Source organism: Variovorax sp. VRV01, assembly GCF_014852545.1.
Classification (GTDB): Bacteria; Pseudomonadota; Gammaproteobacteria; order Burkholderiales; family Burkholderiaceae_C; genus Variovorax; species Variovorax beijingensis_A.
This window is the reverse complement of sequence record NZ_JACVBS010000010.1, coordinates 109,402-164,513: the sequence shown is the minus strand read 5'-3', so window position 1 is coordinate 164,513 and position 55,112 is coordinate 109,402. Positions and strand designations below refer to the sequence as shown.

Annotated in this window: 54 protein-coding genes and 1 riboswitch (2 of these 55 only partly in view); of the genes, 23 read left to right on the top strand and 31 right to left on the bottom strand. The window is 67.4% G+C overall.

What is annotated here, in order from left to right:
- Both IB278_RS19190 and IB278_RS19185 read left to right on the top strand, forming a co-directional pair.
- Positions 1-250, top strand: partial view of a M4 family metallopeptidase gene (locus IB278_RS19190; protein ID WP_145739011.1) — the 3' portion only. It extends 821 nt beyond the left edge of the window; 250 of the gene's 1,071 nt are visible here — the last part of the coding sequence; its start codon lies off the left edge, out of view; it ends in the stop codon at positions 248-250.
- On the top strand, positions 247-585 hold the full coding sequence (locus IB278_RS19185; RefSeq protein ID WP_145739009.1) for a protealysin inhibitor emfourin: 339 nt from the start codon (positions 247-249) through the stop codon (positions 583-585). Before IB278_RS19190 ends, IB278_RS19185 begins: the two co-directional genes overlap by 4 nt.
- Before the next feature lie 26 nt (positions 586-611).
- On the opposite strand, the gene IB278_RS19180 is transcribed toward IB278_RS19185, so the two are convergent.
- Complete coding sequence (locus tag IB278_RS19180; RefSeq protein ID WP_145739007.1) at positions 612-1,940, bottom strand: Nramp family divalent metal transporter; 1,329 nt, start codon at positions 1,938-1,940, stop codon at positions 612-614.
- 102 nt (positions 1,941-2,042) lie between these two features.
- Between IB278_RS19180 and IB278_RS19175 the strand changes: the two genes are divergently transcribed.
- From IB278_RS19175 to IB278_RS19165, 3 genes are read left to right on the top strand one after another with little or no spacing between them, the layout of a single operon-like run.
- Positions 2,043-2,351, top strand: coding sequence for a putative quinol monooxygenase (locus IB278_RS19175; protein WP_015867994.1), 309 nt, complete (start codon positions 2,043-2,045; stop codon positions 2,349-2,351).
- Between the two features lie 60 nt (positions 2,352-2,411).
- On the top strand, positions 2,412-2,981 hold the full coding sequence (locus tag IB278_RS19170; protein WP_145739005.1) for a hypothetical protein: 570 nt from the start codon (positions 2,412-2,414) through the stop codon (positions 2,979-2,981).
- A 32-nt stretch (positions 2,982-3,013) separates the two neighbouring features.
- Positions 3,014-3,607: a hypothetical protein gene (locus tag IB278_RS19165; RefSeq protein ID WP_145739004.1), complete on the top strand. Its 594-nt coding sequence runs from the start codon at positions 3,014-3,016 to the stop codon at positions 3,605-3,607.
- Between the two features lie 70 nt (positions 3,608-3,677).
- Here the strand turns inward: IB278_RS19165 and gap are convergent, their stop codons facing one another.
- Both gap and IB278_RS19155 read right to left on the bottom strand, forming a co-directional pair.
- Entirely contained in the window at positions 3,678-4,679 is a 1,002-nt protein-coding gene (gene gap, locus IB278_RS19160) for a type I glyceraldehyde-3-phosphate dehydrogenase (protein ID WP_015867997.1), read from the bottom strand.
- A 63-nt stretch (positions 4,680-4,742) separates the two neighbouring features.
- Entirely contained in the window at positions 4,743-6,848 is a 2,106-nt protein-coding gene (locus IB278_RS19155; RefSeq protein ID WP_145739001.1) for a transketolase family protein, read from the bottom strand.
- A 136-nt stretch (positions 6,849-6,984) separates the two neighbouring features.
- Between IB278_RS19155 and speD the strand changes: the two genes are divergently transcribed.
- The 3 genes from speD to IB278_RS19140 are packed head-to-tail and all read left to right on the top strand — an operon-like array spanning position 6,985 to position 9,490.
- Positions 6,985-7,365: an adenosylmethionine decarboxylase gene (speD, locus tag IB278_RS19150; protein ID WP_145738999.1), complete on the top strand. Its 381-nt coding sequence runs from the start codon at positions 6,985-6,987 to the stop codon at positions 7,363-7,365.
- 23 nt (positions 7,366-7,388) lie between these two features.
- On the top strand, positions 7,389-8,099 hold the full coding sequence (locus tag IB278_RS19145; RefSeq protein ID WP_192324920.1) for a nucleotidyltransferase family protein: 711 nt from the start codon (positions 7,389-7,391) through the stop codon (positions 8,097-8,099).
- Complete coding sequence (locus tag IB278_RS19140; protein WP_192324838.1) at positions 8,096-9,490, top strand: aminopeptidase P N-terminal domain-containing protein; 1,395 nt, start codon at positions 8,096-8,098, stop codon at positions 9,488-9,490. Before IB278_RS19145 ends, IB278_RS19140 begins: the two co-directional genes overlap by 4 nt.
- On the opposite strand, the gene IB278_RS19135 is transcribed toward IB278_RS19140, so the two are convergent.
- The 7 genes from IB278_RS19135 to IB278_RS19105 all read right to left on the bottom strand — a co-directional run bounded on the left by IB278_RS19135 (position 9,432) and on the right by IB278_RS19105 (position 18,131).
- Positions 9,432-10,406: a LysR family transcriptional regulator gene (locus IB278_RS19135; protein WP_145738995.1), complete on the bottom strand. Its 975-nt coding sequence runs from the start codon at positions 10,404-10,406 to the stop codon at positions 9,432-9,434. The genes IB278_RS19140 and IB278_RS19135 overlap by 59 nt on opposite strands.
- A 45-nt stretch (positions 10,407-10,451) precedes the next feature.
- On the bottom strand, positions 10,452-11,816 hold the full coding sequence (locus IB278_RS19130; protein WP_192324836.1) for an esterase-like activity of phytase family protein: 1,365 nt from the start codon (positions 11,814-11,816) through the stop codon (positions 10,452-10,454).
- An 80-nt stretch (positions 11,817-11,896) separates the two neighbouring features.
- On the bottom strand, positions 11,897-13,525 hold the full coding sequence (locus IB278_RS19125; protein WP_192324834.1) for an FAD-dependent oxidoreductase: 1,629 nt from the start codon (positions 13,523-13,525) through the stop codon (positions 11,897-11,899).
- A gap of 116 nt (positions 13,526-13,641) precedes the next feature.
- Positions 13,642-15,186: a polyamine aminopropyltransferase gene (locus IB278_RS19120; RefSeq protein WP_145738989.1), complete on the bottom strand. Its 1,545-nt coding sequence runs from the start codon at positions 15,184-15,186 to the stop codon at positions 13,642-13,644.
- Between the two features lie 14 nt (positions 15,187-15,200).
- Complete coding sequence (locus tag IB278_RS19115; RefSeq protein WP_015868006.1) at positions 15,201-15,419, bottom strand: DUF350 domain-containing protein; 219 nt, start codon at positions 15,417-15,419, stop codon at positions 15,201-15,203.
- Positions 15,420-15,481: 62 nt separating this feature from the next.
- The gene (locus IB278_RS19110) at positions 15,482-16,963 is read right to left on the bottom strand and encodes a DUF4178 domain-containing protein (RefSeq protein ID WP_192324832.1); all 1,482 of its coding nucleotides are present in this window, start codon (positions 16,961-16,963) and stop codon (positions 15,482-15,484) included.
- A gap of 118 nt (positions 16,964-17,081) precedes the next feature.
- Positions 17,082-18,131 (bottom strand): SPFH domain-containing protein, encoded by a 1,050-nt coding sequence (locus IB278_RS19105; RefSeq protein WP_145738985.1) that lies wholly within the window; start codon positions 18,129-18,131, stop codon positions 17,082-17,084.
- 166 nt (positions 18,132-18,297) lie between these two features.
- Here IB278_RS19105 and IB278_RS19100 point away from each other — a divergent pair, with 166 nt between their 5' ends.
- The 3 genes from IB278_RS19100 (at position 18,298) to IB278_RS19090 (ending at position 21,707) form a co-directional block, all read left to right on the top strand.
- Positions 18,298-20,640 carry an NADP-dependent malic enzyme gene (locus IB278_RS19100; protein WP_145738984.1) on the top strand — a complete coding sequence of 781 codons (2,343 nt, stop codon included), beginning with the start codon at positions 18,298-18,300 and terminating at the stop codon, positions 20,638-20,640.
- 180 nt (positions 20,641-20,820) lie between these two features.
- On the top strand, positions 20,821-21,231 hold the full coding sequence (locus IB278_RS19095) for a ribonuclease domain-containing protein (RefSeq protein WP_145738982.1): 411 nt from the start codon (positions 20,821-20,823) through the stop codon (positions 21,229-21,231).
- 50 nt (positions 21,232-21,281) lie between these two features.
- Entirely contained in the window at positions 21,282-21,707 is a 426-nt protein-coding gene (locus IB278_RS19090; protein ID WP_086012221.1) for a barstar family protein, read from the top strand.
- 309 nt (positions 21,708-22,016) lie between these two features.
- Here the strand turns inward: IB278_RS19090 and rsmA are convergent, their stop codons facing one another.
- From rsmA to IB278_RS19070, 3 genes are read right to left on the bottom strand one after another with little or no spacing between them, the layout of a single operon-like run.
- Positions 22,017-22,787 (bottom strand): 16S rRNA (adenine(1518)-N(6)/adenine(1519)-N(6))-dimethyltransferase RsmA, encoded by a 771-nt coding sequence (gene rsmA, locus IB278_RS19080; RefSeq protein WP_145738980.1) that lies wholly within the window; start codon positions 22,785-22,787, stop codon positions 22,017-22,019.
- Positions 22,787-24,196, bottom strand: coding sequence for a peptidylprolyl isomerase (locus IB278_RS19075; protein ID WP_192324830.1), 1,410 nt, complete (start codon positions 24,194-24,196; stop codon positions 22,787-22,789). Before IB278_RS19075 ends, rsmA begins: the two co-directional genes overlap by 1 nt.
- A 17-nt stretch (positions 24,197-24,213) precedes the next feature.
- Complete coding sequence (locus tag IB278_RS19070) at positions 24,214-26,796, bottom strand: LPS-assembly protein LptD (protein WP_145738976.1); 2,583 nt, start codon at positions 26,794-26,796, stop codon at positions 24,214-24,216.
- Positions 26,797-27,030: 234 nt separating this feature from the next.
- On the opposite strand from IB278_RS19070, the gene IB278_RS19065 reads away from it, so the two are divergent.
- The 5 genes from IB278_RS19065 to IB278_RS19045 all read left to right on the top strand — a co-directional run bounded on the left by IB278_RS19065 (position 27,031) and on the right by IB278_RS19045 (position 32,169).
- Entirely contained in the window at positions 27,031-28,125 is a 1,095-nt protein-coding gene (locus tag IB278_RS19065) for an aminoglycoside phosphotransferase family protein (protein ID WP_145738974.1), read from the top strand.
- Positions 28,126-28,133: 8 nt separating this feature from the next.
- Positions 28,134-28,868 carry a 16S rRNA (uracil(1498)-N(3))-methyltransferase gene (locus IB278_RS19060; RefSeq protein WP_145738972.1) on the top strand — a complete coding sequence of 245 codons (735 nt, stop codon included), beginning with the start codon at positions 28,134-28,136 and terminating at the stop codon, positions 28,866-28,868.
- Between the two features lie 63 nt (positions 28,869-28,931).
- On the top strand, positions 28,932-30,287 hold the full coding sequence (locus IB278_RS19055) for a M20/M25/M40 family metallo-hydrolase (RefSeq protein ID WP_145738970.1): 1,356 nt from the start codon (positions 28,932-28,934) through the stop codon (positions 30,285-30,287).
- 100 nt (positions 30,288-30,387) lie between these two features.
- Complete coding sequence (locus tag IB278_RS19050) at positions 30,388-30,849, top strand: YidB family protein (RefSeq protein ID WP_209500338.1); 462 nt, start codon at positions 30,388-30,390, stop codon at positions 30,847-30,849.
- 141 nt (positions 30,850-30,990) lie between these two features.
- Positions 30,991-32,169 (top strand): MFS transporter, encoded by a 1,179-nt coding sequence (locus IB278_RS19045; protein ID WP_192324828.1) that lies wholly within the window; start codon positions 30,991-30,993, stop codon positions 32,167-32,169.
- A 16-nt stretch (positions 32,170-32,185) separates the two neighbouring features.
- Here IB278_RS19045 and IB278_RS19040 read toward each other — a convergent pair whose 3' ends face one another.
- On the bottom strand, positions 32,186-33,052 hold the full coding sequence (locus tag IB278_RS19040) for an alpha/beta hydrolase (protein WP_145738964.1): 867 nt from the start codon (positions 33,050-33,052) through the stop codon (positions 32,186-32,188).
- Complete coding sequence (locus tag IB278_RS19035; protein ID WP_145738962.1) at positions 33,049-34,560, bottom strand: M20 family metallopeptidase; 1,512 nt, start codon at positions 34,558-34,560, stop codon at positions 33,049-33,051. The genes IB278_RS19040 and IB278_RS19035 overlap by 4 nt, the downstream gene beginning before the upstream one ends.
- 88 nt (positions 34,561-34,648) lie before the next feature.
- Here IB278_RS19035 and IB278_RS19030 point away from each other — a divergent pair, with 88 nt between their 5' ends.
- Positions 34,649-35,434, top strand: coding sequence for a DUF72 domain-containing protein (locus IB278_RS19030; RefSeq protein ID WP_145738961.1), 786 nt, complete (start codon positions 34,649-34,651; stop codon positions 35,432-35,434).
- Positions 35,435-35,453: 19 nt separating this feature from the next.
- On the opposite strand, the gene IB278_RS19025 is transcribed toward IB278_RS19030, so the two are convergent.
- A complete protein-coding gene (locus tag IB278_RS19025; RefSeq protein WP_055807343.1) occupies positions 35,454-35,969 on the bottom strand; it encodes a bactofilin family protein in 516 nt (171 codons plus the stop codon).
- Between the two features lie 137 nt (positions 35,970-36,106).
- On the opposite strand from IB278_RS19025, the gene IB278_RS19020 reads away from it, so the two are divergent.
- Positions 36,107-37,039: an ion transporter gene (locus tag IB278_RS19020; RefSeq protein ID WP_145738959.1), complete on the top strand. Its 933-nt coding sequence runs from the start codon at positions 36,107-36,109 to the stop codon at positions 37,037-37,039.
- On the opposite strand, the gene IB278_RS19015 is transcribed toward IB278_RS19020, so the two are convergent.
- The 4 genes from IB278_RS19015 to IB278_RS19000 all read right to left on the bottom strand — a co-directional run bounded on the left by IB278_RS19015 (position 36,984) and on the right by IB278_RS19000 (position 40,065).
- Positions 36,984-37,574 (bottom strand): IMPACT family protein, encoded by a 591-nt coding sequence (locus IB278_RS19015; RefSeq protein ID WP_192324826.1) that lies wholly within the window; start codon positions 37,572-37,574, stop codon positions 36,984-36,986. The two genes, IB278_RS19020 and IB278_RS19015, sit on opposite strands and share 56 nt — an antisense overlap.
- 34 nt (positions 37,575-37,608) lie before the next feature.
- The gene (metW, locus tag IB278_RS19010) at positions 37,609-38,196 is read right to left on the bottom strand and encodes a methionine biosynthesis protein MetW (RefSeq protein ID WP_145738956.1); all 588 of its coding nucleotides are present in this window, start codon (positions 38,194-38,196) and stop codon (positions 37,609-37,611) included.
- Positions 38,193-39,368, bottom strand: coding sequence for a homoserine O-succinyltransferase MetX (metX, locus tag IB278_RS19005; RefSeq protein ID WP_145738955.1), 1,176 nt, complete (start codon positions 39,366-39,368; stop codon positions 38,193-38,195). The genes metW and metX overlap by 4 nt, the downstream gene beginning before the upstream one ends.
- Positions 39,369-39,501: 133 nt before the next feature.
- Positions 39,502-40,065, bottom strand: a complete 564-nt coding sequence (locus IB278_RS19000) for a TMEM165/GDT1 family protein (RefSeq protein WP_145738954.1) — start codon at positions 40,063-40,065, stop codon at positions 39,502-39,504.
- 17 nt (positions 40,066-40,082) lie between these two features.
- A riboswitch (yybP-ykoY riboswitch) is annotated at positions 40,083-40,259 on the bottom strand.
- Positions 40,260-40,522: 263 nt separating this feature from the next.
- Between IB278_RS19000 and IB278_RS18995 the strand changes: the two genes are divergently transcribed.
- Complete coding sequence (locus IB278_RS18995; RefSeq protein WP_192324824.1) at positions 40,523-41,062, top strand: RNA recognition motif domain-containing protein; 540 nt, start codon at positions 40,523-40,525, stop codon at positions 41,060-41,062.
- Between the two features lie 80 nt (positions 41,063-41,142).
- Here the strand turns inward: IB278_RS18995 and IB278_RS18990 are convergent, their stop codons facing one another.
- Genes IB278_RS18990 through IB278_RS18975 form a run of 4 tightly spaced genes read right to left on the bottom strand, consistent with a single transcriptional unit; the run spans position 41,143 to position 44,112 of the window.
- Entirely contained in the window at positions 41,143-41,925 is a 783-nt protein-coding gene (locus IB278_RS18990) for an SDR family oxidoreductase (protein WP_145738951.1), read from the bottom strand.
- An 8-nt stretch (positions 41,926-41,933) separates the two neighbouring features.
- Entirely contained in the window at positions 41,934-42,569 is a 636-nt protein-coding gene (gene lptC / locus IB278_RS18985) for an LPS export ABC transporter periplasmic protein LptC (protein ID WP_145738949.1), read from the bottom strand.
- A complete protein-coding gene (locus tag IB278_RS18980; protein ID WP_145738947.1) occupies positions 42,566-43,114 on the bottom strand; it encodes a KdsC family phosphatase in 549 nt (182 codons plus the stop codon). The genes lptC and IB278_RS18980 overlap by 4 nt, the downstream gene beginning before the upstream one ends.
- Positions 43,114-44,112 carry a KpsF/GutQ family sugar-phosphate isomerase gene (locus tag IB278_RS18975; RefSeq protein ID WP_145738945.1) on the bottom strand — a complete coding sequence of 333 codons (999 nt, stop codon included), beginning with the start codon at positions 44,110-44,112 and terminating at the stop codon, positions 43,114-43,116. Before IB278_RS18975 ends, IB278_RS18980 begins: the two co-directional genes overlap by 1 nt.
- An 87-nt stretch (positions 44,113-44,199) precedes the next feature.
- Here IB278_RS18975 and IB278_RS18970 point away from each other — a divergent pair, with 87 nt between their 5' ends.
- The gene (locus tag IB278_RS18970; RefSeq protein WP_192324822.1) at positions 44,200-46,185 is read left to right on the top strand and encodes a monovalent cation:proton antiporter family protein; all 1,986 of its coding nucleotides are present in this window, start codon (positions 44,200-44,202) and stop codon (positions 46,183-46,185) included.
- A gap of 24 nt (positions 46,186-46,209) precedes the next feature.
- Here the strand turns inward: IB278_RS18970 and IB278_RS34085 are convergent, their stop codons facing one another.
- The 7 genes from IB278_RS34085 to rpmH all read right to left on the bottom strand — a co-directional run bounded on the left by IB278_RS34085 (position 46,210) and on the right by rpmH (position 51,937).
- Positions 46,210-47,169 carry a hypothetical protein gene (locus IB278_RS34085; protein ID WP_145738941.1) on the bottom strand — a complete coding sequence of 320 codons (960 nt, stop codon included), beginning with the start codon at positions 47,167-47,169 and terminating at the stop codon, positions 46,210-46,212.
- A gap of 94 nt (positions 47,170-47,263) precedes the next feature.
- On the bottom strand, positions 47,264-47,728 hold the full coding sequence (locus IB278_RS18960; protein ID WP_145738939.1) for a Crp/Fnr family transcriptional regulator: 465 nt from the start codon (positions 47,726-47,728) through the stop codon (positions 47,264-47,266).
- Positions 47,729-47,818: 90 nt separating this feature from the next.
- Positions 47,819-49,234 (bottom strand): tRNA uridine-5-carboxymethylaminomethyl(34) synthesis GTPase MnmE, encoded by a 1,416-nt coding sequence (mnmE, locus tag IB278_RS18955; protein WP_145738937.1) that lies wholly within the window; start codon positions 49,232-49,234, stop codon positions 47,819-47,821.
- A gap of 69 nt (positions 49,235-49,303) precedes the next feature.
- Positions 49,304-51,001, bottom strand: a complete 1,698-nt coding sequence (gene yidC / locus IB278_RS18950; protein ID WP_145738935.1) for a membrane protein insertase YidC — start codon at positions 50,999-51,001, stop codon at positions 49,304-49,306.
- Positions 50,998-51,285 (bottom strand): membrane protein insertion efficiency factor YidD, encoded by a 288-nt coding sequence (gene yidD, locus IB278_RS18945; RefSeq protein ID WP_015868039.1) that lies wholly within the window; start codon positions 51,283-51,285, stop codon positions 50,998-51,000. The genes yidC and yidD overlap by 4 nt, the downstream gene beginning before the upstream one ends.
- Entirely contained in the window at positions 51,282-51,701 is a 420-nt protein-coding gene (locus IB278_RS18940; RefSeq protein WP_145738933.1) for a ribonuclease P protein component, read from the bottom strand. The genes yidD and IB278_RS18940 overlap by 4 nt, the downstream gene beginning before the upstream one ends.
- Before the next feature lie 101 nt (positions 51,702-51,802).
- Positions 51,803-51,937 carry a 50S ribosomal protein L34 gene (gene rpmH / locus IB278_RS18935; protein ID WP_007834827.1) on the bottom strand — a complete coding sequence of 45 codons (135 nt, stop codon included), beginning with the start codon at positions 51,935-51,937 and terminating at the stop codon, positions 51,803-51,805.
- Positions 51,938-52,224: 287 nt separating this feature from the next.
- Between rpmH and dnaA the strand changes: the two genes are divergently transcribed.
- The 3 genes from dnaA to gyrB form a co-directional block, all read left to right on the top strand.
- Positions 52,225-53,604: a chromosomal replication initiator protein DnaA gene (gene dnaA, locus IB278_RS18930; RefSeq protein WP_012745166.1), complete on the top strand. Its 1,380-nt coding sequence runs from the start codon at positions 52,225-52,227 to the stop codon at positions 53,602-53,604.
- 89 nt (positions 53,605-53,693) lie between these two features.
- Complete coding sequence (gene dnaN, locus IB278_RS18925; RefSeq protein WP_012745167.1) at positions 53,694-54,800, top strand: DNA polymerase III subunit beta; 1,107 nt, start codon at positions 53,694-53,696, stop codon at positions 54,798-54,800.
- Between the two features lie 134 nt (positions 54,801-54,934).
- Positions 54,935-55,112: the beginning of a DNA topoisomerase (ATP-hydrolyzing) subunit B gene (gene gyrB, locus IB278_RS18920; RefSeq protein ID WP_145738931.1), read on the top strand. Its footprint extends 2,447 nt past the window's final position; the window shows 178 of its 2,625 coding nt (coding positions 1-178); the start codon lies at positions 54,935-54,937; its stop codon lies off the right edge, out of view.

Sequence of the window (55,112 nt, the reverse complement as noted above, 5' to 3'; positions counted from 1 at the left end):
GCACATCAATTCCGGCATTCCGAACCGCGCCTTTCATCTCGCTGCCACGGCCATCCAGGGCCCGGCATGGGAGACGGCCGGCCGCGTCTGGTACGACACGGTGTGTGACCGGCGGCTGCGCCGGGACGCCGATTTCCTGGCCTTCGCACAGCTCAGCGTGGAAAATGCGGCCAGGCGCTTCGGCGCCGGCAGCGCGGCGCACAAGGCCGTTGGCGCCGCATGGAACACCGTGGGAGTCACACCATCATGATTCAGCTTCCGCCCCTGGACCAGGCCTCCGTCGTGCGCCTGACGCGCGAGGGCGGCGTGGCCTACGTGCCGGGCCTGTCGCGCCCGCGCAGCTACCAGCTGGGCAACTGCAGCGAGGAATTGCGCCAGCAGATCGGCGAAGCGCTGCAAAGCGCCGCGCCGCACGCGGAGCCGCGCGGCGGCCCCGGTTCGCCGGGCGGCGACCAGCGCTTCTACCGCGTGGAGGTCGTGGTGGAAAGCGCCACTTCCCATTCGGGCTCGGTCAGCTTCGAGGTGCCCGAGAACGAAGCGCCCGAGTCGCTGGTGCACCTGTGGAAGGACGCGGCCGAGCGCTAAAGATACAAGGCTTCGTCTTCACCAAATCAAGGGCCGCCGAGCACCGTCGACGCCACCAGCCACACGTTGGCCGAGCTGATCACGCCGAACAGCCCCCAGGCCAGCAGCTTGACCAGCCTGCCGTTGGCAAAGCCGCCCATCAGCGCGCGGCTGCTCGTGAAGCGGATCAGCGGCCACATCGCGAACGGCAGCTGGAAGCTCAGCACCACCTGGCTCAGCACCAGCATCTTGCCCACGCCGCCATCGCCGAACCACCAGACCCCCAGGAACGCCGGCCCGAGCGCCAGCCCCCGCGTGATCAGGCGGCGCTGCCAGCACGGGATCTTCAGGTCGAGAAAACCTTCCATGATGATCTGGCCCGCGATGGTGCCGGTGAAGGTCGAGCTCTGGCCCGAGGCCAGGAGCGCAATGCCGAACAGCGTGGCCGCCACCGCGCTGCCCACGATGGGCTCGATGAGCCGGTAGGCGTCGTCGATCTCGGTCACCTCCACATGGCCGGTGCTGTGGAAGGCGCTGGCCGCCAGCACCATGATGGCCGCGTTGACCAGCAGCGCGAGCGAGAGCGAGAACACCGCGTCGAAGGTGCAGAAGCGCACCGCCTCGCGCCGCGCCGCATCGCTGTCGGCCACCAGCCGGGTCTGCACGATGGACGAATGCAGGTACAGGTTGTGCGGCATCACGGTGGCGCCGACCACGCCGATCGCAAGGTACAGCGCGCCTGGCTGCTGCAGCCGCTCGAAGCTGGGCGCGAAGCCCATCGCCACGCCGAACCAGTTGGGCTGCGACATCGCGAGCTCCACCACGAAGCAGCCCGCGATGGTGCCCACCAGCCCGAGCACGATCGCCTCGACGCGGCGGAAGCCCGCGCCCTGGAGCCCCAGCACGAGCAGCGTGTCGAACGCAGTGATGCCGATGCCGACCGGGATCGAGACGCCGAACAGCAGGTGCAATGCGAGCGCGCTGCCCAGCACCTCGGCCAGGTCGCAGGCCACGATGGCCAGCTCCGCGCCCAGCCACAGGAAGCGGCTCACGCGCGGCGAATAGTGCTCGCGGCAGGCGCGCGCCAGGTCTTTCTGCGCCACCAGCCCGAGCCGCACGCACAGCGTCTGCAGCAGCATCGCCGCGAGGCTCGCGAGCAGCACCACGAAGAGCAGGCCGTAGCCGAAGCGCGACCCGGCCTCGATGTCGGTCGCCCAGTTGCCCGGGTCCATGTAGCCCACCGACACCAGCAGGCCGGGGCCCGCGTAGCGCAGCAGCTTCTTGCCGAAGGGCAGGTCCCGCGGGACCGCCACGCTGCCCTTGACTTCGGAGGGACAGAACGGCGCGGTGGCCGTGCGGGGCAGGGGAAAGAACATGCGGGCGATGATAGGGTCGCGCGCGGGACCGCTGGCCGGGCGGCCGGTCTTTTAGATTCGACGGTCCCATTCCACACACATGCAACAACGGAGCTTTTTTCCATGATCCACGTCGTCGCCGTCATCACCGCCAAGCCGGGCCAGCGCGCCAGCCTGCTCGAAGCCTTTGCCGCCAACCGCGCGGCCGTGCTGGCCGAAGAGGGTTGCATCGAATACGGCGCCACGGTCGACGCCGCGGGCGTGCCTGCATCGAAGGCCAGCTTCGGGCCCGACACCTTCGTGGTGATCGAGAAATGGGAAACGCTGGCGCACCTGCAGGCCCACGCGGTGGCGCCGCACATGGCGGCCCACGGGGCGAAGACGAAGGAGCTGGTCCAGAGCAAGCTGATCCACGTGCTCGAGCCGGTCTGACGCGGCCGGTTTACGTCATGTTACTGTCGCGCCTCCAAACAACTCTGGAGGAGAAGAAACATGGCAAACAACCGCCTGCTCGGCGTTGTCCTCTGTGCGCTCGCCGTCCTGGCGACGGGTTGCGCATCGCCCAAGGCACCGCCCTACGCGCCGGACTACGCCGCGCTTGACCAGCTCAAGGCCTCGAAGCCTTCCACCGTCGCAGTGGTGAAGGTCGAGCCGACCGACCCCAACGCGCCCGTCAACAGGATCTCGCTGCGCGGAACCCGGCTGGATTCGCCCAGCGGCACCTTTGCCAAGTATCTCGAGGAAGCGCTGGTGCGCGACCTGAAGGAAGTCTCCGCATTCGATGCCAAGTCGCGCACGCGGCTCGATGCCCGGATCCTGGCCAACGACGTCAGCGTGGGGAACATCTCCACCGGCACGGGCGTGATGGAAGTGCAGATCGAGGTCACGCGCGAAGGCGTGCAGCGGCTGAAGAAGACCTACAAGGCCGACATCAGCTTCGAGTCCAGCTTCGCGGGCATGGTGGCCATTCCGGCCGGGCAGACGGCCTATCCGACGCTCGTTCGCGCGCTGCTGAAAAAGGTCTACACCGACCCGCAGTTCGCCGCCGCCATCGGCTCCTGACGCCACCCGTTCGAAAAAAAAGGAAGACCAACATGTCCTTTTCCGGAACCGTCCGCATTGCGCTGGCGCTGGCCTTCGCCGCAGTGCTCGCAGGTTGCGCACACCCCATCTCGCTCAGCACCGAGGCGGCGCCGCCGCAGCGCGTCGACACCTACCTGGTGCCGAAGAAGGTGGCCTATGCCATGAGCGATGCCGAGCGCGGCAAGCAGGCCATCACCCCCGGCGGCGGCGGCGACCGCATCAGCTACTACCCGTACCGCGACCTGGAAAAATCGATCCGCGATGCGCTGCGCGCGGTCTACCAGGACGTGGTCGTCATCCCCTCGGCGGCCGATGCCAGTGCCGTCAAGGCGTCGGGGGCAGCCTATGTGTTCACGCCGGCGATCACGACCAGTTCCAGCTCCTCGTCGGTCCTCACCTGGCCACCCACGGAGTTCACCACCGAGATCGCCTGCACCGTGACCGATCCGGCCGGCGCGGAAATCACGCGGGTCAAGGCGACCGGCCGGGGTGCCGCGGAGTTCAGCGAGTTCAAGCACGACCTCGCGCTCTCCGCCAAGCGCGCATCGGCCGAGGTGGCGAACCAGCTGGCCAGCGAGATCCGCAGGAACGAGAAGCTGCGCTGAACCGCCCGGTGCCACGCCCATGAAAAAACGCGCCCGAGGGCGCGTTTTTGTTGCCGGGTCCGCGAAGCTTTTACTTCGCCACGACCTTCACCATCTCCAGGCACTTGTTCGAGTAGCCCCATTCGTTGTCGTACCAGCTCACGAGCTTCACGAAGGTGCCGTCCAGCGCAATGCCGGCTTCGGCGTCGAAGATCGAGGTGCGCGGGTCGCCGCGGAAGTCGGTGGCCACCACCTTGTCCTCGGTGTAGCCCAGCACGCCCTTGAGCGCGCCTTCGCTCTGCGACTTCATCTCGGCGCAGATTTCCTTGTAGGTGGCTTCCTTCTCGAGCTCCACCGTGAGGTCGACCACCGACACGTCGGAGGTCGGCACGCGGAAGCTCATGCCGGTGAGCTTCTTGTTGAGCTCGGGGATCACCACGCCCACGGCCTTGGCGGCGCCGGTGCTCGAGGGAATGATGTTTTCCAGGATGCCGCGGCCGCCGCGCCAGTCCTTGTTGCTCGGGCCGTCGACGGTCTTCTGCGTGGCGGTGGCGGCGTGCACGGTGGTCATCAGCCCGCGCTTGATGCCCCACTTGTCGTTCAGCACCTTGGCCAGCGGTGCCAGGCAGTTGGTGGTACAGCTGGCGTTGCTGACGATGGCTTCGCCGGCGTACTTCTTGTCGTTCACGCCGTAGACGAACATCGGGGTGTCGTCCTTCGAGGGGGCCGACATGATCACCTTCTTCGCGCCCGCGTCGAGGTGCTTCTGGCAGGTTTCCTTGGTGAGGAAGAGGCCGGTCGACTCGAGCACGATGTCGGCGCCGACTTCGTTCCACTTCAGCTGCGCCGGATCGCGCTCCTGCGTGAGGCGGATCTTCTTGCCGTTGACGATCAGCGTGTTGCCTTCCACCGTGACTTCGCCCTTGAAGCGGCCGTGCACCGAGTCGTACTGGAGCATGTAGGCCAGGTAGTCGGGCTCGAGCAGGTCGTTGATGGCGACGATCTCGATGTCGTTCTTGAAGTTCTGCACCGCTGCGCGCAGCACGTTGCGACCGATGCGACCGAAGCCGTTGATACCGAGTTTGATAGCCATCTGATTTGCTCCTAAGGTTGAAAAACTTGTGGTCGGACAGAAAGGGGAAAAGCCTCGCCGGGCTCAGCCGCGCAGTGCGGCTTCGACCGTGGCGGCAACGTTCTCGGCCGTGAAGCCGAAGTGCTTGAACAGCGCCCCGGCCGGTGCCGACTCGCCATAGGTGTCGATGCCCACGACGGCCGCGCAGCCGTATTTCCACCAGCCGCCGGTGCAGCCCATTTCCACCGCGATGCGCGGCAGCTTCTTGGGCAGCACGGCCTTCTTGTAGGCCACGTCCTGGCGGTCGAAGGTGGTGGTCGAGGGCATCGACACCACGCGCACGGCAATCTTCTTCTCGGCCAGCAGCTTCTGCGCGGCCAGTGCCAGCTGCACTTCGGAACCGGTGGCGATGATGACCGCGGCGGTCTTCTTGCTCTTGAGGCCGACGGCTTCGGGCTCCGCCAGCACGTAGGCGCCGCGGCTGATGTCGCCGAGCTCGCCCTTGGGCGCGTAGGCGATGTTCTGGCGGCTCAGCAGCAGCGCGGTCGGACGCGACTGGTTCTGCAGCGCCACGGCCCAGGCCACGGCGGTTTCGGCGGTGTCGCCCGGACGCCAGACGTCGAGGTTCGGAATCAGGCGCAGCGAGGCGGCGTGCTCGATCGACTGGTGCGTCGGGCCGTCTTCGCCCAGGCCGATGGAGTCGTGCGTGAACACGTGCACCACGCGGCGCTTCATGAGCGCGGCCATGCGGATGGCGTTGCGGCTGTAGTCGCTGAAGGTCAGGAAGGTGCCGCCGTAGGGAATGAAGCCGCCATGCAGCGCGATGCCGTTCATGATGGCCGCCATGCCGAACTCGCGCACGCCGTAGTTGATGTGGCGGCCGATCTCGCCGTGCGGCGGCTCGACGGCTTCGCCCTGCGCGGCTTCGTCTTCGGCGCCTTGCGGAGGCTGCGGCGCAGGGGGCGCGTTCAGCACCACGGCGCCGGTCTTGGCGTCGAAGCGCAGCGCGGCAGTGCTCTTGGTGTTGGTGAGGTTGGAGCCCGTGAGGTCGGCGCTGCCGCCGAGCATTTCGGGCAGCGCGGCGGTGAAGGCCTCGAGCGCGAGCTGGCTGGCCTTGCGGCTGGCCACGGTCTCGCCCTTGGTGTGGGCCGCGACCACGGTGTCGAACGCCACCTGGTGGAAGTTCCTGGGCAGCTCGCCCTTCATGCGGCGGGTGAACTCGGCGGCCAGGCCGGGGTAGGCCTTGGCGTAGGCCTCGAACTTGTCGTTCCAGGCCGCTTCGGCCTTGGCGCCTTCTTCCTTGTGGTTCCAGTCGGCGTAGGCTTCCTCCGGCACTTCGAAGGCCGCATAGGGCCAGTTCAGCGCGGCGCGGGTGAGCGTGATCTCGTCGGCGCCCAGCGGCTCGCCGTGGGCCTTGGCGGTGTTGGCGCGGTTCGGGCTGCCCTTGCCGATCTGCGTCTTGCAGATGATGAGGGTGGGCTTCGAATCTTCCTTCTTCGCTTTGGCGATGGCCTTGGACACGTCCTTGGCGTCGTTGCCGTCGATCGGGCCGATCACGTTCCAGCCGTAGGCCTTGAAGCGCTCTTCGGTGTTGTCGATGAACCAGGGCTTCACCTGGCCATCGATGCTGATGCCGTTGTCGTCGTACAGCGCGATCAGCTTGTTCAGGTGCCAGGCGCCGGCCAGCGCGCAGGCTTCATGGCTGATGCCTTCCATCATGCAGCCGTCGCCCAGGAAGGCGTAGGTGTGGTGGTCGACGATGGCATGGTCCTTGCGATTGAACTCGGCCGCGAGCAGCTTCTCGGCCAATGCAAAGCCCACCGCATTGGTGATGCCCTGGCCCAGCGGGCCGGTGGTGGTTTCCACGCCGGGGGTCACGTCCACTTCGGGGTGGCCCGCGGTCTTGCTGTGCAGCTGGCGGAAGTTCTTGAGCTCGGCAAGGGGCAGGTCGTAGCCGGTGAGGTGCAGCACCGAATACAGCAGCATCGAGGCGTGGCCGTTCGACAGCACGAAGCGGTCGCGGTCGAACCAGTGCGGGTTCGCGGGGTTGTAGCGCAGGTGTTCGCCCCAGAGTGCGACGGCCATGTCGGCCATGCCCATCGGTGCGCCCGGATGGCCGGAGTTTGCTTGTTGGACGGCATCCATGGCCAGCGCGCGGATCGCGTTGGCCATCAGGGCTTGGTTTGCCATGGGCGGTGGGCTTTCGGGGAATGTGGATTAGGGGGAACCCGCGATTTTACCGGCCTCGCTCCAACCCCCTCCTGCAGCGGCCAGAACACCCCACTGATGCTCTTTGGCGACACCTGGGCTGCTAGAGTTGCCACCCATGCATGGGCTGCACCTCACCGCCGATCTCCACGACTGCCAATGCGCCATGCAATGGCTCACCGACAAGGAGGCGCTCGGCGCCGTCTGCATCAAGGCGGCAACGGCCGCCGGGCTGCAGCCGGTGGGCAAGCTGGTCCATGGTTTTCCGGCCACGCCGCAAGGGCCGGGCGGCGTCACGGCCACCGTGCTGCTGGCCGAATCGCACCTGTGCATCCACACCTGGCCCGAACAGCGCGGCGCCACGCTCGACGTGTATGTGTGCAACTTCGGCGGCGACCATTCGGCCAAGGCGCATGCGCTGATGGAATGCCTGGTCGCGCTGTTCCAGCCGCGCCACAGCGAGCGCAACGAACTGCTGCGCGGCAGCGTCGCCGCGTGAGTGCCCCGGCTTCCGTGCGGGCGATGATCCTCGCGGCCGGCCGCGGCGAGCGCATGCGGCCGCTGACGGACACCACGCCCAAGCCGCTGCTCGAAGTGCGCGGCAAGCCGCTGATGCAATGGCCGATGGAGGCGCTGGCCGCCGGCGGCTTCACCGACCTGGTGGTCAACACCGCCTGGCTCGGCGAGAAGATCTCCAGCCGCTTCGGTCTCAATCCCTTGCTGAATGGGCATCCTGCGCTATCGATTTCCTACTCCGACGAAGGCCGCGATTTCGGCGAAGCGCTGGAAACGGCCGGCGGCATCGTGCGTGCGCTGCCGCACCTGGGCGAGATTTTCTGGGTGGCGGCCGGCGACGTGTTCGCGCCGGATTTCGCCTTCGCGCAGGCCGCGGTGGACCGCTTCGCGGCCAGCGGCAAGCTGGCGCACCTGTGGCTGGTGCCGAACCCCGCGCACAACCCCAAGGGGGACTTCGGACTCTCCGCAGAAGGCCTGGCGCTCAACTCGGCGGCCGAGAAATACACTTTCTCGACCATTGGCCTCTACCGTGCCGCGCTTTTTGCGCCGCCCTATTGCGGCATCCCGGCCGGCAACCCGGCGGGCGCCAAAGCCCCGCTGGCCCCGATCCTGCGCGCCGCGATGGACAATGAACGCGTGAGCGCCGAGCTCTACGCCGGTCCCTGGACCGACGTGGGAACGCCCGAACGGCTTCTTCAACTGAACACGCCAAGATGACCTCAGAAGACCACCGGATCTACGCCGAGCGCCGCGCGCGCCTCGCATCGCAACTGGGCAAGGACGGCATCGCCATCGTCCCGACCGCGCCCGAGCGCCAGCGCAACCGCGACAGCGACTTCCTGTTCCGGCATGACAGCTACTTCCATTACCTGACCGGCTTCACCGAGCCCAACGCCTGGCTGGTGCTCGCGGGCGACGGCCGCAGCATGCTGTTCTGCGCGCCCAAGGACCTGGAGCGCGAGATCTGGGACGGTTATCGCCTGGGCCCCGACGCCGCGCCCGCGGCGCTTGGCGTGGACGAGGCCTTCTCGGTCGACGAGCTCGACGCCCGGCTGCCGAAGCTGCTCGAGAACAAGTCGACCGTGTGGTTTCCGTTCGCGATCCACAAGGGCCTCGAAACACGCGTCGACGGCTGGCTGCAGTCGGTGCGTGCACGCGTGCGCTACGGCGCGCTGTGCCCCGAGGAACTGCACGACCTGTGCGGTCCGCTCGACGAAATGCGCCTGGTGAAGGACGCGCACGAACAGGACATCATGCGGCGCGCCGCGCAGATCAGCGCGCGCGCCCACATCCGCGCGATGCAGCTGTCGGCGCGCATGCTGCGCGAAGGCAAGGACGTGCGCGAGTACCACCTCGACGCCGAGCTGCTGCACGAGTTCCGCCTGGGCGGCTCGCAGTACCCGGCCTACGGCTCCATCGTGGCGGCGGGCGCCAATGCCTGCGTGCTGCACTACCGCGCCGACGCGGCGCCGGTGCGCAGCGGTGAACTGGTGCTGATCGACGCAGGCTGCGAACTCGACGGCTATGCCAGCGACATCACGCGCACCTTCCCGGCCAACGGCAGGTTCAGCGGGCCGCAGCGCGCGCTGTACGACCTGGTGCTGGCCAGCCAGGACGCCTCGGCCGCAGCCACCAAGGCCGGCAATCGCTTCACGGACCCGCACGATGCGGCGGTCAAGGTGCTGGCGCAGGGCATGCTCGACCTCGGCCTGCTCGATGCCGGCAAGGTCGGCAGCGTCGACGACGTGATCGACTCGCGCGCCTACTTCCAGTTCTACATGCACCGCACCGGCCACTGGCTCGGCATGGACGTGCACGACTGCGGCAGCTATGTCGAGCCCACGCAGGTGGGCGAGGTGAGCGAACGCAAGGACCCGCTGTCGAACGAAGTCATCAAGAACCGGCCGAGCCGGATCCTGCACCCCGGCATGGTGCTGACGCTGGAGCCCGGCATCTACGTGCGCCCCGCCGAGGGCGTGCCCGAGCAGTTCCACAACATCGGCATCCGCATCGAGGACGACGCGATCGTCACGGCCACCGGCTGCGAGCTCATCTCGCGCGGCGTGCCGGTGAAGGCGGACGAGATCGAGGCACTGATGCGAGCTTGACCGCGCGCTGCGACACCGGCGGCGGCGCATGCCGCGCCTGCAGGAAGTCGATGAACACCCTGAGCTTGCGCGGCATCTGCGCGCGGCTCGGGTGGTACAGGTAGAAGCCCGGAAACGTGGGCCACCAGGGCTCGAGCAGCGGCACCAGGCGGCCGCTTTCCAGATCGCCGCGCACCATGCCTTCGAAGGCCACCATGATGCCCGCGCCGTCGCGCGCGGCGGCCAGCAGCACATCGCCGTCGTTGCTGATCAGCGGCCCGGCCACTTCGACGTCGAGCACGCGGCCGTCCTGTGCGTATTCCCAGCGATAGAGGGCCCCCGTGGTCAGGCGGTAGTTCAGGCACTGGTGCTCGCGCAGGTCCTCGGGCGTCTTCGGCGGCCTGCGCCCCGCCAGGTAGCGCGGCGACGCGAGCGTCACCATGCGCTGCGGCCCCCCCACCGGCAGGGCCACCACGTCCTGCGCCAGGCTTTCGCCGAGCCGGATGCCGGCGTCGAAGCCGCCTTCGACCAGCTCGATCATGCGGTTGTCGCAGACCAGTTCCAGCGTGATGTCGGGATAGGCCTCGGCAAAGTCCGCGAAGTGCGGGTTCAGCAGCAATTCGGCCGACACGCGCGCGACGTTCAGGCGCAGCAGCCCGGCCGGCTTGTCGCGCGCCTCGTCCAGGCCTTCGACCGCCTGCGCGAGCGCGGCCAGCGCCGGCTGCGCACCTTTGAGCAATTGCTGGCCCAGCTCGGTCACGCCGACGCGCCGCGTGGTGCGGTCGAGCAGGCGCACGCCGAGCCGCCCCTCGAGCATGCGCACGGTCTGCGACAGGGCCGAGGGCGACACGCCCAGCTCTTGCGCGGCCCGCGTGAAGCTGGCGTGGTGCGCAATGCGTGCGAAGGCGGCAATGGCGGGGAGCAGTTCGGGCGACATGCGCGAATTATGAAGAGGCGCGTCAGCCGGCCACTCGCGATGGCGCTACCTGGCCTGCAGCAGCGCCCCCGCCTCCAGCAGCACCAGCTCGTTGTCGTCCGCCTGGTTCGGCTCGCGGCTGCTGGAGAACGGCAGGTTGTTGTCGTTGCCGACCACGATGTGCGTGGCATCGACCACGTCCACGTTCTCGATCGTGAAGAACGGGAACTTGAGCACGCCGTCGTTGAGCGGCTTGCGCGCGAGCCCGGCCGGGTCGGCGATGTTCAGCAAGTCGATGTAGCCGATCTTGCGTACCGCGCCGCCCGCGTTGGCGTCGCTCAACTCGATCTTGTAGACGCGCTTGAATTTGGCGATGTCGTGGAAGCAGTCGCTGCGCTTCTGGCCCTCGGGGCATGCCTTGTCGCTGGTGCCCTCGCCGTTGTCGCGCTCGATGATCAATCCGGTGGTCGCGTCGATCATGTTGAAGTCGCCGATGGCGTGGCCATTGGCTTCGAGCGGGTATTTCCAGTGGCGGCCGGTCCATTTTTCCGAAGCCACGTCGAACTCCAGCACGCGCAGCGCTTCCTTGCCGTCCAGCTTCTCGTAGTCCTTTGCCTCGGCGTTCCACACCGGGCCTTCGAGCAGCGCGTAGAGCTTGCTGCCGTCCTTCGACGAAGCCATGCCTTCGAAGCCCTTGGAGCGCTTGATCTGGAAATCGACCGCGCCGCCCGGTGCGCCCGGCGTGGTGACGGCCGGATGGTCGGGGGAGCGCACGGCCTTGCCGTCGACCTGCGTGTCGAACACCGCGAGCACCTTGCCCTTGAGGTCGGCCTTGATCAGGAAGGGGCCGAACTCCTCGCCGATCCACAGGGCGCCGCCGGCAAACTGGAAGCTCTCGGGATCGAAGTCGGAGCCGGTCAGGTAGCGCTGCTTCGTGCCCTCGTGAACGATGCGGAAGGGCACCTTCTTGTCCGGGTCGTGCAGGAAGATGGTGTTCAGGCGGTTGAACTTGCCGCTCTTGAAGTCCACCTTGTAGTGGTTCAGGTAGAGCATGAAGTCGGGCGAGTTGGCCTTGGCGCCAGCACCGTTGTCGGTGAGGATCCAGAACGAGCCGTCGTCCATCTTCTTGATGCCCGAGTGGCCCTGCAGCGGCTGGCCCTTGAAGGGCAGCGAGACGCCGGTGCCGCGGCCACCGGACAAGCCTTCGATGGTGCCCAGCGCCTCCACGCGCTTGCCCGAGGTGAACTTGCCGCTCACCTGCAGGTCGGCGGGCGCATCCTTGGGCGCCGCGACGAAGCTTTGCGCGGGCAGTACGGCATGGCCGGCCAGCGTCGCAGGGAAGGCGGCCTGTGCGGCGGCATGGCCGCAGGCGAACGCGGCGGCCAGCGCGATGAAAGAAGTACAGAAAAAGAAAGAAGCGGGGCGCGTCATTGGAAAGAGAGGTTCCGTGTCGAAACGCGAGACCATGCCGGCCACGCGTGACGCGGCCATGACATGAGGCACCCGGGCCTTCAGCCCGGCGCCTCGCCCGCGACGTGCCCGCGCGTGAACGCCTCCTCGAAGATCGAATAGCCCGACCAGTCGGCATGCGCGAACGAAAGCCGGCCCGCGATGACACGGCCGCGGTGCCCTGCGTCCGGCGACATGCGGTGCGCGCCGATCTGCGCAAGCAGGCCCGGCCGCGGGATCGACATGGCGTGGCCGTAGCGCGTGATCTCGATGCGCGTCGCGAGCGAAGGCAGGTCGGGGTGCGGCACCGAGAGTTCGGCGAGCAGCTCGTCGCGCCAGCCGGTCCAGGGGCGGTCGAGCAGCAGGCGGCGGCCATCGGCGCCGTCGTGGCGGCTCGGGCCGAGCGGGCGGTACCAGCTCAGCACGGTGCCGCGCGGCGTGGGGTCGAGCGTCTGATGGCGCGCATCGACGTAGCCGAGGCCGCGCGTGCCGTGGATCACGTTGTCCCAGCTCGGTGCGGCGCCGGGCCGGTCGGCGAGCGGTCCGCGCAGGTGCACGTTGGCCACGAGCCAGGGGGCATAGCGCAGGTGCGCGGCGGCGTTCTTCAATACCTCCGGCGCGTTTTCGACCACGCGCGCGGCGATGAACACCGGCAGCGCGACGATGCAACGCTCGGCCTGCCAGCGCACCAGCGATTGCGATGCGGCATCCCATGCGTCGACCTCGACGCCGCCGCGAAGCTCGGCGATGCGCGTGACGGCCTGGCCTGTATGCAGCCGGTCGCCCAGCGGCTCGGCCAGCCGCTTCGTGAGCCAGCCATTGCCCTCGGGCCAGGTGAGCACCCCGTCGTGCTCGGCGGCCGATTCGGCGCCGCCGCCTTTCGCATCGCCGGGCGCGTGAAAGCCATGGCGGCTCGCGAAGTAGTGGATGCCGGCCCAGGCCGAGACCTGTTCAATGCCGGCGCCGTAGTCGTCGCGGCAGCAGTAGTCGAGGTACCAGCGCAGCTGCGCATCGCCGAAGCCCTCGCCGTCGAGCCATTGCGCGAAGCTGACGGCATCGAGCGCCAGCAGCTCGGGCGTGAGGGCGGCCTTGAGCGTGGGAATGACGAAGTGCGCCGCGTGCTGCAGCGCGTCGATGCGCTGCGCGAACCTGCGGTACTGCGCGTGCGTGTCGGCGCCCACGCCATGCAGGGGCAGCAGGCCGTCCTGCCACTCGCCGCGGAAGAACAGCCGCTCCTGCGGGCTGTGGCAGAGGTGGCGCTCGTCGTATTCCCAGCGGCCCGCCACGCGCCGGCGCAGGCCGAGTTCCTCGAGCAGGTCCTGTACTTCACGCGCATCGTCGCCGGGCGTCGGCAGGTAGTGCGCGCCGAGCGGACAGGCAATGCCGCTCACCATGCCGCCGCGCGCATTGCCGCCCGCCGCATCCTCGAGCTCGAGCAGCACGAAGTCCTCGATGCCCGCGAGCCGCAGTGCGCGCGCGGCGGCGAGACCCGCGACGCCGCCTCCGGCAATCACCACGCGCGTGCGCTTCATGCTTGCCGGAGACGGGCCCTTGAGCGCGCTGTCGCGCAGTGCGTGGCCGCGCGCGACGTCGATGCCGGTGAAGCCGCCGTCGATGGGCGGCGGCGGGGCCTCGCAGCCAGCGAGCGCAAGGGCGCCCGCCGCAGCCCCAAGAAAACCCCGGCGCTTCATTGCATCCGTCCCTTTCGGGAAACACCGCGGAACCGGCTTTGCCGGGCCGCAGGTGTTGCCCCCGGCGAGGGGGTGGGCGAAGCGACACGAAGTGCGCGAAGACTGGGGGAGATCATTCAGTGCGTCGTGATCACCTTGCCCCACTCCTGCTCGTAGGTGGTGACAAGGGTCTGGTTCGACAGCCGGTTCACTTCGGCCGGCACGCGCGCCATGTCGAGCGGAAAGTCGAACATCAGCGGCAGGGTGGAAGGCGAGAGAAAGCGCAGCCCGGAAGGCAGCGCATCGGGCATGCGGTACGGCCGCCGGCTCGCGATGATGTAGCCCCATTCGCCGAAGCTCGGCACATGCGCGTGGTAGGGCGTTGCCTGCAGGCCGACCGATTCGATGGTCGCCGCCACGGTCCAGTAGCTCTTGCGCGCGACCAGCGGCGAGGTGGTCTGGATCACCGCGTAGCCGCTCGCCGAAAGGCGCTTTTCGAGCAGCGCATAGAAGCTGTTGGTATAGAGCTTGCCGATCGCGAAGTTGGTGGGATCCGGGAAGTCGACCACGATCACGTCGAAAAAGTCCCCGGGCTGCTGCAGCCACTGGAACGCATCGGTATTGACGACCTTCACCTTCGGCGACGAGAGCGAATGCCCGTTGAGCGCCGCCAGCGTTTCATGCGCGGTGAAGAGCTGGGTCATGTTCGGATCGAGCTCCACCAGCGTGACCGATTCGACCGAGGGATATTTCAGGATCTCGCGCACCGCCATGCCGTCGCCGCCGCCGAGCACCGCGACTTTCTTCGGCGCGCCCTGCGCGGCCATCACCGGATGGACGAGTGCCTCGTGGTAGCGGTACTCGTCGCGCTCGGCGAACTGCAGGTTGCCGTTCAGGAACAGCCGGTGCCCGAGCTGCCCGCGCGTGACCACGATGCGCTGGTAGGGCGAGGTGGCGCTGAACACGATGCGGTCCTGGTAGAACTTGTCCTCGGCCAGCGTGGTGATGTGGCCGGCCCCGGCGAAGGCGCCGACCAGCGCGGCCAGCGCCAGCAGGCAGGCCAGCGCATGCGCGCCGATGCGGCGCAACTCATGGCGGAACAGCCACAGCGCCCACACGGCCACGGCCGCATTCATGATACCGAACAGCAGGCCGGTGCGGATCATGCCCAGCTGCGGCACCAGGATGAGCGGAAAGGCCACCGACACCGCCAGCGCGCCGAGGTAGTCGAAGGTGAGCACCTGCGACACCAGGTTCTTGAGCTGGATGTTGCGCTTGAGGATGCGCATCACCAGCGGGATCTCGAGCCCCACCAGCGTGCCGACCACCACCACGAGCCCGTAGAGCAGCAGGCGGAACGCGCCGGGCACGTAGGCGTTCGCGAGGAAGAGAACGGCCGGCAGCGCGCCGCCGACCAGCGCCACGAGCAGCTCGATGCGCAAAAAGTGCGCGGGCAGCTGGCGCTCGAAGAAGCGCGAGAGCCACGAGCCCACGCCCATCGCGAACAGGTAGGTGCCGATGATGGTGCTGAACTGCAGCACCGAGTCGCCGAGCAGGTAGGAGCTCAGCGCGGCCGCGGTCAGCTCGTAGACCAGCCCGCAGGCCGCGACCACGAACACGCTGGCCAGCAGCGCGATCTCGACCGGCTGCGGCCCGCGCGCATCGGCGGAATGCGCGGACACGGCCGCCTCCCCGCTCAATGGATGGCTGCGGCGACGATGACGCAGATGCCCAGGCTCATGGCGGCCACCACCAGGCCCAGCGCCACGTTCTGCTTCTCGACGATTTCGCCCCAGAGGTCATAGGGCGTGAGCTTGTCGATGATGAGGAAGCAGAGCCAGAAGATCAGCACGCCGAGCAGCGCATACACGAGCGATCCGAGGACCACGCCCGGTTTCAGCCATTCAAATCCCATGGGGACCTCCAGTCGTAGTTGCAGTAGTGGGTGACATCAGCGCGAAGCTATGTTGCTCTTGTTCATTTGTGGCCGCCGCCGCTCGAATAGCCGCCATAGGAGCCGCCGTAGCTGCGCGACCCGCCGGAGGATCCACCGCTGCAGGTACTCAGGATGACCAGCAGCACGATGATGACGATCACGATGAGGATGATGGTGCCGCAGCCCAGGCCCGATGCGGCGCTGACCGGCAGCGCATCGCCGCGCGCGAACATGTCCTTCTTGTCGTCGAGCTTGAAGGCGGCGGACACCAGTCCGCTGTCGAGCTTGCTGCCCGAGGACCAGGTCAGCTCGTTGGCCGAGCGCTCCATCGAAAGCAGCGCGTTGCCGCTGGCGAAATCGCGGTTGAAGGTTTTCTGGCCGCGCTCCACCTGCCAGTAGAACTCGCCCGCCACATAGGTGGTTTCGGCGTTGTAGGCGTACTGCTGCGTATAGCGCTTGCCCAGGTAGGTGGCGCTGCTGCCGTTCTCGGCCATGACCGGCGCGCCGGTGGTCGGCTTGACCATGCTCCAGCCGTCCTCGGCGTCCACCAGGAAGCTGAAGCCGCGCTTCTTGTTGTACAGCAGGTATTCGTTCCAGCCGAAGTGCTCGTCGTCGCCGGGCTCCACGCCCATGCGGTGCTGGAAGCCCACCACCTGCCACTGCGCGCCCTGCAGCTGGCCGGTGCTGCCGATGGGGATGAGCGGGCGCACGGGTTCGTTCTGCTCCGCGTGCTTCAGCTCGCCGCCGATGCCCTGCGACACGTCGATGATGCTGTTGCACGAGCCGCAGGTGATGCTCTTGCTGTCGGCCAGGTTGACCGTGACGGGCGCGCCGCAGTTGGGGCAGTTGAAGGCGCGGCCTTTTTCGTCCTTGGCGGATTCGTCGCGCAGGCCCGTGAGCTGCAGGTCCTCAAGCTGTATCGAGCGGCCCAGGTAGGCGCCGGGCGGCTCGGTGCCGTAGTCGATGCTGAGCACCAGCCCCTTGTCGCTGCGCAGTTCGACCATGGGGAACGGGCGGCCCAGCTCGGGCAGGTGCGGCAGTTCACCCTGGGCGGACAGCAGCGTCACCTGCTCGTTGGACGAGACGGTGTAGCTCTGGCCGTTGAATGCGCTGGCGGCCCCCACGCGCAGGTCGCCCGGCGGTGGCGCGGCGCGCTGCAGCTCGAAGGGCAGCGCGAACACGTAGGCGCCGTTGTCCTCGCTCAGGATGCCGGTACGGTCGCCGTCGAGCGCGGCGATCCACTCGGTCCAGCGCCCGCCGGCGGTGCTGTATTGCAGCCGGCCGATGATGGTGAACGGCTGGTTCTGGATGCGGCCCGCGGCAAACAGCTGCAGCGGGCTGAAGTCGTCGAACAGCTCCGCCATCTTGCCGATGCGCGCGAGCGTCTCGCCCTGGCGCACGACGGTGCTCTGGCAGTAGGGGCAAACGGCGAAGGCCGATTGTGCGGACCTGAATTCGACCGGCGCGCCGCAGCCGGGGCAGGGCGCACGGTAGGCGCGCTGGGCGCCGCCTTCTTCAGCCATGGCAAACGGCAGCGGATGCAGCTGCGGGGAATGCCGTGGAACCGGCTACGCCGGGCCACAGGCATTGCCCCCTGCAAGAGGGAGGGAGTAGCGACACGAAGTGCGCGAAGCCTGGGGGTTAGACCAACTTCTTGAGCAGCTCCGCCTTCTTGGCGTCGAACTCTTCCTGCGTGAGGATGCCCTTGGTCTTGAGCTCGCCGAGCTTCTCGAGCGTGGTCATCACGTCGGCCGGGCTCACCACGGCCACGGCCGGCTGCTGCTGGGTGGCCGCGGCCTGGGCCGCCGCGCCCGGGCTCAGGCCCTGCGCGAGGTTCTGCGCCAGCACCTGGCCCAGCGCCACGCCGGCCCCCAGGCCCATGGCATCGCCCGCGATGCCGCTGCCGCCCGCTGCGCCTTCGGCGAACTTCGGGATCGCCTGCGCCGTCTGGTACTGCATGAACTTGCCCATGTCGTTGCCGACCATGCCCATGCCGATCTTCTGGTCGAGGATCTTCTGCAGTTCTTCGGGCAGCGAGACGTTCTGGACCGTGATGTTCTCGAGCTTGATGCCGATCTTCTCGAACTCGGGCACCAGCTGCGCGGCCAGCGCCTGGGCAAACTGGATCTGGTTGGCGGCAAGGTCCAGAAACGGCACGCCGCTGGACGCGATGGCATTGCTGATGTTCTGCAGCACCAGCCCGCGCAGCTGGCCGTCGAGGTCGGCCACGCTGTAGACGTCGCGCGTGCCCGAGATCTCGGTGTGGAACAGCTTGGCATCGCCGATGCGGAAGCTGTAGTTGCCGAAGGCGCGCAGGCGCACGGCGCCGAAGTCCTTGTCGCGGATGGTGATGGGCTGCGGCGTGCCCCACTTCTGGTCGACCTGCTGGCGCGTGCTGAAGAAGTAGACGTCGCTCTTGAACGGGGACTCGAACAGCTTGTCCCAGTTCTTCAGGTACGTGAGCACGGGCAGCGTCTGCGTCGTGAGCTTGTACATGCCCGGGCCGAACACGTCGGCCACCTGGCCTTCGTTGACGAACACCGCCACCTGCGACTCGCGCACGGTGAGCGAGGCACCGTTCTGGATTTCCATCTCCGCCATCGGGAAGCGCCAGGCCAGCGTGCCGTCGCCGGTCTCGGTCCACTGGATGATGTCGATGAACTGTTTCTTGATGAAATCCATCAGGGCCATGGCTGCTCCTCGTCGAATTTTTTTCCGGACTGCGCATATTGCCACATCGCCTTGACGGGTCTTGCTGCTTTCGGCAGGGTGGATCTCCGCCATGCGGCCTATGGCGCCCCGGGCCGAGGTCTACAATCGGCGCCCCCAGAAGAAGCGCCACCAGGAGCAACGGCCCATGTCCGATTCGACGATCCCATCGACCCCCACGCCCGAAGACAAGCGCGCCGAACTGCGGCGCGCCGCCCTCGAGTACCACGAGCTTCCGGTGCCGGGCAAGATTGCCATTGCCGCCACCAAGCAGATGGTCAACCAGCGCGACCTGTCGCTGGCGTATTCGCCCGGCGTGGCCGCGCCCTGCGAGGAAATCGTCAAGGACCCGGCCAACGCCTTCAAGTACACGGCGCGCGGCAACCTGGTGGCGGTGATCACCAACGGCACCGCCGTGCTCGGCCTTGGCGACATCGGCGCGCTGGCATCCAAGCCGGTGATGGAAGGCAAGGGCGTGCTGTTCAAGAAGTTCGCCGGCGTCGACGTGTTCGACATCGAGATCGACGAGAAGGACCCGGCCAAGCTGGTCGAGATCATCGCCTCGCTGGAACCCACCTTCGGCGCCATCAACCTCGAGGACATCAAGGCCCCCGACTGCTTCTACGTCGAGCGCGAGCTACGCAAGCGCATGAAGATCCCCGTGTTCCACGACGACCAGCACGGCACGGCCATCACCGTGGCCGCGGCCATGCTCAACGGCCTCAAGGTGGCGGGCAAGGACATCAGCGAGGTCAAGCTGGTGACCTCGGGCGCGGGCGCCGCGGCACTGGCCTGCCTGAACCTGCTGCTCAAGGTGGGCCTCCAGCGCGAGAACGTGTTCGTGACCGACCTGGCCGGCGTGGTCTACGAAGGCCGCGAGGAGCTCATGGACGACGACAAGCGCCAGTACATGCAGAAAACCACGGCCCGCACGCTGGCCGAGGTGATCGAGGGCGCCGACGTGTTCCTGGGCCTGTCGGCCGGCGGCGTGCTCAAGCCCGCCATGGTGGCCAAGATGGCGCCGCGCCCGGTGATCTTCGCGCTGGCCAATCCGAACCCGGAAATCTCGCCCGAGGACGCCCATGCAGTGCGTCCCGACGTGATCATGGCCACCGGACGCACCGACTACCCGAACCAGGTCAACAACGTCCTGTGCTTCCCGTACATCTTCCGCGGCGCACTCGATTCGGGCGCCACCACGATCACCGACGAGATGGAAATTGCCGCGGTGCGCGCCATTGCCGATCTCGCCCAGGCCGAGCAGAGCGAGCGCGTCGCCGCCGCCTACGTCGGCGAAAAGCTGACTTTCGGGCCCGAATACCTGATTCCGAAGCCCTTCGATCCGCGCCTCATGATGAAGATCGCGCCGGCGGTGGCCAAGGCCGCCGAGGAAAGCGGCGTGGCCTCGCGCCCGATCAAGGACATGGACGCCTATCGCGACCGCCTGCAGAGCTTCGTCTACGCCTCGGGCACCACGATGAAGCCGATCTTCGACGCCGCCAAGCGCGCGCAGAAGAAGCGCGTGGCGTACTGCGAGGGCGAGGAAGAGCGCGTGCTGCGCGCCGCCCAGATCGTGGTCGACGAAGGCATTGCGCGCCCCACGCTGATCGGCCGCCCGGCCATCATCGCGCAGCGCATCGAGAAGTTCGGCCTGCGCCTGAAGGAAGAGCTCGACTACGACATCGTCAACGTCGAGCAGGACCACCGCTACCGCGACTTCTGGCAGACCTACCACCGCATGACCGAGCGCAAGGGCCAGACGGTGCAGACCGCCAAGATCGAGATGCGCCGCCGCCTGACGCTGATCGGCGCCATGCTGCTGCACAAGGACGAGGTCGACGGCATGATCTGCGGCACCTGGGGCACCACGCTGATCCACCTGCACTACATCGACCAGGTGATCGGCAAGCGCCCCGGCGGCTGCGAAAGCACGCCGCAGGACGTGCCGGTGTATGCCTGCATGAACGGCCTGCTGCTGCCCGACCGCCAGGTGTTCCTGGTCGACACCCACGTCAACTACGATCCCTCGCCCGAGGAACTGGCCGAGATCACGACCATGGCGGCCGAGGAAATGATGCGCTTCGGCCTCAAGCCCAAGGCCGCGCTGCTGTCGCATTCGAACTTCGGCACCAGCAACGAGCCCAGCGCGGTCAAGATGCGCAAGACGCTCGACCTGCTGCGCGTGCAGGCGCCCTGGCTCGAAGTGGACGGCGAAATGCACGGCGACGTGGCACTCGACAGCAAGCAGCGCGCGATCGTCATGCCGCACAGCGCACTGGCGGGCGATGCCAACCTGCTGGTTTTCCCGAACATCGACGCGGCCAATATTTCCTACAACCTGCTCAAGACCGCGGCCGGCGGAAATATCGCGATCGGCCCGGTGCTGCTCGGTGCCGCCAAACCTGTGCATATTCTCACGGCCAGCGCAACAGTTCGGCGCATCGTGAACATGACAGCCTTGACAGTCGCCGACGCAAACGCAGAGCGATAAGCCATTTGGCGAGAGTGGCCGCCAACTTAAAGCGCCACTCGATCCCCTTGCGACTGCTCAAACTTTGGGCAGTCGCTTGCTATTTTCGCCAGCGTGGTGCACACTCGCGGGCTTGAATTTGCGGGTTAACCCCAGGGTTGGCTGCCAATTCGGAACCCCGCTCTTTTCTTGTGGTGCCCCATGGCGGCTTACGCCTCGATCACGTCCTCTGTCACTAAGTTTGCGCTCACCGGCTTGATGCTGGCGGCGTTGGCGACGGGGGCCGAGGCCCGCGGATGGTTCGGCACCGGAAAGCCCGCCCAGGAATCGATTGCACTGTCCGAACTGCCGGTTCAGGGCCAGCGAACCTACGAAGCCATCCTGAACGGCGGCCCCTTCCGATTCGAAAAGGACGGCACGGTATTTGGCAACCGCGAGCGTCTTTTGCCGCCCGCGCGGCGCGGTCACTACCGCGAGTACACGGTGGCAACGCCCGGCTCGCGCGATCGCGGTGCACGGCGCATTGTCTGCGGCGGAGAACAGCGCACCACACCCGAGGCCTGCTGGTACACGGCAGACCACTACGCGAGTTTCAGACGGATTGCACCATGAGCGATGACAAAGACTTGAGCGGCGCCCCGAAGCGCCCCGAAGAAATGATGATGACTATGGAAAGACCAGCGGAGATGACCCTATCCCTTCGTGCCGTACGCCCGAACATCGTGCAGTCGATTCGTGCGTTCCGCGTGAACGACCTGCAGGAAGCCGCCAACGCCGCGGGCCAGCACTTCCTGTACGCCAATCTGGGGAACGCCCAGACCAAGCAGGACGTTCTGGACCTGATCGCCCAGCAGTTCACCTTTCCGGCGCATTTCGGCAAGAACTTCGACGCGCTGTACGACTGCATGACCGACCCGTTGCATAAATCGGGCCCGCAGCCCGGTTTCGTGATCGTGCTCGAGCAGATCCCGGCCAACGCCAAGTTCGACAAGGAAGCGCGCGAGCAGCTGCTCGACATCTTCCGCGATGCCTCCGACTACTGGGGAGACCGGAAAGTCCCGTTCCGCTGCTTCTATTCTTTTCTGTAGCCCGTTCTGCACACACCAGCCAAGCAGAACGGGCGAACGAGGCTCAGCCGAACGGCGCAGCACTCGATGGCATCGAAATCAACGGCAGCACCGCCAGTGCGGCCGCCGGCACGGAACCCGAAGGCGAAAAGATGCCGACCGACAAACTGGTCGACGTCTCGCCGCTCGCATTGCGCATGAGCAGCCCCTTCAACGCGGGCTACTGGCTCGCGGCGGCCTGAACAAGCCCACCCCCGAAGCGGCTCACTTCGTGTAGCCGGTTCCGCGGTGTTCACGAACGAAAGCCCGCCTTTGCCAAGGCGGGCTTTTCTATTTGGGCTCGGGGGGAACGGCCTGGGCCAGGGCGACGTATTCGGCCACGGGCACTTCCTCGGCGCGGCGCTGGGCGTCGAATTCGCCTGCAAAGCCGTGCGCGTCCAGCCATTTGCCCAGAGTGTGGCGCATGATCTTGCGGCGCTGGCTGAAGGCGACCTGCACGATTTCGCCCAGGCGGGCGGCATCGACGGCCGGCGGCTCGGCCAGCGGCGCCATGCGCACCACGGCGCTGTCGACGCGCGGCGGCGGATCGAAGCTCTCGGGCGGCACGAACAGCACGTTTTCCATCCGGTAGCGCCACTGAAGCATCACGCTCAGGCGGCTGTAGTCCGACGTGGCGGGGCGCGCGACCATGCGGTCGATCACTTCCTTCTGCAGCATGAAGTGCTGGTCGGCGATCAGGTGCGCGAAGCCCAGCAGATGGAACAGGATGGGCGTGGAGATGTTGTAGGGCAGGTTGCCGACCACGCGCAGCGGCGCCGCGAACCTGGCGGCCAGCGCGGCGAAATCGACCTTGAGCACGTCGGATTCGATGACGTCGAGCTGCGGATGCTCGCGCAGCCGCTTGGCCAGGTCGCGGTCGAGCTCGATGACGGTCAGGCGCCCGAGCCGCTCGACCAGCGGCTGGGTGAGCGCCGCCAGCCCCGGACCGATTTCGACCATGGCGTCGCCAGGCTGCGGCGCGATCTCCTGCACGATGGCATCGATGATGCCGCCGTCGGACAGGAAGTGCTGCCCGAACCGCTTCCTGGCGATGTGTGCCATCAGGACTGGGGCGCCTCGCGGTATTCGACGTAGGCGCGCGCGCGCACTTCCTGCACCCAGGTGCTGAAGGCTTCATCGACCCGCTGCTCGCGCAGCACGGCCCGCGCGGCTTCGCGCTGCTCGGCCTGGGTGAGCTTGGATTCGCGCCGGCCGACCACCTGGATCAGGTGGACGCCGAAACGCGACACCACGGGGTCGCTGATCTGGCCCGGCGCCAGGCGGTCCATGGCTTCCTCGAACTCGGGCACGAACTGGCCCGGGCGCGACCAGCCCAGGTCGCCGCCTTCCTTGGCGCTCGCGTCCTGCGAGTTGTCGCGCGCCAGGCCCGCAAAGTCGGCCGTGCCGGCCTGCAGGCGGCGCTTGAATTCCGCGAGCTGCGCAACCGCCTGCGCGGTGGTGCGCTTGGGGTCGTTGAGCAGCAGGATGTGGCGCACCTGCGTCTGGGTGACGGTGGCGTCGGCGGCGCCGAGCTGGGCCTTGGCCAGCACCTTGAGCACGTGGAAGCCCGCACCCGAACGGATCGGGCCGGCAATGCCGTTGACCGGCGTCGACTGCGTGGCTTCGACGAACAGCGACGGATAGCGGTCGGCGGTGCGCATGCCGACGGCGCCACCGTTGGCGCGGTCCGGCGAATCGGAGTTTTCCTGCACCAGCTTGGCGAAGTCTTCGCCCGCGCGGGCGCGCTGCGCGAGGCCCTGGGCCCGCTGCTGCAAGGTGGCGACCTGCGCTTCGGTGGCGTTCTCCGGCACGGCGACCAGGAGATGCGCGAGGTTGATATTCTGCAGTGCCGCATCCTTGGTGGGGGCATTGCGCTGGTCGCGCAGGTATTCGTCGGCCTCGGAGTCGCTGATCTTGACCTTGGCCTCGACCTCGCGGTCGCGCAGGCGCGTGAGCAGCAGCTGGTCGCGCAGGTCGTTGCGGAATTCGCGCTGCGAGATGCCTTCGGCCACCACGCGGCGGCGCAGTTCCTCGACGCTGATCTGGTTCTGCCGCGCCACGGTCTGCTCGGCCTGGTCGATGGCGACGTCGTCCACCTTGATGCCGTTTTCCTTGGCCAGCTGGAGCTGCGCGCGCTCCGAGATCAGGCGCTCGAGCACCAGGCGCGTGAGTTCGGCGCGCGGCACGCGCTCGGCCTCGGCATTTTCCCGGATGAGGCGCGTGACGCGCGACTGCACCTCGGTGTTGGTGATGGGCTCGGAATTGACCAGTGCGACGATGTATTCGGCCGAGCGCTGCACCGGCGCGGCGGTGGAAGGCGCGGTGCGCGGCGCCGGCGGCGCCAGCCGGGGACCGGCGCGCATGATGTCGGTGATGCCGCTGCCGCCACCGGGACGCAGGCCTTGTGCGCCCGAGGCCGCGGCCAGTGCCGCGAGGCAGCCCAGGGTCAGGATGGAACGGATGTGTTTCATGGCGTTGCTCAATCGTCTCAGTCGTAATTGGTGAAGCGGCTCGGCCCTTCGGTGGGCTGGCGAAGGGGCTGGTAGCGCTGGATGTTGGTCCGCAAGGTCTGCATCGGGCTCGACCCGATGCTGGAGAACCCGACGAATTCGAGCTGGAACATGATGCGCGTGTTGGCCGTCACCGTGCCGGTCGTGATGCGCTGCAGCACCACGCGTCCGATCCAGCAGCAGCCGTCGTACTCGAAGCCGAGCACGCCGTCGGTGAGTTTCTTGTCCTGCAGGCTGTAGTTGAGCCGGCCGACCGCGTACCAGCGCCCGCCGCCCTGGCCCTTGCCCGGGCCGAGGTCCTTGCCCTTGTCGCCCCACAGGTCGTTGAGCGGCCACTGCCAGCCCACGTCGAAGGACTTGTTGCCGTCGGTGGCGAGGGGGGTGGTGGGCGCCTGGTAGCGGAAGGCCGCGCTCAGGTTGCGGTACGGACCCGGGTTGTAGCGCGCGGTGATGGCCGAGCGCTCCGACTTGCGCGTGTCGGGGTTGTACTGGACGACCGTGTCCAGGCTCCACTTGGGCGTCCAGTTGATCTGGGCGCCCAGCAGCAGGTCGCTCGCGCGGTCGGTCACCGGCGTGCCGCCCGGCAGCGTGACCCTCTGGTCGCTGAAGCGCAGCCGCTGCGCAACGCCGAAGCGCGCCGCCTCGACGCCGGTGTCGGGGTCGATCAGGCGCGAGGTGACGCCGAGCGTGAGCGTGTTGGTGTCGGAAATGCGGTCGTTGCCCGAGAAGGCGTTCTCGGTGTAGATGGTCGCGAAGCTGAAATCGTTGGCCGCCGAATCGTAGTTCGGCAGCATGCTCTGGTTGCGGAACGGCGTGTAGACGTAGTAGGCGCGCGGCTCCAGCGTCTGACGGAAGGCACGGCCGAAGTAGTTGGCGTCGCGCTCGAAGATCAGGCCGCTGTCGAGGCTGAAGGTCGGCACCGTCCGGTTGCTCGAGGTCGGGAAGAAATACAGCGAATTCGGGTTGTAGGGCACGCCGTTGACGTACTGGGTTCCGTTCACGGTGAGCCTGGGAACGTCCGACTGCGGCAGGTAGTAGTTGTACGAAGCCGTGTTCAGCTGCAGCTTCGGGATGACGAAGGAGCTCGGTGTGATGAACGGCCGGCTGATGGTGGCAATGGCCAGGGCGCGGTCGCCGTCGGGCTGCGACTGCTGGTTGATGTCGAAGCCGGGCTGGCCGGCCAGGATGGTGTTGACGCGAAAGCGCGTGTAGTCCAGGTTCAGCGAAACGTCGAAGCCGTGCCAGTCGTACTTGTTGTAGTTGGCCGTGATCTGCGGCATCCGGTCATAGGACGGAACGATCGGCGACAGGCTGTATTGCAGCGTCTGGTAGCGCAGCGCACGGATGCCGCCGTTCCAGTCGCCCTTGCTCCAGTTGAGCGAGGCGTCGTTCGACAGCTGGCGCTGTGCCAGCGTGGGCGTGCGCGTGAAGTCGCGCCAGTAGTCGTTGTCGCTGACCCGGTTGATGTTGATGCTGGCCGAGAGCGAATCGAGCCCCAGCGCCTTGGCATTGAAATCCTGGTGGTGATTGGCCCAGATGCCCCAGCGCTTGCTGCTGGGCGGCGCCCCGAAGCTCAGGGCCGAGGCCTGGATTTCGCCGTTGGCGAGCTGCTGCAGCTGCGCGGCGCGCGTTTCGTTGTAGCGCTGTCCCACGAGGCGGTCGCTGCCCATCAGGTCCAGCCGGATGCTGCCGCTGTATTCCTTCTCGAGGTAGCGGAATTCCGAACCCAGGTTGAGGCCGCGCTTGCTCATCAGTGTGGGCGTGAACGTGGCGTCGCGGTTGGGCGCGATGTTCCAGTAGTACGGCTGCGAGATCTCGATGCCGTTGGTGTTGTCGACGCCGATCGTGGGCGGCAGCAGGCCGCTCTTGCGCTCGTTCGACAGCGGAAAGCTCACGCTCGGGATCGGCGGCGTGCTGATGCCCATGAAGCTCAGCCGCGCGTCGGTGGCCACGCCGACGTTTTCCTCGGTGTCGGTGGTCAGCGTGGCCGCGGACAGCAGCCAGGCCGGCATCCAGCCCGGGAAATCCTCGCGGCGGCAGGTGGTGTACGTGGCGGTGCGGGCCACCGACACGTTGCTGTCGACGAAATCGATGCGCTGCGCCTCGCCATGCCCGCCGGTGGCAAGGAAGGAGTAGCGCACGTTGTTGAAGAAGCCTTCGAAGGTCTCGAGCTTGAGCTCGAGCTCGGGGCCTTCGTACACGTTGCCGGCCTGGTTGACGCGCACATTGCCGCGCGCCTTGGCGCGGTCGTCGGGCTGGTAGTACTCGAGCCGGTCGGCGGTGATGGCGACTTCGCCGCGACGCAGCGTGGCATGGCCTTCGACCACGGTTTCGAGGTCCTGGCGGCCCGACAGGCGGTCACCGGTGATCAGGCTGGGCAACTGGCTGCGCTCGGCGGGCGGCAGCGATTCAGTCAGCTGCGGCGTGCGCTTGAGCGTGAGCGGGCCATCGAGGCCTCCGGCCGGCTGGGCCGAGGCGCCGTGCGCGTGCAGCAGCGCCAGCGACAGCACGGCCAATGGCAGGGGCGGTCCGGAACGCCGCAAGGCAACGCGCCGCCTCATCAGGCCTCCCGCCGCATCGTTCCGGCGGAGGTCCGCAGTCTTCCCGAGGAAGGCTGCGAGTGCACAGGGTGCCAAGCGTGGGGGCTTTGGATCGTAGGCATCGGTCAGGAACGAAGGATCGTCGGGAGGACGGCGCGGCAGGCCGGCAGGTTGCAGGAGCCGGCGGCAACTCTGTTCGACCAGGGAGGACCGCAGGAGTTGCCGCGCCAGGCGGATTTGTAGAATCGATTATCCATGACAGCACCCCCGCTCCCGGCCTCCGAGCCCATCCCCTCCGCCACGGCCATTCTCTGGACAGATCCGCAGCGGGCCGCGGCGTTCCAGAACTGGCTGGCCGGCATCGGCGCCGCGCACGGCCTGCTGCCCGAGACGGTGCGCCTTGCCTCCGCCGATGCGAGCTTTCGCCGCTACTTCCGCATCGACGCCACGGGGAGCGCCGCCAGCCGCATCGTGATGGATGCGCCGCCCGACAAGGAGAACAGCGAGCCCTTCGTGCAGGTTGCCCGCCTGATGGCCGAGGCCGGCGTGACCGCGCCGCAGGTGCTCGAGTGGGACCGGACCCACGGCTTCCTGCTGCTCGACGACCTGGGCCGCGAAACCATGCTCGACGTGATCGACCCGGCCCGGCCCGACGCCAGCCGTCCGCTCTACGACCAGGCGATCGATGCGCTGATCCGCTGGCAGCTGGCTTCCAGGCCGGACGTGCTGCCGCCCTACGACCGCGCCTTGCTCGAGCGCGAACTGGCGCTTTTTCCCGAGTGGTACATCGGGCGCCACCGCGGCATTGCCGTCGAAGGCCAGCTCAAGGAGCGGCTGGAACGCAGCTTCAGGCTCATCGTCGAGAACAACCTGGCCTCGCCGAGCGTCTACGTGCACCGCGACTTCATGCCGCGCAACCTGATGGTCCGCAACGATGCCGATTTGGGCGTGCTCGACTTCCAGGACGCGGTCTACGGCCCCATCACCTACGACATCGCGAGCCTGATGCGCGACGCCTTCCTGAGCTGGGACGAAGAGTTCGTGCTCGACGTCACCATCCGGTACTGGGAAGCGGCGCGCAAGGCCAAGCTGCCGGTCGATGCCGATTTCGGCGCGTTCTACCGCTCGGTCGAATGGATGGGACTGCAGCGCCACCTCAAGGTGGCCGGCATCTTCGCCCGCCTGACGCTGCGCGACGGCAAGCCGCGCTACCTGGCGGACACGCCGCGCTTCATCGCCTACATCCGCTCCACCGCCAGCCGCTACATGGAACTCACGCCGCTGCTGCGGGTGATCGACGAGATCGAAGGCACGTCGGCGCTGACCGGCTTCGCCTACGGCAGGGTTTAGGGCTCTAGATGCCCCGCTTCCACTGCCCGGTGCCTTTGACCGCGGGTGCCACGCTCGAGCTGCCTCCCGGTCCCGCGCGCCACGTGCAGGTGCTGCGCATGCAGCCCGGGGACGCGCTCACCTTGTTCGACGGCTCGGGCGGCGAATACGCGGCAACCGTGGAGCGCATGGGGCGCAGCGATGTGTCGGTGGCGATCGGCGCCCATGCGCCGGCCGAGCGCGAAGCCATGCGCGCGGTGCACCTGGCCGTCGGCATGCCCGCCAACGAGCGCATGGACTGGCTGGTCGAGAAAGCCACCGAACTGGGCGTCGCGAGCATCCAGCCGCTGGCCACGGCCCACGGCGTGCTGCGGCTCTCGGGCGAGCGCGCCGAGAAGAAGAGGACGCATTGGGAAGCGATTGCCATTGCCGCCTGCGAGCAATGCGGCCGCAACCGCGTGCCGCGGATCCATCCGGTGCGGCCGTTCTCGAGCCCCTCGGCATGGACCGACGCAAATGCGGGCGCCGCCACGCTGCGCCTTGTCCTGAGCCTCGCCCAAGGCACGCGGGGCCTGGCCGATGCCACCGCCTCGGCGCCGGCCGGCGGCAGCGTGCTGGTGCTGAGCGGACCCGAGGGCGGCCTGAGCAGCGCCGAGGAACAGGAAGCGCTGGCATGCGGCTTTGCGCCGGTCACGCTCGGGCCACGCGTGCTGCGCGCCGAAACCGCAGCACTCGCCGCGCTGGTATTGCTCGCCGCCCCTTGAGGAATGCTTTCCGCGAAGGCTTGCCACACCCACTCCCCATCACAAGAAAAGGATCTCCACGCCATGCCTCGTTCGCCCCGCGCCCTCCGGCTCGCTCCCCTTATGCTGGCCATGCTCTGCGCCGTCCACGGCGCGCAGGCCCAGAACACCGCCGTGGCGCCCACGCCTGCACAGGTCACGCCCGAGGTGGACAAGACCTTCACCCAGCTGATGGCGGCGCCCGCGATCCAGAAGCTGCTCGACGCGGTCAAGGCCGACCATGAGCGCTCGGTCGAAGACCTCAAGATGCTGACCGAGATCGAAGCGCCGCCGTTCAAGGAAAGCAAGCGCGCCGAAGCCTTCCTGGCACGCATGAAGGCGCTCGGGCTCGCCGACGCGAGGATCGATGCCGAAGGCAACGTGATCGGCCTGCGCAAGGGCACCGGAAACGGCCCCAAGCTTCTGGTGTCGGCCCACCTGGACACCGTGTTCCCCGCCGGCACCGACGTGAAGGTGAAGGAGCATGAGGGCAAGCTCCACGCGCCCGGCATCGCGGACGATACGCGCGGCCTGTCGGTGCTGCTGTCGTGGCTCAAGGTGCTCAACGACAACAAGATCCAGACCGTGGGCGACCTGCTCTTCGTCGCCAATGTCGGCGAGGAAGAGCTGGGCAACCTGCGCGGCATGAAGGCCATCTTCCGCGACCATCTCGACATCGACGGCATGGTGGGGCTGGAGCCTTCACCCGACGGCAACGTGCTGGTCCTGGGCACGGCGAGCCATCGCTATGAAGTCACGTTCAAGGGACCGGGGGGCCACAGCTTTGCCGCGTTCGGCCAGGTGCCCAGCGCCATCCACGGCATGGGCCGCGCCATTGCCAAGATCGCCGAAGTCCGCACGCCCAGCTTTCCCAAGACCACCTTCACCGTCGGCACCGTGGGCGGCGGCACCTCGGTGAACACCATTGCGCCCGATGCCCGCATGGCCATCGACATCCGCTCGGACGACATGGCGTCGCTGCTGGAAACCGAAAAGAAGATCCTCGCGGCCATCGACGAAGCGGTGGCCGAGGAGAACAAGCGCTGGAACGTGGCGACGCTGAGCGCCAGCAACAAGCTGATCGGCGACCGGCCGGGCGGGCGCACGCCGTCCGATTCGGTGATCGTGGAGGCGGCCGTCCGCTCGAACACCGCCTTCGGCCACAAGACGCTGCTGCGCGGCGGCAGCACCGACGCCAACGTGCCGATGTCGTACGGCATCCCGGCCATCATCATCGGCGGCGGCGGAAAGTCGACCGGCTTCCATGCCCTGAGCGAATCGATCGACGTGACAGATGCCTGGAAAGGCGCGCAGAATTCGCTGGTGACAGTGCTGGGTCTGGTCGGCGTGCAAGGGGTAAGCCCCGCATTGCTGCCGAAACGCGCACCGCGTCCCAGGTAATTTGTCACGCTGCGGGCTTAAAAGTAAACAAGCTTGCTCGCCCGGGGCCCCTCGCGCTGGGAAAATGCCAGCGGTTCTGTCACACACCAAGGAAACGTCCATGGGAATGCTCGATTCGGTACTCGGCCAGGTTCTCGGGGGCGCCGCCCAACAGCAGCAGCCGCAAGGCGGCGGCATCGGCGGGCTGGGAGACCTGGGAGGCCTCGCTGGCGCGCTGGGCGGCCTGCTCGCCAACAACGGCGGCACGGGTGGCCTTGGAGGCCTGGTCTCGAAATTCGAGCAGGCCGGCATGGGCGACGTGATCGGCTCCTGGATCGGCAAGGGCGAAAACCAGCCCGTGTCCGGCGGCCAGTTGGAGAACGCGCTGGGCAGCGACACCATCGCCAGCATCGCCTCCAAGCTTGGCATCAATGCGCAAACGCTGCTGCCCATGCTGGCCACCATGCTGCCGGCCCTGATCGACCAGCTCACGCCGCACGGCAAGGTGCCGGAGCAGGGCCTGGACAACCCGAACGACCTGCTGGGTACGCTCGGCAGCCTGCTGCAGAACAGGCAGCCTTGAGCGAACTGTTTGCTCATCGGAAATTCCGGCGCCCGCGAGGGCGCTTTTTTTTGCCTGCCGCATTTCGGCTGGCGCATCCAGGGCGATTCGCGTAGAACCGCAGCCTTCCATGCCGCAACACGCCTTCGCCGCCATTTCTCCATGAACCGCAACCTCTGGCTGCTCGCCATCTGCCAGGGCCTATTCCTGACCAACAACGTCACCTTCATTGCCATCAACGGGCTGGTCGGCCTGAGCATCGCGCCGCGCGGCTGGATGGCCACGCTGCCGGTCATGGGCTATGTGGTGGGCGGGGCGCTCACCACCGGGCTGGTGGCGCGCACGCAGCAGCACTTCGGGCGGCGCGGGTCGTTCCAGATCGGGCTGGCGGTGGGGCTGGGCTCGGCCTTGCTGTGCGCCTTCGCGGCCATCTCGAAGAACTTCTGGCTCCTGTGCCTGGCCACGCTGGTGGCGGGCTACTACAACGCCAACGCCAACCTCTATCGCTTCGCGGCCGCCGAACTCGCGGCCCCGGCTTGGCGCGAGAAGGCGGTGTCGCTGGTGATGGCCGGCGGCTTGATCGGCGCGGTGGCGGGGCCCAACCTCGCGGCCGCCACGCGCGAAGCGTTCGCGGTGCCGTTCGCGGGCGCCTACATCGCGCTGGCGGCGGTGGCGCTGGTGTCGATGGTGGTCATGCGCTTCATCGAGTTTCCCGCCACGCTCACGCGCCAGCAGGCGCTGGGCGGGCGGCCGCTGTCTCAGATCATGCGCCAGCCGGTGTTCATTGTGGCGGCCGCGGCGGGCGCGCTGGGCTTTGGCGTGATGAACCTGCTGATGGCCGCCACGCCCATTGCCATGCAAATCTGCAGCCTGCCTTTTTCCGACGCCGCGCTGGTGCTCGAATGGCATGTGATCGGCATGTTCGCGCCGGGCTTCTTCACCGGCCACCTGATCCGCCGCTTCGGCGCGCTGCCGGTGATGGGCGTGGGGCTCGCGCTGAACTTTGGCTGCATCGCCGTTGCGCTGTCGGGCGTGACGCTGCAGCACTTCCTCGTGGCCCTGTGCCTGCTGGGCGTGGGATGGAATTTCCTGTTCACGGGCAGCACCACGCTCTCGCTCACGGCCTACACCGCGGAAGAGCGCGACCGGGCGCAGGGCGCACTCAATTTCTGCGTGTTCGCGACGCTCGCGCTGACTTCATTCGCCTCGGGCGTGCTGGTCACGACGCAGGGCTGGCAGCTGCTGAACTACGGCTCGCTGGTGCCGGTGGCGCTCACGGGCGCGGCACTGCTCTGGCTCGCGCAGACGCGCCGGCGCGCGGCTGCGGCCGCGAGCGCCTGAAGCGCTTCCTCCTTCTTCAGTCCGGCGGAAAGCGCTTGCCGAGCCAGCGCTGCAGCGCGGCGAACACGGGTTCAGCCTCGAGCTCGTTGAATATCTCGTGGTACATCGATTCGAAGCACTGCGCTTCGACCATGCCGCCGGGCGCGGCGGCAGCCGCGAAGGCCCGGCTGGCGGCCGGCGCCACCAGGCGGTCGTCGCCTGCATACAGCAGCAGGGTCGGCACCGGCCAGTGCGCCGCCGCCTGCTGCACTATCGCCCCTTCGTGCGCCAGAAAGCGAGCGAGCCGGCTGCCGATGCGGTCGTGCGTGAGCGGATCGTCGCGGTAGGCCTGCACCACCGCCCGGTCGTGCGAAAGAAAGTTGTCGTCCAGGCCGTTGCCGACGCGCAGCCCGGGCGCAATGCGCGGCAGCACCGCGAGCAGCGCCTTCTGGAACCAGTTCAGGCCCGGGTCGAGCCCTGGCGAGGACAGCACCAGCCCGTCGACCGGCCGCACACCGCGCGCCACCAGGCTGGCCGCGACCAGCCCGCCCAGGCTGTGGCCGAGCAGCAGCAGCGGCAAGCCGGGGTTCTCGCGCCGCGCATCGTCGATAACCAGCGCGAGGTCTTCGACCAGCCGCAGTTCGCCGGGCAGCACGCCGCGCGCACCGGACGATCCGCCGTGGCCATGATGGTCATGGGCCCACACTGCGAAGCCCCATGCGTGCAGGCGCGCCGCAAGTGGGTGATAGCGCCCGGCATGCTCGCCGAGCCCATGCACCAGCACGACGACGCCGCGCGATGCGCCGGCCGCCGGAAGGCGGCGCAGCAGCAGTGTTTCGCCGTCCGGCGTGGGCAGCGAAACCCGCTGCGGCAAAGGCAGCAGCTGCGCCGCCGCCGGGCTCAAGCGGCCGCCGGCTCCGCAGCCGCGGCGCGGTGCGCGGCCGGCAGCGCCGCAATCACCTCGGCCACCGCAGCCGTGAGCTTCTTGGCGTAGGGCACGTGCAGGAATTCATTGGGGCCATGGGCATTGCTCTTCGGACCCAGCACGCCGCAGACCATCATCTGCGCCTTGGGGAAGCCGGCGCTCAGCATGTTCATCAGCGGAATGGTGCCGCCCTGGCCGATGTAGCCGCAGGATGCGCCGAAATGCGCCCGCGAGGCCTTGTTGAGCGCATCCTCGAACCACGGCGTGATCGTCGGCGCATTCCAGCCGGTGGCGCCGCCGCCGCTTTCGAAGGTCACGCGTGCCTGGTAGGGCGCGTTGTCCTCGAGCAGCGTCTTCAGCTGCTGCACCGCTTCGGCCGCATCGACCAGCGGCGGCAGGCGCAGCGACAGCTTGAACGCGGTGTAGGGGCGCAGCACGTTGCCCGCGTCCTTCAGCGCCGGAAAACCCTCGGCGCCGGTCACCGAGAGCGTGGGCTTCCAGGTGCGGTTGAGCAGCGCCTCGACCGGATCGGTGGTGGTCGGCAGCGCGAACACGGTCGAGCCGCCGCAGTCGTAGTGCGCCCACGGGAAACGCTTGTAGACCTCGTCGCCCAGGATCGCCGCGGTGGCCCTGGCCTGCGCCAGGCGGTCGGCCGGCACTTCGCAGTGGAAGCTCGCGGGCAGCAGGCGGCCGGTGGCGCTGTCCTCGAGGCGGTCGAGCACCTGCCGCATGATGCGGAAGCTCGAGGGCACGAGACCCGACGCATCGCCCGAGTGGATGCCTTCGGTCAGCACCTCGACCTTGAGCGTGCCGCTGGCCATGCCGCGCAGCGAGGTGGTGAGCCACAGCTGATCGTAGTTGCCGGCGCCGGAGTCGAGGCAGATCACCAGTTCGACATTGCCCAGCCGCGGACGCAATGCGTCGACATACGGCAGCAGGTCGTAGGAGCCGCTTTCCTCGCAGGTCTCGATCAGCCCGACGATGCGCGGATGCGCCGCGCCCTGGTTCTTGAGCGCCTGCAGCGCGGCAATGCTGGCGTAGACCGCATAGCCGTCGTCGGCGCCGCCGCGGCCGTAGAGCAGGCCGTTCTCGTACTTGGGCGTCCAGGGGCCGAGGTCGTTGCGCCAGCCGGTGAATTCGGGTTGCTTGTCGAGGTGGCCGTACATCAGCACGGTCTCGCCCATGTCAGTGCCGGTGGCCGGCACTTCGAAGAACAGCACCGGCGTACGGCCTTCGAGGCGCACGATCTCGAGCTTCAGCCCCTCGACCTTCTGCGCCTCGACCCAGGCCGCCGCATTGCGCAGCACGGTTTCAAGGTAGCCGTGGGCCGACCAGTCCTTGTCGAAGCCGGGCGACTTGGCGGGAATCGCGATGTAGTCGGTGAGTTGCTTGAGGATGTCGCCATCCCACTGGGCGGTGACGTCGGACAGGGCACGCTCGGCATCGAGCAGGCCGGTGGGCATTTCGCGGTGCAGGGGGGCGTTCATCGGGTTCTCCGCGGGGAAGGAAAAAAACGCATTTTGCGCCCTTGGGCGAGCGCGCGTAGAGTGCGGCGATCTCAACCCGGAGCGCAATGTGAGCAAGGCAGCATCGACTCGGATCAAGGTGGGCATCGGCGGCTGGACCTACGAGCCCTGGCGCGACAATTTCTATCCCAAGGGGCTCGCGCAGGCAAAGGAGCTGCGCTATGCAAGCCGCCAGGTCAGCGCCATCGAGATCAATGGCACCTACTACAGCACCTTCAAGCCCGAGACCTTCCGCAAATGGCACGACGAGGTGCCGGAGGACTTCATGTTCTCGATGAAGGCCTCGCGCTTCGCCACCAATCGCAAGGTGCTGGCCAGCGCGGGCGATTCGATCAAGCGCTTCATCGACAGCGGCGTGAGCGAACTCGGCGACAAGCTCGGCCCGATCGTGTGGCAGTTCATGCCCACGAAGCCCTTCGATGCGGAAGATTTCGAGGCCTTTCTCGAGCTGCTGCCCAAAAAGGAAGGCAGCCGCGCGCTGCGCCACGTGATGGACGTGCGGCACCCGAGCTTCATCACGCCCGGCTACCAGGCGCTCGCGAAGAAGCACAAGGTCTCGACCGTGTTCACCGACGCGGACAAGTTTCCTTCGTTCGAGGAGCCCGAAGGCGACTTCGCCTATGCGCGGCTCATGATGGCCGACGCCAAGCTCAAGACCGGCTATGCGCCGAAGGCGCTCGACACCTGGGCCGAGCGCGCGCGGCAATGGGCCGAAGCACCCAGGAAGCGCGACGTGTTCGTCTACTTCATCAACGGCGCCAAAGAGAAAGCACCGGCCGCGGCCGGTGCCTTGCTGGAGCGCCTGGGTTGGAAGCCGCCTGAAGAGGCGGCCTGAGCCGAAAGAGCCTGATCGGTCAGGCTGCGGCTTGCAGCGACGGCTTGGCGCCGAAGCTGATTTCGCCGGACAGCTGGCCGCCTTCCTCGATCACGATCTTGCCGTAGCGGATCTTGCCGGTGACCTTGCCGGTCGAGTGGATCACGAGCTTTTCGCGCACCGTGAGGTTGCCGTCGAACACGCCGCGGATCTCGGCGATGTCGATCTCGGCCGAGCCCTTGAACTCGCCCTGTTCGGCGATCTGCATCAGGCGCGAGTCCATGGTTGCTTCGACCAGGCCTTCGACCACGAGCGTGTCGCAATCGGTGATCTCGACGCCCTTGAGCTTGATGTTGGGGCCGACGGTGAGCTTGCTGCCGCCTTCCTTGGCCGGCGCGGTCGCTGCAGAGAGGCCCCCTTGCTGCGCGGTCAGCGACGAAGGATTGACGGGCGAGCCCGAGAGATTGGTGCCCGAGCCCACCAACGGCGCGGGACGAGAGGTCAACGAGTCGGTGTCACGATCACGCTTGCCGAAAAAGGGGGACTGTGTGGCCAATGGGGAGCTCCTCAACAAAACGACTATCGTAAGAACCCGCTCGCGGCCTGCGGCACTTCATTGCGCAATAAACGTAACCGAATAAGTCCCGCAGCACGCCGCCAATGCCGCTTCCCCGTGCCCCGGCCACCGAAAAGATGACCCGATCGAACACCGCACCTGCCGCCCGGACCCTCGCGATCTCCTCGACCATCGATTCGCGCTTCGACAAACCTGCGAGCGGCTGGCGGCGCCGGCTGTTCACGGTGATCTTCGAGGCCGACACGCGTGCGGGTCTGCTGTTCGACCTCGCCTTGATCGCCGTGATCGTGGCCAGCGTGCTGGTGGTGATCCTCGACAGCGTGCAGTCGATCCGCGAACAGTGGCGGCCCGTGTTCAACGCGCTCGAATGGATGTTCACCATCCTGTTCACGCTCGAATACATCGCGCGGCTCGCCTGCGTGAACAAGCCGCTGCGCTACGCGCTGAGCTTCTATGGCGTGATCGACCTGCTCGCGCTGCTGCCGACCTTCCTGGTGGCGCTCGCGCCCGAGCTCGCCTACCTGATCGACGTGCGCGTCCTGCGGCTTTTGCGCGTGTTCCGCATCTTCAAGCTGTCGCGCTATTCGGTGGAATACCGCGCGCTGGTCTCGGCCGTGGCCGCGAGCCGGCGGAAGATCACGGTGTTCGTGGGCTTCGTGATGCTGGTGGTGCTGGTGATGGGCACGCTGATGTACGTGGTGGAAGGCCCGCAGCACGGCTTCACGAGCATTCCGGTGGCGATCTACTGGGCCATCTCGACCATGGCCACGGTGGGCTTCGGCGACCTCGTGCCGAAGACGGATCTCGGCCGCGCGATTGCCTCGGTGATGATGCTGCTGGGCTGGGGCGTGCTCGCGGTGCCGACCGGCATCGTGACGGCCGAGATGGCCCGGCGCGGGCCCGACGACGACATGGCAGGGCCCGTAGCGCTCGCATCGCGGGGCGTGCTGGCGATGACACCGCCCTCGGCCGTGGCCGTACCGGTGCGCCGGCTCACGCCTGCGGCCAGACGGCGCGCCCTTGCGCAGCATCGTCGAGGCGGGCGATGAAGGCATTCGCGTCGGGCTCGGGCAGCGTGAATGTGAAGTCCACCGCATCGCCGTGCCGCACATCGACCAGCGAGGCGCCGGCCACGGCAGCGATCTCGCGCCGCACCAGTCCTTCGAGCGCATAGGGCACGGCGCATTGCAGCAGCCGCTGGCGCACCAGCGGCACCAGCGCGGCCCCGAGGCAGGCCTGCGCCACCGCGTCGGTGTAGGCCCGCACGAGTCCGCCCGCGCCCAGCTTGATGCCGCCGAAGTACCGCACCACCGTGGCAAGCACGCCTTCGAGCTGCTGGTGCCGCAGCACCTCGAGCATGGGTCGCCCGGCCGTGCCGCCCGGCTCGCCGTCGTCGTTGGCGGCCGACTGGCCACCCGCCATCAGTGCCCAGCAGACATGCGCGGCGGCGGGGTGCTCGGCGCGAAGGGATGCCACCACGGCCAGGGCCGCGGCCCGGTCGGCCACCGGCTGCACGCAGCCGATGAAGCGGCTCTTCTTGACCAGCAGTTCGCTGTGTACCGGTTGCGCAAGCGTGAAGCTCATGGAGCTGCCGTTTTCAGTCGGGGCGCGGAAGCGCTCAGCGCTCCCGCTCGAACTTGAACACGGCCGTGCCCGCGCGTGCATTGGGCAGCCAGCGCACGCTGCGGCCTTCCTGCACGCCGAAGGCATCGAGCACGCTCAGGCTGTTCTTCTGCGCCAGCACCTCGAAATCCTTGAAGGTGCCGACCCGGATGTTGGGCGTGTCGTACCACTGGTAGGGCAGGCGGCGCGTCACCGGCATGCGGCCGCGCGCAATGCTGATGCGGTTGGGCCAGTGCGCGAAGTTGGGAAAGGCCACGATGCCGATGCGGCCCACGCGCGCGGTTTCGCGCAGCATGATCTCGGCGTTTCGCAGATGCTGCAGCGTGTCGATCTGCAGCACCACGTCGAACGAGGCGTCGTCGAACATCGCCAGGCCTTCGTCGAGGTTCAGCTGGATCACGTCGACGCCGCGGCGGATGCACTGCAGCACGTTGCCGTCGGCAATTTCCACGCCGTAGCCGCTGCAGCCGCGCTCACGCTGCAGCAGGTCGAGCAGCGCGCCGTCGCCGCAGCCGAGGTCGAGCACGCGCGCGCCCTCGGGCACGAGGTTGGCGATGAGGCGCTGGGTCTCGATGTCGCTCACGATGCACTCCCTTCGGCCAGCACCTCGTGCGCCACGCGCTCGAAGTAGGAACGCACCACGCCCATGTAGCGCACGTCGTCGAGCAGGAAGGCGTCGTGCCCGTGCGGTGCGTCGATTTCGGCGTAGCTCACGTTGCGGCGGTTGTCGAGCAGCGCCTTCACCAGTTCGCGGCTGCGCGCGGGCGAGAAGCGCCAGTCGGTCTTGAAGCTCACGAGGAGGAACTTGGCGGTGGCGCCCGCGAATGCCGCGCTGAGGTTGCCGCCATGCGAACGCGCGGGGTCGAAGTAGTCGAGCGCGCGCGTGATCAGCAGGTAGGTGTTGGCGTCGAAGTATTCGCTGAACTTGTCGCCCTGGTAGCGCAGGTAGCTCTCGATCTGGAATTCGATCTCCTGCGTGGAGTAGCGGTAGTCGAGCGCCGCCGCCTCGCCCTCGACCGCGCTGCGCAGGATGCGGCCGAACTTGGCGTTCATGACGTCGTCGCTCAGATAGGTGATGTGGCCGATCATCCGCGCGATGCGCAGGCCGCGCTTGGGGATCACGCCGTGCTCGTAGAAGTGGCCGCCGTGGAAGTCGGGGTCGGTGACTATGGCGCGGCGCGCCACTTCGTTGAAGGCGATGTTCTCGGCCGTGAGGTTGGGCGCGCTGGCCACCACCACGGCATGCCGCACGCGATCGGGGTACTGCAGCGTCCACGACAGCGCCTGCATGCCGCCCAAGCTGCCGCCCATCACCGCCGCGAGCGTGCGGATGCCGAGCGCGTCGAGCAGCGCGGCCTGCGCATCGACCCAGTCTTCGACCGTGACCACCGGAAAATCCGCGCCATAGACGCGGCCGGTGGCGGGGTTGACATGCATCGGGCCGGTGGAGCCGAAACAGGAGCCGAGGTTGTTCACGCCGATCACGAAGAAGCGGTCGGTGTCGACCGGCTTGCCTGGACCCACCATGTTGTCCCACCAGCCTTCCGACCGCGCCTGGCCTTCGTAGGTGCCGGCCACGTGGTGCGAGGCATTGAGCGCATGGCAGACCAGCACCGCGTTGCTGCGCTCGGCGTTCAGGGTGCCGTAGGTTTCGTAGGCGAGCGTGTAGCTGCCGAGCGACGCGCCGCTGCGCAGGGCCAGCGGGCCCTCGAACTGCATCGACTGCGGAGTGACGACCAAGGGAGGTGACGACATCAATGAAAAACCCGGCCTCGCCAAAAACGAGCCGGGTTGCTTGTTCGCCAACTTGACTGTCTTTAGCTGAATTTATTAAGCGCCCGCAAGCTGAAGCAAATCGGCGCAGCCGGCAGTATATCGCCCCGCCGCGCTACCAGCCGACGACCATCACGAGGCCGAGCACGAGGAAGATCGCGGCCGAGACGCCGTGCACCAGCTTGATGGGCACGCGCCGCACGATCTTCTCGCCGAGCCACACCACCGGCGCGTTGGCCAGCATCATGCCGAGCGTCGTGCCGGCGACCACCCAGAAATACTCCTGCGTGAAGCGCGCGGCCAGCATGACGGTCGCGATCTGGGTCTTGTCGCCCATTTCGGCCAGGAAGAACGCGACCAGCGTGGTGACGAAGACCCCGTGGTGGGTGGCCGCGGGGGCGTCGTCCTCGTCGAGCTTGTCGGGGATCAGCATCCATGCCGCCATGGCGATGAACGAGCCGCCCAGGATCCAGCGCAGCACGTCGGGCCCGAGCCAGTGGGTGATCCAGTTGCCGACCGCGCCGGCCAGTGCGTGGTTGACGATGGTGGCCGCGAAGATCCCGAGCACGATCGGCCAGGGTTTCCTGAAACGCGCCGCAAGCAGAAGAGCCAGCAGTTGGGTCTTGTCGCCCATTTCGGCGAGCGCAACCACGCCGGTTGCAACGAGAAAAGCTTCCATGAAAGAGAGGGGTTCCTTGGGCCGAAGGACGCAATTGACCGTGCAACACCTTCGGCCATATTCCCGAAGTTGCACGGTCAAAGGTCTCGCCAGGTGTGTCCACTGCACGCGCCATGTCCTGTGTGGGGCAGGACAAGTCTGTTGACGCGGGCCCTTCTCGCGATGGAAGGCGGCTACTCCCCAATGACGGGTGGGATTCTACCTGCTGCGCCGCAGCCAACGGCCGGTTTTGTAAGCGTGCGCTAGCTTTCCATAAATTTTTCGAGGCCCTACAGGATGCAGCAAATTACTGCTTGCATTTCACGTATTTCACCCATAATGCACGAGCCTCCCTCTTCATTTTGCCGGGGAGGAAGTTCGGTGATCGGTCAGTTTCGCGCGACTCGACGGCTCTCGTTTGAGTGATGCTTTCGGGACTCCATCGCTTTTCTTGCTATGTGTTTATAGGAGTCCCTTGATGGGCAACAAACTGTATGTCGGCAACCTGCCTTACTCGGTGCGCGACAGTGATCTCGAACAGGCTTTTGGACAATTCGGCGCGGTGACCAGCGCCAAGGTCATGATGGAACGCGACACGGGCCGCTCGAAGGGCTTCGGCTTCGTCGAGATGGGCAGTGACGCGGAAGCGCAAGCAGCCATCAATGGCATGAACGGCCAGCCGCTCGGCGGCCGCAGCGTCGTCGTCAATGAAGCACGTCCCATGGAAGCACGCCCCCCGCGCAGCGGTGGCGGCGGCTACGGCGGCGGCGGTGGTGGTTATGGCGGCGGTGGTGGCGGTGGCTACGGCGGCGGTGGTGGCGGCTACGGTGGTGGCGGCGGTGGCCGCTCCGGCGGTGGCGGCGGCTATGGCGGCGGTGGTGGTGGCCGCTCCGGCGGCGGTGGTGGTGGCGATGGCGGCTTCCGCAGCCCCTATGGCGCCGGCCCCCGTGGCGGTGGCGGCGGTGGCCGCTCCGGCGGCGGCGGCGGCTACGGTGGTGGCGGCAACAGCGGCTACTGAGCGCTGCAGCCAGGCACGCACAAGTAAAAAGGGCTCCTCAGGGAGCCTTTTTCATTGGGGCCGCCGCCCCGGTGAATTCATCAGCTTTCGCCGCTGCGCTTCTTGCGGGCGCGGCCCTGCACGGCGCGGTCGAGCAGCGCGTTCGGCAGCATGCGCATCAGCTTGGCGACCACGCCCATCTGCCAGGGAATCACGCGGTAGCTGGTGCCGGCCTCGATCGCGCGCAGCGCCTGGTCGGCAAAGTCCCGGGCCTTCATGAGAAAGGGCATGCCGTAGCGGTTGCCCTGGGTCAGCGGCGTGTCGATGTAGCCGGGGCACAGCGTGACGACCTTGACGCCGCTGTTGTGCAGTTCGCCGCGCAGGCTCTCGCAGTACGCGACCACGCCCGCCTTGCTGGCGCAATAGGCGCCGTGCCCCGGCAGCCCGCGAATGGCCGCGACGCTCGCGATGCCGACCAGCCGGCCGCTGCCGCGCTGCCTCATCGCCGCCACGAAGGGATGGAAGGTGGCCATCAGGCCCACGTTATTGGTGGCGAAGGTCCGGGCCATCACCTCGATGTCCTCGCGCTGTGCCGTGTCGATGCCCACGCTGATGCCGGCGTTTGCAATCACCACGTCGGGCAGGCCCTGGCGTTCGATGCAGGCGGCGCCCGCGGCCACGATGCTGTCGGTTTGCGCCACGTCGGCGCCATAGACCTGGTAGCGGGCGGGGTCCAGCTGGCGCTCACCGGCCCAGGATTCGATTTCCGCGGTGCGCCGCGCCACCAGCGCGAGGCGGTAGCCCGCCTCGTAGAAGCTGGCGGCCAGGGCCTGGCCGATGCCGCTCGATGCGCCGGTGATGAAGACAAGCGGGGAGGGGCTCATGCGCGGGTTCAGCGCGGCTTGCCGGCCGCCGAGGGAATCAGGACGCCGCGCACCCGGCCGGTCAGGTTGGCAACGCCGCTCAGGTTGTCGTAGTCGAGGTTTTCGGCGGTGAACTGGTCGGCGCCGCGGATGAGCGTGACCGGCTTGTTCGAGGTCACGCGTTCGGTGTCGAGAAAGGCGTGCAGGAAATCGCCGCGGAACTCCAGCCGCGGCGTCGACTTGCCGTTGGGCCCCACCACCGGATCGCGGATGACGATGGCGTTGCCGAAGAGCTGGATCTCGCTGCCGTCGGAATTGGAGATGCCGCGATTGGCGGTGGCGTGGGTCGTGAAGCCCTGCGGCGAAACCGAGCGCATGCGCACGTCGTCGACCTCGACGGTGTCGGTGTCGGGGTAGTGCCGGCCTTCCTTGCCATGGAGTTCGCTGCGCAGGTCGCCGTTTGGCAGGAAGTTCTTGATCACGAAGCCGCGCATGAAATAGTCGGGCTCGTGCGTGGGCGCGGCCTTGGCCGTGGGTGCGAGCAGCTTGGGCGCGTTGCGCACCAGCCAGTAGGTGCCGAGCGCAACGGCCGCCGTGAGAATGATGGGCAGGTAGATCGTGGCGCGGTCGAGCACGTCGCGCAACAGGTTCCAGGCACGCTTCATTGCCTGGGACCCCGGGCGGCGTCGAGCAGGCGGCGGTATTGGCCGCAGGCCGTCAGCAGCAGATCGCAGAATTCGCGCGCCGCGCCTTCTCCGCCGCGTGCGCGGGTGACGTAGTTGACCGCCTCGCGCACTTCGGCATGCGCATTGGCGGGCGCGGCCGCAAAGCCGACGCGCGCCAGCACGGGCAGGTCGGGCCAGTCGTCGCCGATGGCCGCGGCCTGCAGCCAGCTGAAGCCGAGCTCCTCGAGCATGGCCTGGGCCGCGGGCAGCTTGTCTTCGGTGCCGTAGCGCACGTGCTGGATGCCCAGCGCTTCGAGCCGCACGCGCAGCGGCTTGGAGTCGCGGCCGGTGATCACCGCGGGCGTGATACCCGCCAGGCGCAGCAGCTTGAGGCCGTAGCCGTCCAGGATGCTGAAGCGCTTGAGGGTTTCGCCGTGCTCGGTGAAATACACGCCGCCGTCGGTCAGCACGCCATCGATGTCGAAGAACGCGATGCGCACGTCCTGCGCCGCGAGCAAGGTCTCGGCCTGAAAGTCGATCGGCATCAGATGACCTTCGCGCGCATCAGATCGTTGATGCTGAGCGCGCCGATCAGGAGCCCCTGGGGGTCGACGATGAGCACGCTGGTAATGCGGTGTTCTTCCATCAGCTCGGCCGCCTCGACCGCCAGCGCCTCGGCGCGCAGCGTGCGCGGGCCGGGGTGCATCACGTCGGCGGCGGTGAGGCCGCGCAGGTCGCCGCCGGTCTCGACCTGGCGGCGCAGGTCGCCGTCGGTGAAGATGCCGATGGCACGGCCTTGCGCATCGACCACGGCGGTGGCGCCCAGGCCCTTGGAGCTCATCTCGCGCATCAGCTCGCTGAGCGTTGCGGTGGGCGCCACGCGCGGCACCTCGTCGCCCGAGCGCATCACGTCGCTCACGTGCGTGAGCAGCTTGCGGCCGAGCGCGCCGCCGGGGTGCGAGCGCGCGAAGTCTTCGGAGCCGAAGCCGCGCGCGTCGAGCAGCGCCACCGCCAGCGCGTCGCCCATGGCCATCTGGGCGGTGGTGCTCGCGGTGGGGGCGAGGTTGAGCGGGCAGGCCTCCTTGGCCACGCCGGCGTCGATCACGATGTCGGCGTGGCGCGCGAGGGTGGAGTCGGTGCGGCCGGTCATGGCGATGAGCGGCACGCCCTGGCGCTTGACCACCGGCAGGATCACGGTGAGTTCGTCGACCTCGCCGCTGTTGGAGATGGCCAGCACCAGGTCGACCGGCTTGATCATGCCGAGGTCGCCGTGGCTCGCTTCGGCCGGGTGGACGAACATGGCCGGCGTGCCGGTGGAGGCCAGGGTCGCCGCAATCTTGCGGCCGACATGGCCGCTCTTGCCCATGCCCATGACGACCACGCGTCCGCGCACGTCCAGGATCTTGCGCACGGCGTCGACGAAACTCGGACCCACGCGCGACTTGAGGCCGAGCACGGCATCGGACTCGATGTCGAAGGTGGCGCGCGCTCGCGCCAGGATTGCGTCGGCGTCGACCACGGGGGGCAGGGGAGCTGAACTCATCGGCGGATTTTACGGGCCGGCCGGCGCGCGCCGCCGCTCGATACAAGCCGCACGTTCGGGGCATGGACATTGCTCTAGCATCCGGCCATGTCCTCGTTCGATCTCACGCTGATGTATTTGCTGGCCGCAGTGCTCGGCGTGGTGGTCTGCCGTTCGCTGAAACTGCCGCCGATGCTGGGCTATCTGTCGGCCGGCGTGCTGATCGGGCCGCATGCGCTGGCATTGGCGCAGAACTCCGAAGCCATCCGCCACCTCGGCGAGTTCGGCGTGGTGTTCCTGATGTTCGTGATCGGGCTGGAATTCAGCCTGCCCAAGCTGCGCGCCATGCGCAAGCACGTGTTCGGCCTGGGCCTGCTGCAGGTGCTGCTGACCATGGCCATTGCCACCGCCGGGGCGCTGCTCATCGCCTCGCAGCTCCCGCCGGCCTGGCGGCTCGGATGGCAGACGGCGCTGGCGCTGTCGGGCGCACTCACGATGAGCAGCACCGCGATCGTCGTGAAGCTGATGGCCGAGCGTCTCGAACTCGAAAGCGAGCACGGCAAGCGCGTGATGGGCGTGCTGCTGTTCCAGGACCTGGCGGTGGTGCCGCTGCTGGTGCTGATTCCCGCGCTCGGCGCACCGCCCGAGGCCCTGGCCAAGGCCATCGGCCTGGCGCTGGTGAAAGCCACCCTGCTGATCGGCGTGCTGCTCTACGGCGGTCCGCGCATCATGCGCTGGTGGCTCACGCTCGTTGCGCGCCGGCGCAGCGAGGAGCTCTTCATCCTGAACGTGCTGCTGGTCACGCTCGGCCTGGCCTGGCTCACCGACCTGGCCGGCCTGAGCCTGGCGCTGGGCGCCTTCATCGCCGGCATGCTGGTGTCGGAAACCGAATACAAGCACCAGGTCGAAACCGACATCCGGCCGTTCCACGACGTGCTGCTGGGCCTTTTCTTCATCACGGTGGGCATGTCGCTCGACTGGCACATCGTGGTGGAGCGCTGGGCGCTGGTGGCCGTGCTGCTGGTGCTGCCGCTGGCGTTCAAGCTGGCCCTGGTGACGGTGCTGGCGCGGGTGCTGGGCGCCACCTCCGGCGTGTCGCTGCGCACCGGCCTCTACCTGGCGCAAGCCGGCGAATTCGGCTTCGTGCTGCTGGCGCTGGCGCAGGAGCGCAGCCTGCTGCCGCCGTGGCTGGCCAACCCGGTGCTGGCCTCGATGGTGCTGTCGATGCTCGCCACGCCCTTCATCGTGATGTACACCAACGCCATCGTGCGCAAGCTGGTGGCGAGCGACTGGCTGCAGCAATCGCTGCAGATGACCAGCATCGCGCGCAAGACCATCAATACCGCCAAGCACGTCATCATCTGCGGCTACGGGCGCTGCGGCCAGAACCTGGCGCGCATCCTGGAGCATGAAGGCATTCCCTACATGGCGCTGGACCTCGACCCCGATCGCGTGCGCCAGGCCGCCGCGGCGGGCGATTCGGTGGTGTTCGGCGACGCGGCGCGGCTGCAGGCGCTGATGGCGGCCGGCCTGGCCCGCGCCAGTGCGGTGGTCGTGACCTATCTCGATGTGCCGGGCGCCATGAAGGTGCTGGCCAACATCCGCTCCCACGCGCCGCAGGTGCCGGTGATCGTGCGCACGCAGGACGACCTCGACCTCGAGAAGCTGCAGGCGGCCGGTGCGACCGAGGTGGTGCCCGAGGCCATCGAGGGCTCGCTGATGCTCGCGAGCCATGCGCTGGCGCTGGTCGGCGTGCCGATGCGGCGCGTGATCCGCGTGGTGCAGGACCAGCGCGACGCGCGCTACAACCTGCTGCGCGGCTACTTCCACGGCGCGGACGACGACAACGCCGACGAGCTCGACCACGAGCGGCTCAACACCTTCACGCTCACCCCCGGCGCCCGCGCCGTCGGCCAGACGCTGGCGCGGATGGCGCTCGAAACCCTGGGCGTGCGCGTCGCCAGCCTGCGCCGCCACGACGGCCAGAACCAGGTGTTCACCGGCGACACGGTGCTGACCGACGGCGACACGCTCGTGCTGTGCGGCAAGCCCGCCGCCCTGGCCGTGGCCATCGAGCGGCTGCAAAAAGGCTGAGCCGGTGCGCCGGAGCGCGTACGCTCAGTTCACCAGGGTGGGATTGCGCTTTTCTTCCTCGAGGCGCTGCTGCCGGCGTACGGCTTCGCACTGCGCATGCGGCTTGTGTTCGGGCTTGAGGCACTGCGCAGCCATGCATTGGGCCTTCGCGATGAAGTTCCGGTCGCCGCAGAGGGCCAACGGATCGGCAGGCGCCGCCGCTGCCGGGGACGAAGGTGCCGCAGCGACGGGAGCCGGTGCGGGTTCGGTCGCGCCAGACTGCGAAGGTGCCGCCGGAGCGGGCTTGCGCGGCTTGGCCGCGGCGGCCGGCGGCTTGGGATTGGCAGCGGCCGGCGCGTCCATCGCCGAAGCCGATGCCGCCGCGCCCGCGGCGGGCATCTCGGCGGCAGGTGCCTCAGGCGCGGCTGCGGCCGGCTCGGGCAGCAAGGCGGGCGCAGGGGCCGGCATGGGAGCCACCGCGGCCGGAGGAGTCTCTTCGGACGGCTTGCCGGTTCCGTAGCCGTACCAGCCGGCGGTGATCATGAGCAAGCCCACCGCCAGCAGCGCCCCCCACAGCCACATGCCTCGGGAGCGCGAAGGCTTCTTCTGCGCCTCGGCGCCGGCGGACCGCCGCGTCCTGCTCCCGGAAGAAGAAGAAGAAGAAGAGGACTTCTTCCTCGCACGCCCCTCCCGCGGCCGCGAAGGCAGCCGCTCGGAAGACCCCGGCGCAATGATGACGGTCTTGTCCTCGTTCGGCAGGCTCGCGCTCGCGGAAGAAGCAGCGGAAGCCGCGTAGGCGCCGGTTTCGAACAGCCCGCCCGGAATGGTGGGCGCGCGCAGTTGCGCGGGTGCCGTGGCGGCCCACTCGCGCTCCGATCTGCTGCCGGGGGCCGGAAGCGGCGCCATCGGCGCGGGTGCCGCAGGCGCCAGCTTGCCGCCGCAGCCGCGGCAGAAATTGGCGCCCGCGCGGTTCTCCGCGCTGCACACCGGACAGATCAAGGCCATGACGACGGACTTCTAGGAGAAAACGATTTCAGAAAAAACTGGCGGCGAAGAGCCGTCGAGGCCGAATTCGAGGCGCGAAGCGGCAGGCCGGCGCTCAGGTCACTGCAACGCGCTTGGACCGGTGAGCCATGCGTTTGGCGATCACCGCGCCGAGCCCCATCGCGATCTCCAGGGCCAGGTTGGGCTGCCGGTTCGACATTTCCGCGAAGCGGATTGCCGTGAGGCGCCACACGCGGCCCGCGCCGGTGACCACCACGTTGGCGGAGTGCGGCTGGCGCGAGAAGAAGGAGCCCTCGCCCACCACCGATCCGGGCATGAGCACGGCCAGTTTCATCTGTTCCTTGCTGCTCACGCGGTGCACGCTGATGGCGCCGCTCTCCAGGAAGTACACCGACCGGTCGTGCGTGCCCTGTTCGATGAGAACGTCGCCCACACCCGTCTCGATGGGCTGCAGGTAGCCCGCCAGCGTTTCCCACTGCTGTACGTTGAGCGTCAACGCGAAGGCGTCGGTGCTGCTGTTGTTGTCCGCGATTGCGCGGCTCAGGTTCTGGATGGACATGCTTTTCTCAACCCCCGCATCTGTGCCGGAGTATCCGCGAAGGGCGCGGTTTTCGACTACAACTCTTTACGTTTTTCGGACGGGCTGTCTCTATTTGCCGATACAGAAGCGAGAAAAGATGACCCCGAGCAGGTCGTCGGCGCCGAACTCGCCGGTGATTTCATTCAGTGCGTTCTGCGCGAGGCGCAACTCCTCGGCCAGCAGGTCGAGCAGTTGCGCCTGCGCCGCCAGATGGTCCGCGGCCAGCGCCAGGTGGATCTCGACCTGGCCCAGCGCCTGCACATGGCGCGCCCGCGCCAGGTAGACGCCCTCGGGCACCGCCTGCCAGCCGGCCATGGCCAGCAGCTGTTCTCGCAGCGCCTCGATGCCGACGCCGGTCTTGGCGGACAGGGCGATGCCTTGGGCCGCGCCCGCCGCATCCGGCACTGGCGCGGCATCCTGCTTGTTCCAGACATCGAGCACCGGCACGCTCGCGGGCAGCTTCTGTTGCAGCCCGCGCAGGATCTCGGCGTCGGCGGCTGCGTAGTCGGGCTGGCCGGCACGCGTCAGGTCGTGCAGGAACAGCACGGCATCGGCGCCCTCGATCTGGCCCCAGGCGCGGGCCACGCCGATCTGTTCGACCTCGTCGCTGCTTTCGCGCAGGCCGGCCGTGTCCACCACATGCAGCGGCACCCCGTGGATCTGGATGGTCTCGGACACCACGTCGCGCGTCGTGCCCGCCACCGCGCTCACGATGGCCAGCTCGGCGCCCGCCAGGGCGTTGAGCAGCGAGCTCTTGCCCGCATTGGGCTGGCCCGCAATGACCACCTTGATGCCTTCGCGCAGCAGCGCGCCTTGTCTTGCGCGCTGCTGCACGGCCGCGAGCTGCGCCTGCAGCTTCGCCAGCTGCCCGGCCGCATCGGCCTTTTGGAGAAAGTCGATTTCCTCTTCCGGAAAGTCGAGCGTCGCTTCCACCAGCATGCGCAGGTGGATCAGCGCATCGCGCAGCGCGTGGATCTCGCGCGAAAAGGCGCCCGACAGCGAACGCCCCGCGCTGCGCGCGGCCGCCTCGGTGCTGGCGTCGATCAGGTCGGCAATGGCTTCGGCCTGAGCGAGGTCGATCTTGCCGTTGAGAAAGGCGCGCTGGCTGAACTCGCCCGGCTCGGCCACGCGCAGGCCGGGCAGGCGCGGCCGCCCGGTGGCCGGATCGGCCTCGGCAGCGGCCTCCAGGCAGCGCGCCAGCAGCAGCTGCAGCACGACCGTTCCGCCATGGGCCTGCAGTTCGAGCACGTCTTCGCCCGTGAACGAATGGGGCGAGGGAAAGTGGATGGCCAGGCCGTGGTCGACCGGTTCGCCGGCCGCATCGCGGAAGGGAAGGTAGGTGGCTTCGCGCGGCTTCAGCGGCCGGCCGCAGAGCGCGTCGACCAGCGGCGCGAGCCGGGCGCCCGACACCCGCACGATGCCCACCGCTCCGCGCCCCGAGGCGGTGGCGATGGCGACGATGGGATCGGTGGTGCGGGCGAGCATGGTGCGGATTCTTTCAGCAAAAAGGGCCGCTGACGCGGCCCTTCGGGGATGGCTCGGAACGCGGGCCGGCTACTTGGTGCCCAGCACGCCCAACCGTTTGTTGATGAACCACTGCTGCGCGATCGACAGCACGTTGTTGGTGATCCAGTACAGCACCAGGCCGGCCGGGAAGAAGATGAACATCACGCTGAACGCGAGCGGCATGATCCACATCAGCTTGGCCTGCATCGGATCGGGCGGCGTCGGGTTGAGCCAGGTCTGGAACAGCGAGGTGAGCGTCATCACGATCGGCAGGATATACCAGGGGTCCGGTGCCGACAGGTCGGTGATCCAGCCGATCCACGGCGCGTGGCGCATTTCGACCGACGACAGCAGCACCCAGTACAGCGCGATGAACACCGGGATCTGGATCACGATCGGGAAGCAGCCGCCCATCGGATTGACCTTCTCGGTCTTGTAGATCCGCATCATTTCCTGCTGCATTTCCTGCGGCTTGTCCTTCAGCCGCTCACGCATTTCCATGATCTTGGGGTTGATGGCCTTCATCTTGGCCATGCTCGCGTAGGCCTTGGCATTGAGCCAGTAGAAGGCCGCCTTCAGCAGCACCACCAACGCCACGATGGCCCAGCCCCAGTTGCCCAGGATGCCGTGCAGCTGCGTGAGCAGCCAGTACAGCGGCTTGGAGATGATCGCGAAGATGCCGTAGTCCTTGACCAGGTCCAGGCCGGGGGCGATGGCTTCGAGCTTCTTTTCTTCCTCGGGACCGGCGAACAGCGCGCTGTTCACGACCTGCGTGGCACCCGGAGCGATCTTCGGCAGCGTCGCCACCATGGCGACAGTGAAGAGGTTGTCGCCCAGGTCCTTCACGCGGAATTCGCGGCGCAGCTGTTCGCTGGCCGGGTCGCCCTTGAGCAGCCAGGCCGACGCGAAGTAATGCTGCACCATGGCGATCCAGCCGTCGTTGGCAGGCGGCGGCGGCTCGATCTTGCCCTTGGCAATGTCCTTGAAGTCGAGCTTGTGGAACTTCTTCTCGTTGGTGTAGGCGGCCGGGCCGGTGAAGGTGTTGGTGCCGAACATGGTGCCGGCGGCCACGGTGCCGTGGCGCAGCAGCTGCATGTAGAGCTGCGCATCGCGCGGCTGGTCGCTCACGTTGACGACTTCGTGGCGCACGCCGATGGCGTAGTCGCCGCGCTTGAAGACGTAGGTCTTGACGTATTTCAGGCCGCCGACCGGCGCGCTTTCGAAGCTCACCTCCAGCGTGTTCTGGCCTTCGGCCATTTCGCGCGGACCCGCCTTGGGCGCCATCGGCGTCAGGTGGTTGGGGAAGCGCTCGCCCGAATCGACGGGGTTCAGCAGGCCGGTCTGCGCCACGTAGCGGGTGGCCGGCGAGGTGTTCTCGAACAGCACCACGTGCTTGGTGCGGTCGGCCTCGTCGTACTTGAGCAGTTCGAGGTAGTTGACCGTGGCGCCTTCGCTGTCGATCACGGCCTTGAACAGGTCGGTGGTCACGTTGACCTGCTCGCGCGGCGCGGCCGCGGCGGCCTGCGTGGGCACGGCGCCCGCGCTGCCGCTGGCGGCGGACGCGCTGGGCACGCCATTGCTGGCAGCGGGTGCGGCGGCGCCCGCCGGGGCGGAGGCCACGGCGGCCGGCTTGCTCGAGGGCAGGAAGGTCGGCTTGTTGCCGTTGAAGACCTGCCATTGGTCCCACAGCAGCACCAGCGAGAAACCAAAAATCACCCACAGGATCGTGCGGCGGATATCGTTCATGACGAAGACTTCTTGTCGGAGGAGAGGAGAGACGAAAACAGTGAGCCTGACTTGTCAGTACGACACTGTGATGCCGGTGGAACCGGATCGTGCCCGCCCTGGCACCAGGGCTGGCAGCGCGCGATGCGGTGCAGCGTGAGATAGCTGCCCTTGAGCGCACCGTGCACTTCCAGCGCCTCGATCGAATACACGGAGCAAGTCGGCGTGAAGCGGCACGACTGGCCAAGCCAGGGGCTCAGCAGCAGGCGATAGCCCTTCACGAGGCCGATCAGCAGGCGTTTCATGAGGAGGAGGGAGAAGAGGGCGAGGCCGGAGGCACCGGCGCACGCGCTGCGCGCGCCAGCAACTGCTGGAGTTCAGCCCGAACGGCACCCTTGAGCTTGTCCGAAGAGGCGCTCACGAATTCCTTGCGGTCGAAACCCGCGCGCAGACGCACCACGTGCGCAGCACGCGGCAGGCCGGCGTCGGGCGCGGCGCTCACGGTGTAGATCTGGCGCTTGATGGCGTTGCGCGTGACCGCGCGGCGCGCCCAGCGCTTGGGCACCATGGCGCCCAGCCAGACATCGTCGGACGCGAACAGCGGCTGTGCGCTCGACGAAAGATCGAGCGCACAGCGATGCAATGCGAAATGAGCAGTGCGCGCCACGGTGGCACCTGCGAGGACGGCCTGGAATTGCGCGCGGGTCTTGAGCCGCTGCATGGAAACCGAGCCGAGTCCGCCGTTACGGGTCGGGCCGGAAGCGCTGGCTGCAGGAGCTGGCGCTGGCGGTTCGGCTGCTGGCAACGGCAGGCGGGCTGCCGTCAGACGGCCAGGCGCTTGCGGCCCTTGGCGCGGCGTGCGTTGATGACGGCACGGCCGCCGCGGGTCTTCATGCGGACCAGAAAGCCGTGGGTACGGGCGCGGCGGACTTTGGATGCTTGGTATGTGCGTTTCATGATGGTTCCTGATTCCCTGTTTCCGCAGGCGAAAAAGCCGCGGGCGCCGGAGAGCGTGTTTCGGATTGGCCCCCGAAAGACGCAATGAGGTTTTCAGGGAAACCCGCAATTATCGCAAACATTCGGCCCCTCAACAATCTTCGACTGGATTTGCGGGCCTTTCGCCGCCGCCGGCAGCGTGTGGATAAGGTTTTGACAAGTTAGAATGCCGAGCGCCTTCAGCAGAGAATATCCACAATACATATACCAAAAAATGCCCGAGGGTCTCACCATTTTTTCAAGCGCCCATGTCCACTGACGGCATCGGCGAAAGCCTCTGGCAAGCCTGCGTCGACCAGCTCGCGCAAGAGCTGTCCGAGCAGCAGTTCAACACCTGGATCAAGCCCCTGACAGCGCAGGTCGCGGACGACCTTTCGCGCATGACGGTGTTCGTTGCCAACCGCTTCAAGCTCGACTGGATCCGGGCCCAGTACGCCGGCAAGATCGCCGCCATGGCCGAGAAGATGTACGGCCAGCCGGTAGCTGTTGAGTTAGCGCTTGCTCCGCGAGAAGCGCCCGTGCGTTCTGCCCCGGTTGCCGTGCTGGCCGAAACCGACGTGCCGCGCGACGTGGCCGGCCCGGGCGAGGAGCCCGCCAACGCCGGCTTCAAGAACCGGCTGAATTCGGGCCTCACTTTCGACACCCTGGTGGAGGGCACGGCCAACCGCATGGCGCGCGCCGCCGCCATGCACGTGGCCGGCATGCCGGGCCACCTGTACAACCCGCTGTTCATCTACGGCGGCGTCGGCCTGGGCAAGACCCACCTGATGCACGCGGTGGGCAACCGGCTGCTGGCCGACCGCCCGGATTCCAAAGTTCTCTACATCCATGCCGAGCAGTTCGTCTCGGATGTGGTCAAAGCCTATCAGCGCAAGACTTTCGACGAGTTCAAGGAGCGCTACCACTCGCTCGACCTGCTGCTGATCGACGATGTGCAATTCTTTGCCAACAAGGACCGCACGCAGGAAGAATTCTTCAATGCGTTCGAGGCCCTCCTGGCCAAGAAGTCGCACATCGTGATGACCAGCGACACCTATCCCAAGGGCCTGGCCGACATCCACGAGCGGCTGGTCTCGCGCTTCGATTCGGGCCTGACGGTGGCGATCGAGCCGCCCGAGCTCGAAATGCGCGTGGCCATCCTGATCAACAAGGCGCGCGCCGAATCGGCCGAAATGCCGGAGGAAGTGGCCTTCTTCGTGGCCAAGAACGTGCGCTCCAACGTGCGCGAGCTCGAAGGCGCGCTGCGCAAGATCCTGGCGTATTCGCGCTTCAACCAGAAGGAGATCTCGATCGCCCTGGCGCGCGAGGCGCTGCGCGACCTGCTGTCGATCCAGAATCGGCAGATCTCGGTCGAAAATATCCAGAAGACGGTGGCCGACTACTACAAGATCAAGGTCGCCGACATGTACAGCAAGAAGCGCCCGGCCAGCATTGCGCGGCCGCGGCAGATCGCGATGTACCTGGCCAAGGAGCTCACGCAGAAGAGCCTGCCCGAAATCGGCGAGCTGTTCGGCGGGCGCGATCACACCACGGTGCTGCACGCGGTGCGCAAGATCTCGGGCGAGCGCCAGCAGCTCACCGAACTCAACCAGCAGCTGCACGTGCTCGAGCAGACGCTCAAGGGCTGATCCCGGATGTCATCAGGCATGCCCCTCGCAACAGCGGAGAATGGCGTCTCAATGGCGGATTCAAAGAGATAAGAGAAGAGGAAGAAGACATGATCGTTTTGAAGGCTACCCAAGACAAGGTCCTCGCCGCGCTGCAGTCGGTGGCTGGCATCGTGGAGCGGCGCCACACGCTGCCGATCCTGGCCAACGTGCTGATCCGCAAGACCGGCGGCCAGCTGCAGCTGACCACCAGCGACCTCGAGATCCAGATCCGCACCACGGCCGAGCTCGGCGGCGATGAAGGCAACTTCACCACCACCATCGGCGCGCGCAAGCTGATCGACATCCTGCGCACCATGCCGGCCGACCAGACCGTGAGTCTCGAATCGAGCGCGAGCAAGCTGGTGCTCAAGGGCGGCAAGAGCCGCTTCACGCTGCAGTCGCTGCCGGCCGAGGACTTTCCGCTGGTGCAGGAAGCCGCCAACTTCGGCCCGGTCTTCAGCGTGCCGCAAAAGACGCTGAAGGACCTGCTCTCGCAGGTTTCCTTTGCCATGGCCGTGCACGACATCCGCTACTACCTGAACGGCATCCTGTTCGTGGCCGAAGGCAAGCAGCTGAGCCTGGTGGCCACCGACGGCCACCGCCTGGCGTTCTCGTCGGCCACGCTCGACGTCGAAGTGCCGCGCCAGGAAGTCATTCTTCCGCGCAAGACCGTGCTCGAGATGCAGCGCCTGCTGTCGGACGCCGAAGGCGCCATCGAGATGCAGTTTGCGAACAACCAGGCCAAGTTCAGCTTCGGCGGCATGGAGTTCGTCACCAAGCTGGTCGAGGGCAAGTTCCCCGACTACAACCGCGTGATTCCCAAGAACCACAAGAACAGCGTCACGCTCGGCCGCGCGCCGCTTCTGGCCAGCCTGCAGCGCACCGCCATCCTGACGAGCGAGAAGTTCAAGGGCGTGCGCCTGAACATCGAGCCCGGCACGCTGCGCATTGCGTCGAACAACGCCGAGCAGGAAGAGGCGCAGGACGAACTCGACATCGACTACGGCGGCGACGCCATCGAGATCGGCTTCAACGTGACCTACCTGATCGACGCGCTGTCCAACATGGACCAGGACATGGTGAAGCTGGACCTGGCCGACTCCAACAGCTCGGCCCTCTTGACCATCCCCGAGAACGCATCCTTCAAGTACGTCGTGATGCCGATGCGAATCTAGAAGCCAGAAAACACAGCGCCTTGCGCAGACAGCCCGCGGCCCTCCGCGGGTTTGCGCTTTCAAGAGGCAGGAAAAACCGGCTCCGAGAGCCCGAGAAATCCCGTGAATGCCGTGAGAGATAGAGGAATATCCGAATGAGTGCAGAAGAGAACAAGCCCGAAGTACCCCACACCGAGCCGGTCTACACGCCCGAAATCGAGAGTGCGGTACCGATCGAGATCACGCCCGCCGACACCAGCTACGGCGAAGGCTCGATCACGATCCTCGAAGGGCTCGAGGCGGTGCGCAAGCGCCCCGGCATGTACATCGGCG

Excerpts from the sequence above, each read along its gene's own strand:
- IB278_RS19170 (WP_145739005.1), top strand. The coding sequence starts at position 2,412 with ATGGCAAACAACCGCCTGCTCGGCGTTGTCCTCTGTGCGCTCGCCGTC.
- IB278_RS18995 (WP_192324824.1), top strand. The coding sequence starts at position 40,523 with ATGGGCAACAAACTGTATGTCGGCAACCTGCCTTACTCGGTGCGCGAC.
- speD (WP_145738999.1), top strand. The coding sequence starts at position 6,985 with ATGCATGGGCTGCACCTCACCGCCGATCTCCACGACTGCCAATGCGCC.
- IB278_RS19060 (WP_145738972.1), top strand. The coding sequence starts at position 28,134 with ATGCCCCGCTTCCACTGCCCGGTGCCTTTGACCGCGGGTGCCACGCTC.
- IB278_RS19100 (WP_145738984.1), top strand. The coding sequence starts at position 18,298 with ATGTCCGATTCGACGATCCCATCGACCCCCACGCCCGAAGACAAGCGC.
- dnaA (WP_012745166.1), top strand. The coding sequence starts at position 52,225 with ATGTCCACTGACGGCATCGGCGAAAGCCTCTGGCAAGCCTGCGTCGAC.
- IB278_RS19175 (WP_015867994.1), top strand. The coding sequence starts at position 2,043 with ATGATCCACGTCGTCGCCGTCATCACCGCCAAGCCGGGCCAGCGCGCC.
- IB278_RS19035 (WP_145738962.1), bottom strand. The coding sequence starts at position 34,560 with ATGAACGCCCCCCTGCACCGCGAAATGCCCACCGGCCTGCTCGATGCC.
- lptC (WP_145738949.1), bottom strand. The coding sequence starts at position 42,569 with ATGAAGCGTGCCTGGAACCTGTTGCGCGACGTGCTCGACCGCGCCACG.
- IB278_RS18940 (WP_145738933.1), bottom strand. The coding sequence starts at position 51,701 with ATGCAGCGGCTCAAGACCCGCGCGCAATTCCAGGCCGTCCTCGCAGGT.
- IB278_RS19115 (WP_015868006.1), bottom strand. The coding sequence starts at position 15,419 with ATGGGATTTGAATGGCTGAAACCGGGCGTGGTCCTCGGATCGCTCGTG.
- IB278_RS19165 (WP_145739004.1), top strand. The coding sequence starts at position 3,014 with ATGTCCTTTTCCGGAACCGTCCGCATTGCGCTGGCGCTGGCCTTCGCC.
- IB278_RS18990 (WP_145738951.1), bottom strand. The coding sequence starts at position 41,925 with ATGAGCCCCTCCCCGCTTGTCTTCATCACCGGCGCATCGAGCGGCATC.
- IB278_RS19185 (WP_145739009.1), top strand. The coding sequence starts at position 247 with ATGATTCAGCTTCCGCCCCTGGACCAGGCCTCCGTCGTGCGCCTGACG.
- IB278_RS19180 (WP_145739007.1), bottom strand. The coding sequence starts at position 1,940 with ATGTTCTTTCCCCTGCCCCGCACGGCCACCGCGCCGTTCTGTCCCTCC.
- IB278_RS34085 (WP_145738941.1), bottom strand. The coding sequence starts at position 47,169 with ATGGCCTTGATCTGTCCGGTGTGCAGCGCGGAGAACCGCGCGGGCGCC.
- IB278_RS19110 (WP_192324832.1), bottom strand. The coding sequence starts at position 16,963 with ATGGCTGAAGAAGGCGGCGCCCAGCGCGCCTACCGTGCGCCCTGCCCC.
- gap (WP_015867997.1), bottom strand. The coding sequence starts at position 4,679 with ATGGCTATCAAACTCGGTATCAACGGCTTCGGTCGCATCGGTCGCAAC.
- yidD (WP_015868039.1), bottom strand. The coding sequence starts at position 51,285 with ATGAAACGCCTGCTGATCGGCCTCGTGAAGGGCTATCGCCTGCTGCTG.
- IB278_RS19050 (WP_209500338.1), top strand. The coding sequence starts at position 30,388 with ATGGGAATGCTCGATTCGGTACTCGGCCAGGTTCTCGGGGGCGCCGCC.
- mnmE (WP_145738937.1), bottom strand. The coding sequence starts at position 49,234 with ATGCTCGCCCGCACCACCGATCCCATCGTCGCCATCGCCACCGCCTCG.
- IB278_RS19075 (WP_192324830.1), bottom strand. The coding sequence starts at position 24,196 with ATGAAACACATCCGTTCCATCCTGACCCTGGGCTGCCTCGCGGCACTG.
- IB278_RS19105 (WP_145738985.1), bottom strand. The coding sequence starts at position 18,131 with ATGGCCCTGATGGATTTCATCAAGAAACAGTTCATCGACATCATCCAG.
- metX (WP_145738955.1), bottom strand. The coding sequence starts at position 39,368 with ATGTCGTCACCTCCCTTGGTCGTCACTCCGCAGTCGATGCAGTTCGAG.
- IB278_RS19095 (WP_145738982.1), top strand. The coding sequence starts at position 20,821 with ATGGCGGCTTACGCCTCGATCACGTCCTCTGTCACTAAGTTTGCGCTC.
- IB278_RS19140 (WP_192324838.1), top strand. The coding sequence starts at position 8,096 with ATGACCTCAGAAGACCACCGGATCTACGCCGAGCGCCGCGCGCGCCTC.
- rsmA (WP_145738980.1), bottom strand. The coding sequence starts at position 22,787 with ATGGCACACATCGCCAGGAAGCGGTTCGGGCAGCACTTCCTGTCCGAC.
- IB278_RS19020 (WP_145738959.1), top strand. The coding sequence starts at position 36,107 with ATGACCCGATCGAACACCGCACCTGCCGCCCGGACCCTCGCGATCTCC.
- IB278_RS19000 (WP_145738954.1), bottom strand. The coding sequence starts at position 40,065 with ATGGAAGCTTTTCTCGTTGCAACCGGCGTGGTTGCGCTCGCCGAAATG.
- IB278_RS19070 (WP_145738976.1), bottom strand. The coding sequence starts at position 26,796 with ATGAGGCGGCGCGTTGCCTTGCGGCGTTCCGGACCGCCCCTGCCATTG.
- yidC (WP_145738935.1), bottom strand. The coding sequence starts at position 51,001 with ATGAACGATATCCGCCGCACGATCCTGTGGGTGATTTTTGGTTTCTCG.
- IB278_RS18980 (WP_145738947.1), bottom strand. The coding sequence starts at position 43,114 with ATGCCGATCGACTTTCAGGCCGAGACCTTGCTCGCGGCGCAGGACGTG.
- IB278_RS19045 (WP_192324828.1), top strand. The coding sequence starts at position 30,991 with ATGAACCGCAACCTCTGGCTGCTCGCCATCTGCCAGGGCCTATTCCTG.
- IB278_RS19015 (WP_192324826.1), bottom strand. The coding sequence starts at position 37,574 with ATGAGCTTCACGCTTGCGCAACCGGTACACAGCGAACTGCTGGTCAAG.
- IB278_RS19125 (WP_192324834.1), bottom strand. The coding sequence starts at position 13,525 with ATGAAGCGCCGGGGTTTTCTTGGGGCTGCGGCGGGCGCCCTTGCGCTC.
- IB278_RS19090 (WP_086012221.1), top strand. The coding sequence starts at position 21,282 with ATGACTATGGAAAGACCAGCGGAGATGACCCTATCCCTTCGTGCCGTA.
- IB278_RS19055 (WP_145738970.1), top strand. The coding sequence starts at position 28,932 with ATGCCTCGTTCGCCCCGCGCCCTCCGGCTCGCTCCCCTTATGCTGGCC.
- IB278_RS19155 (WP_145739001.1), bottom strand. The coding sequence starts at position 6,848 with ATGGCAAACCAAGCCCTGATGGCCAACGCGATCCGCGCGCTGGCCATG.
- IB278_RS18960 (WP_145738939.1), bottom strand. The coding sequence starts at position 47,728 with ATGTCCATCCAGAACCTGAGCCGCGCAATCGCGGACAACAACAGCAGC.
- rpmH (WP_007834827.1), bottom strand. The coding sequence starts at position 51,937 with ATGAAACGCACATACCAAGCATCCAAAGTCCGCCGCGCCCGTACCCAC.
- IB278_RS18975 (WP_145738945.1), bottom strand. The coding sequence starts at position 44,112 with ATGAGTTCAGCTCCCCTGCCCCCCGTGGTCGACGCCGACGCAATCCTG.
- IB278_RS19130 (WP_192324836.1), bottom strand. The coding sequence starts at position 11,816 with ATGACGCGCCCCGCTTCTTTCTTTTTCTGTACTTCTTTCATCGCGCTG.
- IB278_RS19135 (WP_145738995.1), bottom strand. The coding sequence starts at position 10,406 with ATGTCGCCCGAACTGCTCCCCGCCATTGCCGCCTTCGCACGCATTGCG.
- IB278_RS19065 (WP_145738974.1), top strand. The coding sequence starts at position 27,031 with ATGACAGCACCCCCGCTCCCGGCCTCCGAGCCCATCCCCTCCGCCACG.
- IB278_RS18970 (WP_192324822.1), top strand. The coding sequence starts at position 44,200 with ATGTCCTCGTTCGATCTCACGCTGATGTATTTGCTGGCCGCAGTGCTC.
- IB278_RS19145 (WP_192324920.1), top strand. The coding sequence starts at position 7,389 with ATGATCCTCGCGGCCGGCCGCGGCGAGCGCATGCGGCCGCTGACGGAC.
- dnaN (WP_012745167.1), top strand. The coding sequence starts at position 53,694 with ATGATCGTTTTGAAGGCTACCCAAGACAAGGTCCTCGCCGCGCTGCAG.